At 40.6% G+C, this 56,527-nt stretch carries 58 protein-coding genes (1 of these 58 running past the window's edge); 17 read left to right on the forward strand and 41 right to left on the reverse strand.

The genetic code is table 11. The features are described from left to right. Positions 1-1,247 carry the 3' portion of a hypothetical protein gene (locus H6614_13700; protein MCB9244725.1) on the forward strand. 241 nt of this gene lie to the left of the window's left edge, so the window shows 1,247 of its 1,488 coding nt (coding positions 242-1,488); its start codon lies off the left edge, out of view; the stop codon is at positions 1,245-1,247. Positions 1,248-1,285: 38 nt separating this feature from the next. Here the strand turns inward: H6614_13700 and H6614_13705 are convergent, their stop codons facing one another. The 29 genes from H6614_13705 to H6614_13845 all read right to left on the reverse strand — a co-directional run bounded on the left by H6614_13705 (position 1,286) and on the right by H6614_13845 (position 26,809). Then, entirely contained in the window at positions 1,286-1,582 is a 297-nt protein-coding gene (locus tag H6614_13705; protein MCB9244726.1) for a hypothetical protein, read from the reverse strand. 135 nt (positions 1,583-1,717) lie between these two features. After that, positions 1,718-2,503, reverse strand: a complete 786-nt coding sequence (locus H6614_13710; GenBank protein MCB9244727.1) for a PhzF family phenazine biosynthesis protein — start codon at positions 2,501-2,503, stop codon at positions 1,718-1,720. Positions 2,504-2,510: 7 nt separating this feature from the next. Then, positions 2,511-4,304 carry a S8 family serine peptidase gene (locus tag H6614_13715; GenBank protein MCB9244728.1) on the reverse strand — a complete coding sequence of 598 codons (1,794 nt, stop codon included), beginning with the start codon at positions 4,302-4,304 and terminating at the stop codon, positions 2,511-2,513. A gap of 88 nt (positions 4,305-4,392) precedes the next feature. After that, complete coding sequence (locus H6614_13720; GenBank protein MCB9244729.1) at positions 4,393-4,887, reverse strand: DinB family protein; 495 nt, start codon at positions 4,885-4,887, stop codon at positions 4,393-4,395. After that, positions 4,884-5,369: a hypothetical protein gene (locus H6614_13725; GenBank protein MCB9244730.1), complete on the reverse strand. Its 486-nt coding sequence runs from the start codon at positions 5,367-5,369 to the stop codon at positions 4,884-4,886. The genes H6614_13720 and H6614_13725 overlap by 4 nt, the downstream gene beginning before the upstream one ends. 1 nt (position 5,370) lies before the next feature. Beyond that, positions 5,371-5,868 (reverse strand): DinB family protein, encoded by a 498-nt coding sequence (locus tag H6614_13730; GenBank protein MCB9244731.1) that lies wholly within the window; start codon positions 5,866-5,868, stop codon positions 5,371-5,373. 15 nt (positions 5,869-5,883) lie between these two features. Beyond that, entirely contained in the window at positions 5,884-6,315 is a 432-nt protein-coding gene (locus tag H6614_13735; GenBank protein MCB9244732.1) for an SRPBCC domain-containing protein, read from the reverse strand. A 21-nt stretch (positions 6,316-6,336) separates the two neighbouring features. Beyond that, positions 6,337-6,921, reverse strand: a complete 585-nt coding sequence (locus H6614_13740) for a DUF899 family protein (protein MCB9244733.1) — start codon at positions 6,919-6,921, stop codon at positions 6,337-6,339. A 225-nt stretch (positions 6,922-7,146) separates the two neighbouring features. Then, a complete protein-coding gene (locus H6614_13745; GenBank protein ID MCB9244734.1) occupies positions 7,147-7,515 on the reverse strand; it encodes a VOC family protein in 369 nt (122 codons plus the stop codon). A gap of 39 nt (positions 7,516-7,554) precedes the next feature. Further along, positions 7,555-7,923 carry a VOC family protein gene (locus H6614_13750; protein ID MCB9244735.1) on the reverse strand — a complete coding sequence of 123 codons (369 nt, stop codon included), beginning with the start codon at positions 7,921-7,923 and terminating at the stop codon, positions 7,555-7,557. 59 nt (positions 7,924-7,982) lie between these two features. After that, complete coding sequence (locus H6614_13755; protein MCB9244736.1) at positions 7,983-8,930, reverse strand: helix-turn-helix transcriptional regulator; 948 nt, start codon at positions 8,928-8,930, stop codon at positions 7,983-7,985. Between the two features lie 13 nt (positions 8,931-8,943). Next, positions 8,944-9,945: a hypothetical protein gene (locus tag H6614_13760; protein ID MCB9244737.1), complete on the reverse strand. Its 1,002-nt coding sequence runs from the start codon at positions 9,943-9,945 to the stop codon at positions 8,944-8,946. Between the two features lie 14 nt (positions 9,946-9,959). Continuing rightward, positions 9,960-10,613 (reverse strand): TrkA family potassium uptake protein, encoded by a 654-nt coding sequence (locus H6614_13765; protein ID MCB9244738.1) that lies wholly within the window; start codon positions 10,611-10,613, stop codon positions 9,960-9,962. Between the two features lie 13 nt (positions 10,614-10,626). Further along, on the reverse strand, positions 10,627-11,979 hold the full coding sequence (locus H6614_13770) for a Trk family potassium uptake protein (GenBank protein ID MCB9244739.1): 1,353 nt from the start codon (positions 11,977-11,979) through the stop codon (positions 10,627-10,629). Between the two features lie 100 nt (positions 11,980-12,079). Beyond that, a complete protein-coding gene (locus H6614_13775; protein ID MCB9244740.1) occupies positions 12,080-12,997 on the reverse strand; it encodes a tetratricopeptide repeat protein in 918 nt (305 codons plus the stop codon). A gap of 55 nt (positions 12,998-13,052) precedes the next feature. Next, complete coding sequence (gene creD / locus H6614_13780; protein ID MCB9244741.1) at positions 13,053-14,927, reverse strand: cell envelope integrity protein CreD; 1,875 nt, start codon at positions 14,925-14,927, stop codon at positions 13,053-13,055. After that, the gene (locus H6614_13785; protein ID MCB9244742.1) at positions 14,924-15,142 is read right to left on the reverse strand and encodes a hypothetical protein; all 219 of its coding nucleotides are present in this window, start codon (positions 15,140-15,142) and stop codon (positions 14,924-14,926) included. The genes creD and H6614_13785 overlap by 4 nt, the downstream gene beginning before the upstream one ends. 46 nt (positions 15,143-15,188) lie before the next feature. Next, positions 15,189-15,482: a transcriptional regulator gene (locus H6614_13790; protein MCB9244743.1), complete on the reverse strand. Its 294-nt coding sequence runs from the start codon at positions 15,480-15,482 to the stop codon at positions 15,189-15,191. Further along, on the reverse strand, positions 15,479-16,114 hold the full coding sequence (locus H6614_13795; protein MCB9244744.1) for a hypothetical protein: 636 nt from the start codon (positions 16,112-16,114) through the stop codon (positions 15,479-15,481). Before H6614_13795 ends, H6614_13790 begins: the two co-directional genes overlap by 4 nt. A 155-nt stretch (positions 16,115-16,269) precedes the next feature. Continuing rightward, complete coding sequence (locus H6614_13800; GenBank protein MCB9244745.1) at positions 16,270-17,820, reverse strand: hypothetical protein; 1,551 nt, start codon at positions 17,818-17,820, stop codon at positions 16,270-16,272. A 183-nt stretch (positions 17,821-18,003) separates the two neighbouring features. Next, entirely contained in the window at positions 18,004-18,405 is a 402-nt protein-coding gene (locus tag H6614_13805; GenBank protein ID MCB9244746.1) for a hypothetical protein, read from the reverse strand. A 16-nt stretch (positions 18,406-18,421) separates the two neighbouring features. Continuing rightward, positions 18,422-19,180, reverse strand: a complete 759-nt coding sequence (locus tag H6614_13810) for a TIGR00730 family Rossman fold protein (protein ID MCB9244747.1) — start codon at positions 19,178-19,180, stop codon at positions 18,422-18,424. A gap of 3 nt (positions 19,181-19,183) precedes the next feature. Then, positions 19,184-20,830, reverse strand: a complete 1,647-nt coding sequence (gene ade / locus H6614_13815; GenBank protein ID MCB9244748.1) for an adenine deaminase — start codon at positions 20,828-20,830, stop codon at positions 19,184-19,186. Continuing rightward, the gene (locus tag H6614_13820; GenBank protein MCB9244749.1) at positions 20,831-22,219 is read right to left on the reverse strand and encodes a response regulator; all 1,389 of its coding nucleotides are present in this window, start codon (positions 22,217-22,219) and stop codon (positions 20,831-20,833) included. A 117-nt stretch (positions 22,220-22,336) separates the two neighbouring features. Next, positions 22,337-23,107, reverse strand: coding sequence for a class D beta-lactamase (locus H6614_13825; GenBank protein ID MCB9244750.1), 771 nt, complete (start codon positions 23,105-23,107; stop codon positions 22,337-22,339). A gap of 54 nt (positions 23,108-23,161) precedes the next feature. Continuing rightward, positions 23,162-23,563, reverse strand: a complete 402-nt coding sequence (locus tag H6614_13830; protein MCB9244751.1) for a response regulator — start codon at positions 23,561-23,563, stop codon at positions 23,162-23,164. 135 nt (positions 23,564-23,698) lie between these two features. Beyond that, positions 23,699-25,738 carry a dehydrogenase gene (locus H6614_13835; GenBank protein MCB9244752.1) on the reverse strand — a complete coding sequence of 680 codons (2,040 nt, stop codon included), beginning with the start codon at positions 25,736-25,738 and terminating at the stop codon, positions 23,699-23,701. Positions 25,739-25,864: 126 nt separating this feature from the next. Beyond that, positions 25,865-26,389: a ferritin gene (locus tag H6614_13840; GenBank protein ID MCB9244753.1), complete on the reverse strand. Its 525-nt coding sequence runs from the start codon at positions 26,387-26,389 to the stop codon at positions 25,865-25,867. A 72-nt stretch (positions 26,390-26,461) separates the two neighbouring features. Further along, positions 26,462-26,809, reverse strand: a complete 348-nt coding sequence (locus H6614_13845; protein ID MCB9244754.1) for a hypothetical protein — start codon at positions 26,807-26,809, stop codon at positions 26,462-26,464. Between the two features lie 78 nt (positions 26,810-26,887). Here H6614_13845 and H6614_13850 point away from each other — a divergent pair, with 78 nt between their 5' ends. Further along, positions 26,888-27,313 carry a YjbQ family protein gene (locus H6614_13850; protein MCB9244755.1) on the forward strand — a complete coding sequence of 142 codons (426 nt, stop codon included), beginning with the start codon at positions 26,888-26,890 and terminating at the stop codon, positions 27,311-27,313. Here H6614_13850 and H6614_13855 read toward each other — a convergent pair. Both H6614_13855 and H6614_13860 read right to left on the reverse strand, forming a co-directional pair. Next, positions 27,310-28,752, reverse strand: a complete 1,443-nt coding sequence (locus tag H6614_13855; GenBank protein ID MCB9244756.1) for a hypothetical protein — start codon at positions 28,750-28,752, stop codon at positions 27,310-27,312. The two genes, H6614_13850 and H6614_13855, sit on opposite strands and share 4 nt — an antisense overlap. Positions 28,753-28,830: 78 nt before the next feature. Next, on the reverse strand, positions 28,831-29,688 hold the full coding sequence (locus H6614_13860; protein MCB9244757.1) for a leucine-rich repeat domain-containing protein: 858 nt from the start codon (positions 29,686-29,688) through the stop codon (positions 28,831-28,833). A 289-nt stretch (positions 29,689-29,977) separates the two neighbouring features. On the opposite strand from H6614_13860, the gene H6614_13865 reads away from it, so the two are divergent. Then, positions 29,978-30,451 (forward strand): DinB family protein, encoded by a 474-nt coding sequence (locus H6614_13865; protein MCB9244758.1) that lies wholly within the window; start codon positions 29,978-29,980, stop codon positions 30,449-30,451. Positions 30,452-30,513: 62 nt separating this feature from the next. On the opposite strand, the gene H6614_13870 is transcribed toward H6614_13865, so the two are convergent. Beyond that, positions 30,514-30,906 (reverse strand): hypothetical protein, encoded by a 393-nt coding sequence (locus H6614_13870; protein MCB9244759.1) that lies wholly within the window; start codon positions 30,904-30,906, stop codon positions 30,514-30,516. A gap of 170 nt (positions 30,907-31,076) precedes the next feature. Here H6614_13870 and H6614_13875 point away from each other — a divergent pair, with 170 nt between their 5' ends. The 4 genes from H6614_13875 to H6614_13890 all read left to right on the forward strand — a co-directional run bounded on the left by H6614_13875 (position 31,077) and on the right by H6614_13890 (position 37,047). After that, on the forward strand, positions 31,077-32,507 hold the full coding sequence (locus H6614_13875) for an MBOAT family protein (protein MCB9244760.1): 1,431 nt from the start codon (positions 31,077-31,079) through the stop codon (positions 32,505-32,507). Beyond that, positions 32,507-33,532 (forward strand): SGNH/GDSL hydrolase family protein, encoded by a 1,026-nt coding sequence (locus H6614_13880; protein ID MCB9244761.1) that lies wholly within the window; start codon positions 32,507-32,509, stop codon positions 33,530-33,532. The genes H6614_13875 and H6614_13880 overlap by 1 nt, the downstream gene beginning before the upstream one ends. A gap of 4 nt (positions 33,533-33,536) precedes the next feature. After that, the gene (locus tag H6614_13885) at positions 33,537-34,565 is read left to right on the forward strand and encodes an SGNH/GDSL hydrolase family protein (protein ID MCB9244762.1); all 1,029 of its coding nucleotides are present in this window, start codon (positions 33,537-33,539) and stop codon (positions 34,563-34,565) included. Positions 34,566-34,635: 70 nt separating this feature from the next. Then, on the forward strand, positions 34,636-37,047 hold the full coding sequence (locus tag H6614_13890; protein ID MCB9244763.1) for a TonB-dependent receptor: 2,412 nt from the start codon (positions 34,636-34,638) through the stop codon (positions 37,045-37,047). Between the two features lie 5 nt (positions 37,048-37,052). Here the strand turns inward: H6614_13890 and H6614_13895 are convergent, their stop codons facing one another. Then, positions 37,053-38,285 (reverse strand): T9SS type A sorting domain-containing protein, encoded by a 1,233-nt coding sequence (locus H6614_13895; protein MCB9244764.1) that lies wholly within the window; start codon positions 38,283-38,285, stop codon positions 37,053-37,055. 165 nt (positions 38,286-38,450) lie between these two features. On the opposite strand from H6614_13895, the gene H6614_13900 reads away from it, so the two are divergent. The 10 genes from H6614_13900 (at position 38,451) to era (ending at position 47,139) form a co-directional block, all read left to right on the forward strand. Further along, entirely contained in the window at positions 38,451-39,962 is a 1,512-nt protein-coding gene (locus tag H6614_13900) for an aldehyde dehydrogenase family protein (protein ID MCB9244765.1), read from the forward strand. A 123-nt stretch (positions 39,963-40,085) separates the two neighbouring features. Then, entirely contained in the window at positions 40,086-40,970 is an 885-nt protein-coding gene (locus H6614_13905; protein ID MCB9244766.1) for a hypothetical protein, read from the forward strand. A 14-nt stretch (positions 40,971-40,984) separates the two neighbouring features. Further along, entirely contained in the window at positions 40,985-41,635 is a 651-nt protein-coding gene (locus H6614_13910; GenBank protein ID MCB9244767.1) for a PorT family protein, read from the forward strand. Positions 41,636-41,693: 58 nt separating this feature from the next. Then, on the forward strand, positions 41,694-42,026 hold the full coding sequence (locus tag H6614_13915) for a hypothetical protein (protein ID MCB9244768.1): 333 nt from the start codon (positions 41,694-41,696) through the stop codon (positions 42,024-42,026). Continuing rightward, complete coding sequence (locus H6614_13920) at positions 42,026-42,427, forward strand: hypothetical protein (GenBank protein MCB9244769.1); 402 nt, start codon at positions 42,026-42,028, stop codon at positions 42,425-42,427. The genes H6614_13915 and H6614_13920 overlap by 1 nt, the downstream gene beginning before the upstream one ends. A gap of 159 nt (positions 42,428-42,586) precedes the next feature. Then, positions 42,587-44,080, forward strand: coding sequence for a T9SS type A sorting domain-containing protein (locus H6614_13925; protein MCB9244770.1), 1,494 nt, complete (start codon positions 42,587-42,589; stop codon positions 44,078-44,080). Positions 44,081-44,237: 157 nt separating this feature from the next. Further along, positions 44,238-44,978, forward strand: a complete 741-nt coding sequence (locus tag H6614_13930; protein MCB9244771.1) for a tetratricopeptide repeat protein — start codon at positions 44,238-44,240, stop codon at positions 44,976-44,978. Positions 44,979-44,982: 4 nt separating this feature from the next. Beyond that, a complete protein-coding gene (locus tag H6614_13935; GenBank protein ID MCB9244772.1) occupies positions 44,983-45,762 on the forward strand; it encodes a hypothetical protein in 780 nt (259 codons plus the stop codon). A 4-nt stretch (positions 45,763-45,766) separates the two neighbouring features. Then, positions 45,767-46,246, forward strand: a complete 480-nt coding sequence (locus tag H6614_13940; GenBank protein ID MCB9244773.1) for a hypothetical protein — start codon at positions 45,767-45,769, stop codon at positions 46,244-46,246. 2 nt (positions 46,247-46,248) lie between these two features. Next, complete coding sequence (era, locus tag H6614_13945; protein ID MCB9244774.1) at positions 46,249-47,139, forward strand: GTPase Era; 891 nt, start codon at positions 46,249-46,251, stop codon at positions 47,137-47,139. 1 nt (position 47,140) lies between these two features. On the opposite strand, the gene H6614_13950 is transcribed toward era, so the two are convergent. The 8 genes from H6614_13950 to mazG all read right to left on the reverse strand — a co-directional run bounded on the left by H6614_13950 (position 47,141) and on the right by mazG (position 56,289). Then, the gene (locus tag H6614_13950) at positions 47,141-48,118 is read right to left on the reverse strand and encodes a carboxypeptidase regulatory-like domain-containing protein (protein ID MCB9244775.1); all 978 of its coding nucleotides are present in this window, start codon (positions 48,116-48,118) and stop codon (positions 47,141-47,143) included. Further along, complete coding sequence (locus H6614_13955) at positions 48,115-49,341, reverse strand: hypothetical protein (GenBank protein ID MCB9244776.1); 1,227 nt, start codon at positions 49,339-49,341, stop codon at positions 48,115-48,117. Before H6614_13955 ends, H6614_13950 begins: the two co-directional genes overlap by 4 nt. A 75-nt stretch (positions 49,342-49,416) precedes the next feature. Beyond that, positions 49,417-51,441 carry an excinuclease ABC subunit UvrB gene (uvrB, locus tag H6614_13960; protein ID MCB9244777.1) on the reverse strand — a complete coding sequence of 675 codons (2,025 nt, stop codon included), beginning with the start codon at positions 51,439-51,441 and terminating at the stop codon, positions 49,417-49,419. A gap of 97 nt (positions 51,442-51,538) precedes the next feature. Beyond that, positions 51,539-53,452, reverse strand: coding sequence for a tetratricopeptide repeat protein (locus H6614_13965; protein ID MCB9244778.1), 1,914 nt, complete (start codon positions 53,450-53,452; stop codon positions 51,539-51,541). A gap of 48 nt (positions 53,453-53,500) precedes the next feature. After that, positions 53,501-53,767: an ATP-dependent Clp protease adaptor ClpS gene (locus H6614_13970; protein MCB9244779.1), complete on the reverse strand. Its 267-nt coding sequence runs from the start codon at positions 53,765-53,767 to the stop codon at positions 53,501-53,503. A gap of 60 nt (positions 53,768-53,827) precedes the next feature. Next, a complete protein-coding gene (gene dacB, locus H6614_13975) occupies positions 53,828-55,051 on the reverse strand; it encodes a D-alanyl-D-alanine carboxypeptidase/D-alanyl-D-alanine-endopeptidase (protein ID MCB9244780.1) in 1,224 nt (407 codons plus the stop codon). 12 nt (positions 55,052-55,063) lie between these two features. Then, a complete protein-coding gene (locus H6614_13980; GenBank protein MCB9244781.1) occupies positions 55,064-55,507 on the reverse strand; it encodes an NUDIX domain-containing protein in 444 nt (147 codons plus the stop codon). Beyond that, positions 55,504-56,289: a nucleoside triphosphate pyrophosphohydrolase gene (gene mazG / locus H6614_13985; protein ID MCB9244782.1), complete on the reverse strand. Its 786-nt coding sequence runs from the start codon at positions 56,287-56,289 to the stop codon at positions 55,504-55,506. The genes H6614_13980 and mazG overlap by 4 nt, the downstream gene beginning before the upstream one ends. Positions 56,290-56,527 lie beyond the last annotated feature (238 nt).

A 56,527-nucleotide genomic window follows, 5' to 3' on the forward strand; every position in this document is an offset into this window, starting at 1 on the left:
CAGAAATGGTGATCAAACTGAGGATTCTATTTGATAAGGCATTATATCCTCAATATTTTAAAATGCTTGTGAAATACAAGCAAAAGGCTATTGAATATGAAAAATTTTATATTCACTTAGAGATTCTCCGACTTCAAAGACTGATCAGTGAAACCCGGAAATTTAGAATAATTGATCAGGAACAGTTATACATCGAGGAAAAGGTTATCCTAAAAAAGATTGCAAATCTCGGAGAGTATTCAAAATTGTTTTACAATTCAAAGAGACTAAGAAGAAAAGCTGGAATTAGCGGGAAGATCGAAAACATAAAACAAGCTGATAAAATATTAAAGCATAGGCTCCTCAGCAACGAAAAAAATGCTCTCTCCTCTCAAGCCAGAGAATACTTTCACCATATAAGATATGTACTTTACTCTATTAAAGGAGATGAACAAAAGCGGTATGAATCCTGCCGGGAAAGGCTCGAATGTATAGAATCCAACCCTAAACCCTTTTTGGATGATATAGTAAACGTTAGAAAAGAGACGCTGTTTGCACTTGCTGAACTTACCATTGAAATGAACAACACAAATGAGTTTAAAAATCATCTGCAAAAGTTTCTTATTTCAAACAACTCTAACGAAGTAATAGAAAGAAAAATAATCTCGGATTACATCGACTTGAGACATATCATGCAGAATAATTTTTTAAAGAACGGGGAAAACGTAATCGAAAGAGTGGAACAAAAGCTTGTTAAGCACAAAGGTAAGCTCGACAAAGATATGGAACTGGAAAGTATGTTTATGATCGCAAAATACTATTTTTATAAAAGTAATTTCGATATTGCACTTACAAAAAATAACGACGTCCTTTCACATCCTGTCATAAAATACCGACATGACATATATATCAACTCTAAATTATTAAACATAGCACTGCATTACGAACTAGGCAACATATCACTTGCCGAATATCTTATCGATTCTATGAAAAAAATGCTTCGCCATGATACAGAACAATACAATGATGAGTTAAAAACTTTAAGCCTTGTCAATAAGTTAGTGCTAACCCATGGACATAATGTATCGGATAAACAAAATGATATAAAAACTGAGCTGGAAGAACTTCAACAGAGTGCACTAAATAAAAATGTTGGATATTATTTCAACATTATAAAGTGGGTAGAGAGTAAACTTGAGATACTCCAAACAGCTAAGCCTGAAAGGCCTTATAAACAGGGTGTTTTAACAAAAAAAGCGACGGGATAATACCCATCGCTTTTTTTAAAACTAGACTTCAGACCATATTACTTTGCGCGCTGCAAAGCCCTGATGAGTTGAGCCTTTTTCATTTTGTGACGTCCGCTGATTTTTTTCCTCTTAGCAAGTCTAAGAAGTTGATCAACAGTCATCCCTGCCATACCGGTTGCTTTTTTCTTAGCAGCCTTCTTTCTTCTAGCAGGAGCTTTCTTTCTTCTTGCAGGTGCTTTTTTTCTGGCAGGCCTCTTAGCTGCTTTTCTCCTTGCAGGTTTCCTTGCCGCTTTTTTCCTGGCAGGCTTCCTTGCAGCTTTTTTCTTGGCAGCTTTCCTTTTGGTCTTAGCCATGTTTTGTCTCCTTTAATTGGTTTGTAAAGAACCTTCTACAAATTTAAAAAATTTAATTTATTAATACAAAGTATTTTTTCTGCAAGTGAAATTTTTTTCTCTTGTTAAAAAAAGAAATTGATGTACAAAAAAATTTTATAAGGAGATGTCGCCTCTAAGAAAAGTAACTGCTCTTCCTTTTAAGAGGACACGGCTGTCGTTCATTTTTATTTTTACAACACCGCCTCTTTGTGATGCTTGATATGCAGTGAAGTAATCACGACCGGTCTTTTGCATCCAATAAGGACCTAGTGAGCAGTGCGCGGAGCCAGTAACAGGATCTTCATTAACTCCCTTTGACGGTGCAAAGAATCGGGACACAAAATCATATCCGTTACCGCTTGACTTAGCTGTAATGATAATCCCGAATTTCTCAAGCCCCATAAGGGTTTCCAAGGATGGGGAAACATTTCTTAATTGTTCTTCAGATTCCAGTTCGCAAATGTAATGATATTCCGCCTCAGCAAAATTTACTGGCGTTACCTTAAGAGCTTCGATAAGTTTTTCATTCGGAGACACGTCTTTTACAGTGTAAGCAGGGAAGTTCATTTCGTATTCACCATTCTCATTTGTAACAGAGAGCAAACCGCTTAATGTATGGAACCGTGCTTCCTCATTTTGTGATAACATTCCCTGCTCCCAAAGTATATGAGCAGTTGCAAGCGTTGCATGCCCGCATAATTGCACTTCAACTTTCGGTGTAAACCATTTTAAACTAAATCCTTCATCAATCTTTTTTACAAAGGCAGTCTCAGAGAGGTTCATTTCTGCAGCAATAGAGAGCATAATATTTTCAGGCATATCATCATCTAAAATACAAACTCCGGCTGGATTGCCGGAGAAAAGTTTATCAGTGAAAGCATCTACCGTGAATATCTTCATTATCAAATTATTTATTTTGTTCGATCAATGTTCTTATTGCGCCTTCAATATTCAGCTTACCATATCCCCATTTATTATTTGGAAGGTCATCCCCGGTAAACCTGTCTTTTGAAGCTGAGCTGTAGATAAGTTGTTTGAATCTTGGGTTATCCAATGTATTATCATATTGAAGAAGTAATGCCGCTGTTCCTACCACGTGTGGAGCGGCTGAACTGGTTCCGCTAAATATCTGGTAGCTGTAATTAGTCGCAGTAGAGAATGTAGTATGCCCCGGAGCCACGATATCGACCCCCAGCCGTCCATTGATAAGGGGTCCTCTTCCGCTGTAACTGCAAAGTTTACCGATCTCATCGCCCGGGTAGAAGGGGAAATTAACCGTATAAGCACCAGTAGAAATAAGGCTGTCCGCCGTAGAAGGGAATGTAACCGTATATACCTCTGAAATTTTATTGGATTTCCAGTGCGAATTTCCATCCCAGCCCTGGGAGACATCAACAACATACCCCTGTAGCTCCAACTCCTTATCCGTACTCACATTTATCTTCCAGTCACCCTTTACGCTTCCGGAATCTTTCTCCGAAAAGCCAAATCTGAACATTGCTGTACCCTTCGATGATACATCCCTCGAATAGAATATATTGTAATCTCCAACCCTAATAAAGCCTGAGCCGTCCCTTAATTCATCACTTTCCTTACCATCCGGGGTTTCTATCGTGATTACCGGGTAAACATTCGGATCACGCCACAAAATAGACGGAAATACACCGTCATTTACCTTACCCTCGGCGCGAGAGGGGCATTCTACTACATATGTCCTCTTATCTCCAGACTGTAGTTTATCATAAATATGCATTTTCCCGTCTGCAAGATTACCTGCCCCCCCAACCACTATAGTGCCATTAAGAGCCATCTGGGTAGTCAACCGCTCCTCTTCTGTGGATCCGTCCATGAATTCCCAACACCACTCACCATCTTCAAAAAGCAGTATATCCGGATTTTCTTCAGCCATGAAGCCAACCAGTTCCGGGAAATTCCTAACAAATCTTGGTGTATAGTCATACTTTATATTAGCAAATATCATCTCAGCGTTCGGGGCGATTCCGTGAAGCTTCTGCACACCATATGTACCACCCATTATAATACCGGCAACCCCCGTACCATGCCCAATCGAATCAGGTTCTGTATAGATCAGGTCCACACCGCGTCTGCGGATAGTACCATCCTTTTCACGGACTGCTCTAACCTTAGAGGTATGTAAAGCAGTAATTTTCTCACCTACCGATAGGGTGTTGTTACCATCGTCATCTCTCACTATAAAGAGCAATTCCCCGTATGTGGGATCCTGCTCGGTAAACCCGGCTTTTGGACCGAAATCTCTCTTTTTATTATTATTTGCATCATTATAGAGGAAATCAAAATTTGCCTCAAATTTCCTGCTGTTAGAGCCTATCATACCATATGTCTGGTCATTCATCTCTATATATCTCAATATCTCATTATCACTGGCAATACCGTCATTATCCAGATCCACCGCATCCTCACCCGGAACAAACTTACCGTCTCCATTGACGTCTATCCAGTTATAGTCTCCACCGTCGGCAAAGAAGAACATTGGGTGAAATACATCCACACCGGAATCCACATCACCTATTATTACACCTTTCCCGGTCAATACGTCACCATTCTTATCGTAAAATGTTTCGCTCAGCCTGGTTGTTATTATCATGTCGTCAGGATTGAACTGCCCAAAGACATTATATGATGATAAAAAAAGGGAAATTCCAACTAATATTTTTTTCATTATGATATAATTAATTTGATTCAATATTACAGAGATGAATACAAGGAAAGAAAATAGGCTTACACAGCATTTCATTTGTACTCTTTAATCAGTTCAAATACCTATCGTTTATGACTTTCAAATGGTGCTTTTGGTGCCCGGCAATAATATAAAGTATCGCCTCTACAGAAATCTCACCACCGTTGGCTGTTCCCGTCCGTTTCATGATTTCATCCGTAAAGCTGTTAAATAAATACATGTTTGATTTCCTCAACAGTAATAACTCCTCGGCAAGATCCTTGAGAGTACGCGAAGAAAAGTTAGCATTTTCTACATAGTCATTCTCCTCAAACCCGGGGAGATCTGTCTTATCCTTCCTTGCGAATCTTGTTGCCCTGTACACAAAAACTCTCTCGGCATCTATTAAATGCCCTATTATTTCCTTGATCGTCCACTTCCCTTCAGCATATGAGTAATTAGCTTTATTCTCCGGTATTGTAGCAAGGAAAGCGTATGTAAAATTCATCTGTTCATCGAGAGTAAATAATATATCATTATCTCTCACCAGGTCTATATATAAATCGTAAAACGGAGGATTTATCATTTCTTCCTTCTTTTAAAATTAAATACCAGCTGTTTATCCGTAGTCTGGTCGAGATTATCTACTACAACAAATAGTTCATCATCACTAACCTTCCTGTAAGCTATTCTCTGCGGAAAATCATGCTCCGGATTTTGAAATTCTGCATCTTCATTTGTTCCTGCAACAAATTGAAAATATGTCGTGTCCTGTAATACTGGTTGCGCAATATAATAAACCCCGTTATGATAGCCGTCATAAATAACCTCCAGTGTAAGTATTTCCGAAAGCGATGAGTCACCTCCAAACACTTTATATGCTTCACCTGTGAACTTTGTGTCCGATTCCTTTGTCCATGATTCATAAAACGCGCCCTGGGGAAATTCCGCACCCCAGTCACCTAGCATAAATTCAAATTGAGAAAGATCTGTAATGTCCTGTGCCATAGATGGTCCTGCTAAAGTTAGAAAGAAGATTTTCAAGAATGCAATTTTATATAGCTTCATATTATAAGGATTTTTGTTTTCTTATTTTTGAAAGCAGTACGCCAAGCTGTCCTGCATGATAAACCTGGTGAAACTGCCATACTCCGGCAACTTCGGCTTTTGTTTTCACAAAATCCTCACCTTCTACATTAATACGAGCGTGTGGCTGTTCGAGTTCCTCGTCCGTAAGGGACAAATAAATTGTCCTGTTTTTCTCGCAAACATTAATCCACGCTTCACGAAGTTCCTTTACCGGGGGATAATCATTAACCGGTCTCTGTACGCTTCCGGACGCGAAATACTCCCTGTACCCGGGATAAATAAAATCTCCCTTGCCCATATATAAAGAAAAATCATCATCGCTTATCACCAGGTGTCCCAGTATCCATATACCCGAATTTCCGCTTTCGGTTATAGTATTGAGCAGGTCTTCGTCGGAAAGTGAACCTAACGGACCATTAACCCAGTTCAACATCCATTCCCACTGCATCATAAGATGTTTTGCTACCGGGTTTTCCATTAAAATATTTTTAAATTAATTACTGCGCTGTCTTTTCCATTTCTCGAAAGTGATCGGCACACCTATTTCGAGAAACTGCTTCAGGTTATCGAGGGTCCATGTCCATCCTTCCCTCATTTGCTCAATACCTTCTTCGGTTTCAATTTTTGAGTGAGTAATTCTGACTTTGGTTATGTCGTAGGTAAGTGAAATTATTTCGATCATTACTTCCGTGCCCGGGCAATGTTCCGGATTTTCCCATGTAAAGCGTATTTTTTCAAATGGCTTAAGCTCTATATATTCACCACAGTCACCATCATCATTCAGGTATTTTCCTCCAATACTTAGGTCGCCCTTTGCATTAGTAGTAAACCACTTGGATAATATAAGCGGATCTGTAAGAGAATTGTATATATTAGCAGGTGTTGATTTTATCTCTTTCTCAACTATTAATTCAAGCTCACCCATTTCCATAAAATATTATTTTCGTTATGAAGTGATAGTTATATTTTCCTCAGGTAGAAGATCGTAAAAGTGCCATACATTGCAGTAATAATCCGATGGTCCAAACCATTCCTTTGTAACCCTCTTTATCTTCCCGTCATTGGATTTCTCAAATACTGAAAGCCCGGGAAGATAATATGTTTCGCCGTCCTGTTCCATTGAATATCCCATGTCTCTTATGAACTCATTATTGTCCGGGGTAGCAGTCATAAATGTCCACCCTCTTGAATCTGCAAATTCCTTTTGTGTATCATGATCATCGGGGGAGATCAACACAAATGCCCCCTTCTTCTGAATGTACTTATAAGTATCGTTAAAACCATCCGCCCACATCGTACAATAGGAACAATGTTTGCCCATATTGTGGATAGTAAATAAATATTTCTGGTCACCAAATAGCTCTGCTAGCGACTTCTTCGATCCGTCACTGGTAATAAAATTATATTCGGTATCTATTTCTTTTTCTCCCAGTTTTGATAAAAGCTCTAATCTTCTCTTTCTGAGCTTTTCGGACTCATTGAATATTTCATTTAATTCCGATTCAAGAGCTTTTTTTTCTTCGTTGCTCATTTTTTTTAATGTTTGTTTTTACCACAATTTTTTAAGTGGTTTTACTTACAAACACTCCCAAACGCTAAAGATTATAAAATTAGACTACAATTAAAATGCAAAAACCATAGCAATAAAGGAGATTGCCGTTTATCTACAAGATTTTAACGAAAAATAGATGATTTAGTTATAACAAAAAAAGCTCCGGAGATGATCTCCGAAGCTTTTTAAATGATACACAGAAAATTATTTCGGTGAGTGCATAGCAACTTTGTTTCCTTCGCTGTCCATGAATATTGCGAAAAAACCTATCTCCGGGGTTATTTCGGTTTTGGGTACTACCACGGAACCTCCGGCTTCCTCTACTTTAGCCAGCATCCCGGATAGATCGTCACCGCCGTTCAGATATATCAGCGCACCGTTAGCGCTGGGCTCGTACCCTTCACCGGCTACGATCGCCCCGTGCACGCCGCTTTCGCCGCCGCCGAGGAATCCCATTGTAAACGGTCCCATCTGCTCCTGGTGGAGTTCGTTTCCCGTAATGTGTCCGTAAAATTTCTTTGCTCTCTCGAAATCCGTTACCGGTATCTCGAACCAGTTAATTGAATTTGGCATTTGTGTTTCCTTCCCTATTTTTAGAATTTTGGATTAATGTTAATTTGGTGAATGAAGTGCTACTTTGTTTCCCTCGGTATCGATGAATTCCGCCACATAACCTATTTCGGGAGTTACCTGCCTTTTTGGAGCGACTATCTTACCACCGGCTCCTTCTACTTTGTCTAACATTATCTGCAGATCATCGCCGCCGTTCAGGTAAAGCAAAGGACCTTTGTCCGAAGGTTCATACCCGTCAGCCTGAAAAAGATGCCCGCTCACAGAGCCACGTTCAGCCGGGAAAAATGCAAGGTCTCTGCCTTGCATTTGCATTTGCTGCATGCCTCCATCGAATAAAGCATTGTAAAAATCTACTGCCCTTTTGAAATCGGAGACTGGAATTGCAAACCAATTGATCGAATTTGACATACGAATGAATTTTTTTGAGTTTAAAAATGGAGACTTAAATTAAGCGATTGCGATGTATTCTACTTCTTTAATATTGCTAATTTTGTCAGGAAGTATTGGTAGGAGTTCTTTGTCTCTTCCGGATAGAGCCCATACTTCTGTTTAAACAACCAGCTAAATGAGCTTAAACTCTTAAACCCAACATCGAAACACACATCAGTGATGGACATGTCACCTCGCAATAACAGGTTCATGGCTTTATCCAGCCTCATCTTTGAGAGATACCTGTGAGGAGTTATCTCATATACCGCTTTGAATAAACGAATGAAATGATATGTAGAGAGACAGGCTTCCCGTGCCATGTCCTCGATCTTTATATCATTTCCAAGATTGCAGTCTATGTATTCTTTAGCAATATCAAGACGCCTGTATATCTCTATCTTCGTTGACTTCTTTACCGAGGGAAGTTTCTTTATGGTCTTGCCTAGATTCCTGTGAACCTTGAGCATGTTCTCGAGTAGAAGATAAAACTCTTCTTCTATCCATTGCTCGTCATCAAAATTATTTTCCGATGCGAGCCGGAACTTCATTATAAATGGCGTTATATACCTGTCCTGCTTGTAAAGTTTTTCCAAAAAGAAAACCGGCTGGTCGGATTCGATGTGATCTAACTCAAGAAGCTTGTCGCTGGAATTTATCAAACTGGTCAATACACCTTCCGCGAACTGCGGTCTGAAGAAAACCGAAATTACCTCGACATCTTCTTTTGAGTTGATAAAACATGAGTAAGTCTGTCCGTCATTCAATATTAAGTAACTGGTATTATCCACAATAAACTTTCTCTCCGGGGTAATGAAAGTCTCTTTTCCTTTTAGCGGACACTTGATCGTAAGCGGACCCTTATGCTCCGGAAAATCTGCCTTCTTAGCCTTGTTATGAATTATCATATTAGGCCAGACCTGCACCGGGCATGGCGCATTTTTATTAAATCCGGGCTTACTATAGTCAGGATATCCTTTTAGGATCATGACTTATGAAAAATTATTTTGAAAAAGAGGGTTTTGTAATGAAAAAGTCGGAAGAAACTATGTCCGTATAAATCTGTAACGTTTCTGAAGACGCATCAAGCCTCATGTCGGAAACGCTTCCGTTATCATTGCTCCATTTAGAATGCCAGTAGCTTATAGCTTTTATACGGGGATATTTGTCAGAGGTTATGTAGTTTAAAGCATTTCTTACCCATTCTGATTGGTTATTTGTACCCGGCTCATCCACCGCCCCAAACTCAAGTATTGCCAATGGTTTATTCGGAGATAGGTCCGATAGTTCAGCTATCACATCATCGAGAACATCGCTAAACTGTACATACTGCTCACCCGGCTCCTGCGCCCCGTAGATGCTCACTCCTATCCAGTCTATATAATCATCTCCCGGGTAGTATGCTTTCAAACTATTTCCTTCCCTGGAAGGAGCAGGGTAATCGTTAACATGAAAAAACCATGTTACATTATTCGCACCCTCCTGATTAAAAATATCTATAATGTGTCTGTACGCATCACGAAATACTATAGGACCTTCGTTATATGTTCCGCTCCATGGAAACCAGTCACCGTTCATTTCCGTACCAAACTCGATCAACAATGGCGTACTGAATTTTTTTGCATCCTGAGCGTACTGCCTTAGCTCAGTATCAAATTTACCGTCTATGATATTTTGCAAAGAGTATACTGGATCCTGCCTACCCTCAGTCCAGTCACTTCTCGGCATCATCCTGATAAATGGAATAGATCCGGCTTTTCTTATTGCATCTGCTTCCCCGTAAGGAAAATTAATTCCGTCGAACCAATTATCGGAAAAATATGCCCACATAATATCCTTCCCCGTAAGGATCTCAAACTCCTGCACGTTCTTAATTGAAACAACGTCCTCCGTCGGTCCCATATCCGGAAAAGCTGAATGATATACACCATTCACGGGAGGAAGGAGCTTCTGTCCATATATATTGGAAGCCATAAAAAATAATATTACAATATACCGTCCCATATCCTTATATACATTTACTCAAAAGTCAGATCTTCTATCTCGTCTGTTTTACATACAAGTATCATTGCTGAATCTGGAGGAAGCTTTTTGTCAGGCTTTGGAGAGATATCGATCGTATCCATAAGCACATCCTTGATACCGACCACTGTAATGCCGTATTTATTCCTAATGTCCAGCTCCTCAAGCGACTTGCCAAAGAATTTTTCAGGTGTAGCAATCTCTACAATACTATATTCTGGAGCAAGCGGTATATGAGCAATAAGGCTCGACATGTTCAATCGCTCCGCGAGTCTCTCGGCAATGTCCCTTTCCGGAAAAATAACCTCTTCAACTCCGAGAGATTTTAATATCTTACCGTGATCATCATTCTTCGCTTTCGCAATAATGTGCTTTACTCCGATCTGCTTTAGATAGAGTACCGACAGCACGCTCATTTCAATATCCGTACCTGTAGCAAGTATCACTGTATCTATGTCCTTATCTATAAACTCAGATAAAGTTTCGACATCCTTTGCATTTGCAATGATAGCTTCCGTGACACTATCCTTAATTTTTTCCACTCTTTGCTTGTCCTGATCCAATGCAAGTACTTGGTTGCCCAGCTTATAAAGAGTGGTTGCGAGATTTGAACCAAAACGGCCGAGACCGATTACGACGAACTGTTTCATACTATTGTATTTATTATACTATTAATATGTTCCCTTCGGGGTATGAATAATTTACGGCTTTTTGTCTTCCAAGCAGTGTGTATCCTACAATAAGAGGTCCTACCCTGCCAATTAACATAGTTAGAGACAAAATAATTTTACCGGGGGTAGACATAGAAGCGGTTATCCCTGTCGAGAGCCCGTTATTTCCCAGTGCCGAGGATGCCTCAAAAAGCAGTGAAAGAAACTGCTGTTCCTCCGTAATATTTAAAAACATTGTTGTAAATAACAGCCAGAAAAGCGCTAAGAGACTAATCGAAAATGCTCGAGCGATTGTAGCGGGATGGATGGATCTGCTCATTACGTTTACATTTTTCCTGTCTCTTATAAAAGTAAATAGCGAGAGACACATGATCAAAAAGACAGTTGTCTTAATGCCACCACCTGTTCCGCTTGGTGAAGCACCTATAAACATTTCAATGACTATACCCAATAATGATGATCTCTCAAGTTTTGAAATATCGACCGTATTAAATCCAACAGACGTACTGGCTGATGCTGACTGAAAAAATGATTCCAGCAATGTACTTGCTTCACCCGTATGGCTAATGATATTCTCTACAAAATAAATCAGCACTGTTCCTATTACTATTATGCTGAGTGAGACCCATAATACAAGCCGGGAGTGCGTTGATAGTCTGTACCGTATCTTTTTGAATGATGATTTTGTAAATGAGGAGAGATCATACACTACGAAAAATCCTATACACCCCGCATACGATGCCGCGATTATTACCGCGTTTACAAAATAATCATTCCTGTAGCCCATAAGATTATCACTATTTAACGAAAATCCTGCTGTACAGAATGCAGAGACAGAGTGAAATATACCCTGCCTGAGCGACTCCCCGAATGTCATATCTTCCATCCAGTAAATTACCAGCATTGCCGCCGCTACTGCTTCGATTACAAGTGTGTACTTAATAACTTTAAAAACGAATTGCTTTAGTTCGAGCTTTGAGTGGCTTATGGATTCTTTTAAAATCAGCTTGTTAAATAGAGATAACCTACCACTAAATATCACAACAGCCAGTGCAAAAAATATCATATAACCAACATTTCCTACCTGTATCAGGATCAGTATCACTGCCTGCCCAAATAGCGAGAAATATGTCCCCGTATCCTCTACTATCAGACCTGTTCCGGATATTGCTGATGTGGTGGTGAATATGGAATCTACAAAAGAGAGGGTTTCATCACTATCTATAGAGATAGGGAGCATCAGCAGGAAACTCCCGAAAAGTATAAAAAGAAAATACCCCAATATTAGGGTCTGCGCAGTGGTTATCCTGGATCCTATGTATGAATTAATCTTTTTTAATAACATTCATCCATATATAAAAATAATGAAGAGTGAAGAACTCTTCATTATTTGAATTTAGCAATATATGTGACAAATATCAGTCTATTATGACCCTGAAAAAGCATTAATCAGGCACTTTTCCTAGCTTTTTCATCCTATCCAGGCGATCTTTCTCATTTGCCTGAAGCCATTCATCCTGAGAAAGAAGTTCATATGCCTTTGCAAAATACTCCGAAGCCGTATCTTCACTTCCCAGTTCCAGGTTACATTCACCGATCTCCTCGAATACAAACCCATCATTTCTGTAATTATTTTGTTCTATATCCTTTAATAATTCCATCTGCATATCCAGTGCATCGGAAGCCCTGCCCAGAGACCGCAGACATCTCGCAACCGTCCAACGGGCTATCCTCTCACCTTCACCTGTATTCCTTTCCTTATGCCAGGAAAGAGATTTTTCGAAGTATGACATAGCCTTTTCGTAATCACCCATATCATGGTATGTCCATCCTGTATTATTGTACAGAGGACCGCCCCATTTTTTAGCTCTTTCATCAGAGGTTTTTTCTATCATGCCAATAGCTATATCACTCCATCTAAGGGATTCTTCCGGGTTCTCGGCAATAGCCATCATATGAGCCGCATCTATTGCATAAAAGTCCATTCCTGTGTTTTCGGCATAATCGTAAGCCTGCTTAAAAAGCACCAATGCTTTTTCTTTATCACCTGCAGAATTGAAAGCGCGTCCTCTTTCGAGATAGTATCTTACCCATGCGGTATCGACGTTCTCATTTTCAGCAAGTAGATCACCTACTTGATCCAGCAATTCATGTGCCTTATCAAACTGTCTTTGCAAACCATATGTTCTGGCAATCTGTGTGAGCAGCTGAATATAATAATCTTTGTCACCCGATGCTTCAGCCTCAGGTAGTAACTCTTTGAATTTTTTCTCTGTCCCCGCAGGGTCGTTATAATCCCAAAGGGAATCAATAAACGGCAATCCGTCTGACATAATCAGGAAGTTTAAAATTAATAGGATCATTAGAAAACAATTTACCCTATTTGAAATAATAGTTCAATCAATTATTGATTATCTCTTAATTCGTGACTACCTGTTCTTCTTTTGGAGAACCATTCTCATAATTTATCTTCCTTGAGAAATACATCAATATCGCCAGTATAATAAATAATCCTATGCTTCCTGCAAGAAGTGAATAATCCTGAAGCTGAATAATGAAATAAAGGAATCCATAAAGAAAGCTCAGAATGAGGAACATAAAGCCAGTTAGGATCCATTTCTTCAAGAAGTTCTTCGAATACAAAGTTATCAATATTACAACTGCCGAAGCCGCTGCCAAGTACGCCATTTCAAATCCTATAACCTCCGATATAGATAATAATAGAGTATAGAATATGATAAGCGCTAAACCGACCAGAAAATACCTGATTGGATGTATTCGCGTCTTGTTTATCACCTCGACGAAGAAGAACACAACATATGTCAAAAATATAAACAGGAATGCATACTTTGCCGACCGCGATATCTTCTGATACTGTTCGACCGGTTGTAAGAGATTCACTCCGAAACCGGACGATGCCGGAGAAAAAGAATCGCCGATCCACTGCTGTGGAAATCCCCTGTTGAGATTAAGAACTTTCCACTCAGCATTAAATCCGGCTTCGGTAATCTCCCTTTTATCCGGGAGGAACGTTCCATCAAAGCCGGGATTACTCCACTGAGAAGAAAGGTTCACATCGGTTTCCTTCCCGAGTGGTGCAAAATTTAGATTTGAACTCCCGTTAATGTCTATCGCGAAACTAAACTCCCCTCCGGTTTTCAATAATTCTGTCTGCTCTTCTGAAACCCCGGCACTCACACCGGAAAGTTTCAAATTCTCGTCAATAATTCCATTCTTAAAAACAAAATTCTTATCGCCATACTTCATATCCACTGTCCTCTTTATTCCTTTCAGATCTGAAATACCGATGCAGAAATACGCATCACTCCAGAGGACATTGCTTGAATCGATCTTTAGCGAAGCCAGGTCAGGCGCAGAATAATTCCCTGAAAAATTTAAGTTAGCGTTATAAACAGTAACATCATATATTCCGCGGTTGAGAGTCTCTGGATTGATCGTGCCGGTGATGTTCAGTTTCTCCGGCAAAAAATATGCTGTTTTTACAATTTCGGATTTATTTTCTCCACTGCCTGTTAATTCTTTATAGGGCAAGGCAAGTATAGGTCCGATTAGATACTGGCTCCCTCCCCACTTGCTTCCTATATCGCGTATGGCTTCCTGCTGTAGCTGTTCTCTCTCATCAATAAGTCCTGAGATCATGATCATCGGAACAATAAGGACGATAACCATCGCCCCAACCACGATCATCTTGAACGTGATGGAGGTTTTTATCCAGTTTGAAAATGTGCTTAATGAATTCTGCTGTTGCATAGCATTTGGTTTAATTATTTTAAAAATCTCTTTGAATATTTCCGGGTGTACTGCGTGATCAAATATTAGTCCTATACTGAGGCTCCCCCCTATAAAGAATAGATATTCATATTGGGTATTCACTAAAAACGAAAGCGCTAAAATGCAAATAACATATATGTAAGTAGCTCTGTAGGTAACTTCAACAAGAAGAAACTTTTGCGCAATAAAGTAGAATAAGATCGCTACAATAATGTAAAATAGATTAAATGCTGCTGTGTTAAAGATCGCACTAAAAATTATCATCACCGGCAATAATAGAAATTGACCGACGGATGAAAGGATAAAGAAAACAGAATAATGTCCTATTGCAAACTTTTTAGTGTATTGTATATTTGCTATAACCATACCTATTGTTAAAAAGGGTAAGTACATAACAACAAAAGCCATTTTCTCTAAATGACCACTTGACGACACCGGTATTGATACAACAATACCCGCAATAAGACTGAATATGGTGAAGTAAAATTTCAATTTCTTCACAATGACGTTCTTGAAGCTATCAGATCATAAAACAAAAAGTATATTCCTCCGATAGGAAGAAACCCATAATATGTATCACTCACTGAGTGGGACTTACTATCGATAAATAGGAAATCATGTACCATTAATACCAGAGTTATTATCGCAATTATACCTCCGCCCATCGATACCGGCAGATAGAATAATCCAAATCTTTTGAATAGTGGTTTTCTCATTTTATTATTTTACTTTGTACTGCAAAGTGAATATGAAAAAAAATTTTTATATGTTCAGAAGCTTTTCAAGGGCGTCGAGATGCTCTGCAAATGCCTTCTTCCCGGCGTCGGTGACGCCGTATGACGTATTTGGTTTTTTCCCGACAAACTTCTTTTTTATAATAATATATTTGGATTTTTCCAACGCGCTGAGATGACTCGCCAAATTTCCGTCTGTGAGGTTTAACATTTCCTTCAGAGTGTTAAAGTCTACCCACTCATTAACCATCAATATTGACATGACTCCAAGTCTCACTCTGCTTTCGAAAACCTTATTTAAACTATGTATAATATCTTTCATTTCTCATATTTGAGATACATGTATATCCCGTAAATGATATGAAGAACACCAAATCCTATCATCCAGAAAAGCAAACCCCATCCAGGATAGAACATCGATACCAATCCCAATACTATCTCAGCGATTCCAAGGTATTCAGCGTTTCCTATTGCATACTTGCTCGCATTCACGAGAGCCAACCCATAAAATATAAGCATGGACGGCGCGATCAATGCCGTGTACCAGTTCATAAGAAGTATCAGGCAAAATATACCGCCCGTTCCTAGCGGGATCATAAGACTAACAAGCATTCGCTTTGTTGTGCTGTCCCATGCTTTCAGATTGTTCTTTCTTGCTTTCCTTACAGTGAAAAATACCGACAATGACACTGCCAGCACGAGTATGACCAGGGCGTTACCTATATAAAATAACGTCGTACTTTCATTGAGCTTCACTCCTGATTCATATGTCCTCTCCCAGGCAGTCGATAATATACCTGTGCCATGGTAAACCGAGACAGCAACCGCTCCCAGTATAGCGATTATCCCCGCACTTATTCCTGACATTCCGCTGAGCGAAAGACATCTCGACGATCTCTCCATTAGCGTCCGAATTTCAGATAATGTATCTAGGTGTTCTTCCCTGTTATTCATTTTAGATATTGATTTATTGAAAGTACTTTGAAATACAAAGTTAATTTGTATAAAATTAATATGCAAATGAAAAAATCCTTTCAAAGCAGGCCTGCTATCCTGGATAAACGCTAATATATATATATATATATATTTTCAGCTACTTACTGCTCTTTTTACCCTTGGGTTACATCTTTTGTCTTTGCTTTTGGAGAGACTATCTTATTACTGGATCGCTTTCTGCTTACAGGAGGTTCATGTAGATCTCTCGGAGGTTTATAGTCAGTTGGTGGTTTCTTTATTGCTGTTGGCGCAGGACATATTACATCTACTGCGGCTATTGTCTCTGCAGGATTAAGAAGTTTTTTTATAGCATTTATTTTACTCGTTGAGATTTTTGACGGATAAAGCTTCTTCGCCCTGTTTAGAAAATCATCTAGATTCATATCTTCACGTTTCAATACCTTCTTTAAGCCTGCTTTCTCATTCTCGTTAAATATATCTAGGACTTCTTCAAAACTCAGAACAGGCGATGAACATATGTGACCCGAAGGTATTGATACATTGGAAAGCAAGGTTACCCTGTCGCCTGAAGCGTTAAAGTCATACAGGTGCAGATCAGACGTCATGAGAATATTAAATAATGACATCCATCCATACTCCGATCTATCTATCTCACTCTCCTTTGTTATACTTTTACCTCTTAGAAATTCCCTGCTCAAAGGAAGTCCCGTATCGGTTGTTTCACCGTAGATGCTGGAATTTGTTCCGAATATTATGTTTGTTAGACGGTTGCTTGCCCATTCTGCAAACCCTTCGTGAAATGCTACATAAGATTTTTTCTGAAGTTCATCGTGAGTTCCCCCGTGTACCATGAGTTGCCATGCAAGACCCCTTTCATTCTTTGAATGTTGATATGCCCAGATATGCATTAGCTCATGCATTATTGTATCCACATCGAGATGGTCAGTTCTCGAATTTCTTATAATGAATATTACCTGATTAAACGGATCGGAATATGATGATTCAACCTTATCAGGTATTATATTGTTGTCATGAGGATATTTCAATGCTACAGGCTTCTTATCCAGGAACCTCACATCTTTTTGAAATGTGTTCATCGTTTTAAATATCTGCTTGTAAACAAACCAGACCAGGGCATGCTTCCTTGCTATGCTGTTCCCAAGATCCTCACCCCCGGCTCCAAAGGTTAGGTTTCCCAGATTTATTGTGCCCGCGGAATGTGAATTATTGTTTTTATCCTCCTTGAGGATTGTGTACCATCTCACGTTATAGGCGATCCTTCCCGTCTGCTCAAGCAATTGCTCGATCGCATCCTCTGTTTTATCTACTATGTCATCCAGAGCCTGTATCTGGGTGATCATACCCAAAACATCACCGGCAAAATCTGTTACAGCCTCCGTGACTTTATCCATAAATCCATCGTTCTCAGGATATACTTTTAAAGTATCATCCTTAAACTGTACTTCTACCTTAAATTGGCGGTTGCTCTTGTCCTTCTCCTTCTTGATTTTAAAATGCCCATTTGAATCGGTAAACTTCTTGTCCCAGCTGTTCCAGGGACCCCATACACCCATGACTTTTTCTCTTGCAGAAACTTTTACTTCGACGTGCTCTAGAGGCACGGTACTTGAAAAACCTGCAGAAATTGTAGGATCGCTATGCCTCAGCATAACGTTCCCTTCGATTGTCCAATTCGTTTTCATAATAAAACTCCCCTTTTAAGGTTTTTAAATAAAAAAGGGGCAAAGCCACAAAATTGTGACTTTGCCCCTCGGCTTAACAAATCAATATAAACTATAAATTAGCCTTTTGCAATACCTAATTAATAAAAGGGTTACATTGCTAAGTTATTAAATATTCAATGTTTAAATTTAATACTAATACCTCTAGCTATTCAAAAGCCTCCACTTACCTACCATCTTCTGGAATACCAGCGGCCTCGGGAATGCCGGTCCATCGAAAGTGATAAGCAAGCTTTTACTGTCGATCGTGGGCTCCATGCCTTCCGCGCGCTTCATCACCTCGATGAGCACGTTTGCCTTTTGCTGTGTGAAATCCAGCATTACACGATCTACTCCGCCATTATCACTTACCCACTTCGGGCTTGCATACTCTTCTATAAACTCCTGCCTCTTCTCCTGCTGTAATAACCACACCATTTTTGGGAGTTCTTCCTTGATCTGCTGATCAAAAGTCTTGTAGTCGGGTGATACCCCTGCTCCCGTACATCCATACATTACTATAGCGGTGAATAACACTCCAAGGAATAACAGTGAACTTCTTTTCATTTTGAATTCCTCCTCTTTAAAATTTCTCGCCAAGGAATCTTGACGGTTTTATTATTTTCTTTTTAAGTCCGTGTTGTCTGATAGCATAATGGTGGATGTGAGCCATCGCCTCATCCACGTTATCTGTAAACAAAATCAAATTCAGATCCTCCTTCGAGATCGTGCCCTCCTCTAGCATTATATGCATCTCTTCCAGTACATCATTATAAAATCGCTTCCCCATCACTACCACAGGAAAGTTCTTTATCTTCTTTGTTTGTATCAATGTCAGCGTCTCAAAGAACTCGTCCAGTGTGCCAAATCCTCCCGGCAAAACAATGAACCCGTAAGAATATTTTAATAGCATCACTTTCCTTACAAAGAAGAAATCCAGCTCGACCCACTTATCCATGTATGCGTTGGGCTGTTGCTCGAAGGGAAGCTCTATATTACATCCCACAGAACGTCCGCCGGCTTCTTTAGCGCCTCTATTCACTGCCTCCATCACACCAGGTCCGCCTCCCGTCATCACTGTAAATCCCATATTGGCAAGCTCACCCCCAATCTTTCTTCCAAGCCTGTAATATTTGTGATCCTCTTTAAATCTTGCCGATCCAAAAACCGTTATCGCAGGACCAATAAAATGAAAAACCCTAAAACCTTTAATGAACTCTATAAATATCCTTATTGCATAAAGTAACTCACTGCCTCTAGATTTCGGTCCTTCAAGAAAGTATCTGATCTCCTTCGTCTTTTTAGAACCGTTATCTAACTCTTTTTCTCTGCTGTCTCCCATCGGTTATCCTTCTATACTTTTACATATATCCGTAAATCCGAATCTACTCACGTCGAATAATCCCTTATCGCTTAATTTTAAAGCCGGGATAACCGGTAATGCCATAAATGACAGCGTCATAAACGGAGCATATAACGTGCTTCCCAGTTCTTTTGCCAGCGAGTCGAGTTTGGAATATCTCTCGGCAGTTTTATAACCGTCATCGGTCGTCATTATACCCGCAACGGGTAAAGGCAGTACTTCCGTTATACCGTCTGCTGAAACAGATATTCCTCCCTTTTCATCTATAATACCATTCACAGCATGGGCAATATCATCATCCGTTACGCCAACAGCTATTATATTATGCGAGTCATGAGCGACACATGATGCAATTGCCCCATTTTTTAGACCGAAATTTTTAATGAACGCTACTACCGGTGCGTCGTTTGTATACCTGCAAACAACTGTAAGCTTTAATATGTCGTTATCCGTATCCGAAACAAGGTAACCGCCTTCTGACTTTGGCTTGCATGTTATCTCGTTTGTAATTATCTCCCCGTCTATTGCCTCTATAACCCTTATCTCACTGCAGTCGCATTTCAGTCTGAAATCTTCCGCTGACTTTCTTTGCGTATTAAAATTATTTACTTCCTCCGCATTGACACTTTGTATTAGACTCCTTCCTTTCTCGGCAACTTTCACTCCGTCGATATATGTCGCCTCCACCCTAAAACTCTCCAAACTGTCGATCACTATAAAGTCTGCCGGGTCTCCCTCCCTCATCATCCCCACGTCCAGTTTATAGTGAGGTACCGGGTTTATGCACGCGCATTTCAATACGTTAAATAGGTCATAACCCTTACTCAAAGCCTTTCTTACTATCCCGTCTATCTGGCTTACTATCAGATCGTTTGGATGCTTGTCATCACTGCAAAACATTACGTGACCGGAATGTTCGGAAATTATTGTGTGCAGTGCATCGAAATTCTTCGCCGCTGAACCTTCCCTTATTATAATATTCATTCCAAGGTCCAGCTTGCCAAGAGCTTCCTCCAGCATGTAGCATTCATGATCGGTTGATATACCTGCCTTTACATATATCTCCGCCTGTTCGCCCATTAATCCCGGCGAGTGCCCGTCGATCGGAAGTCCCATTACTTTCGCAACGGTTATTTTGTCCATCACGACCGGGTCATTATTGAGGACGCCGGGGTAATTCATCATCTCGCTGAGATAATGCAGACCGTCTTTTTCAAAGAGCTCGCGTATATCATCGGCTGTGACTTCAGCGCCCGCCGTTTCAAATGAAGTTGCAGGTACGCAGGATGAAGCGCCGAAATAAAACTTAAAAGGAACTTTCTTGCCGTTGGTGATCATGTACCTTATACCTTCTATACCCAGTACATTGGCTATTTCATGAGGATCGGAGACGGTAGCAACTGTGCCGTGAACTACGGAAAGACGCGCAAATTCTGACGGAACCAGCATTGAACTTTCTACATGAACATGGGCATCGATAAATCCCGGCAAAACATAATTCGCATATTCCTTGCCCGGATCCCTTTCTATTCTTTTTATTCTGCCGGATTCCACAAAAACCGTGGCAGGATATATTTCCCGGCTATGTATGTCAATTAAATTCCCGGAAACGGTAAAAGCCTCATGCATCTATTTAGTTGCGAACCTTTCTATCTTTTTGTAAAACTCTTCCTTGCTGAACGGTTTCGCAAGATAATCGTCCATTCCGGCTTCTATACACCTATCCCTGTCAGCTTTCATCGAGTATGCAGTAATACCGATTATTGGAATATGACCGCCTGTTTCCTTCTCTATTTCTCTTATTATCGATGTTGCTTCCAGACCGTCCATCACCGGCATCTGCACGTCCATTAGTATCACGTCGTATTTATTCTTTTCCATTATCTCAAAAAGCTTGAGCCCGTTTTCAACAATATCCACGTTATACCCCTCGCGCCTCAATAGCTCTTTTACAAGACGCTGGTTTACAAAGTTGTCTTCGGCTACTAAGATCTTGAGTTTGGCTTTTCTCGTTTTCTCCGGTTTTTGTATGTCAGCTACCGGTTCGGATTTCTCTTCCTCCAGGTCGAATGGAAGCACACAAACAAACTCTGTTCCCTGATCCACTTTGCTTTGCACCGATATCTTACCCCCCATATGATCTATTATGCTCTTCACTATCGCAAGCCCCAGACCTTTTCCTTTGTAGGTCATCTTTTCGGATTTGTTCTCGGTCGCAAAGCTTTCAAAAATGTCCTCTATCTTTTCTTTTGGAATTCCTACGCCCGTATCTTTTATCTTTATTACACAGATAGTGTTTTTAGCGTTTTTTGATTTTTGGGATATATCGATATCTATCGTTCCTTTCTCTGTATATTTTATTGCATTGTTAACCAGGTTAACCATTATTTGCTTCATCCTCAATGGGTCACCACATACTTCGTAATCGTCATTTGAGATGTTCACATTCATTCCGAGTTTTTTCTTCTTTGCACTCGCCTCCATAACCTTAAAGGTCTGGTTCATGAGATCCTTCAGGTTAAACCGTACCTTGTCCAGCTTGAAGTTGCCCGCTTCTATCCTGGCAAAATCCATTATGTCGTTTAGGATAGCTAGGAGCGTTGAAGATGAAAACTTAATTATGTCCAGGTATTCTTTCTGCTCTTCTGTGAGCTTTGTTAGCGAAAGGATGTCGGTCATACCTATTATGCCGTTCATCGGGGTTCTTATCTCCTGGCTCATATTTGCAAGGAAAATGCTTTTCGCGCGGTTGGATGATTCGGCTCTTTCTTTTTCGTCTAATAGCTTCTCCTTCTCCTTCACGGGCATTGGCTTGCTTTCTTTGCCTTCTCTCTCCCTCAAAAGCCCTTCGGCAATGAAAAAGAATATAAGCGTGCTCAATACCACAAATACCACTTTCATCCAGATATTTGAGCTGTAAAACTGGAATGAGAATATCACTCCGAGTAAACATAACCCGAAATATACAAGGCTTAACGTAAAGGAAGGTTTTCCAAAAAATGAGTTGGGGGTCTGCATTCTTTAATTTGGATTTCTGATTCAGCTAACGATGATCAAAATGCCGGGTAAAACATACAACATATAAAAAATAATGATTTTTTAGGGAATTATAAATGGTTTAGAGAAAATCTATAATTATAAAATTTTCATGCTTTTAATTATTTCAAGCGAAATTTTACGAGCCTTCATTCCGTCTGCTCCTTGACCAACGATATTCGTTGCAAAAACATAAAGATTAGACCCTAACTGCACCGACCCCACAAACCATCCTAGGTCTGAGCCGTTACTCCCTGTCTTTCCGCTAAAGATTGCACCGTTTTCCAGGGTATCCTGTATAATTATTTTTTTAACAATATCCATATTCCTTTTTGAGAAAGGAAGCGAGTCGGTATATAGCTTATCCAAGAAACCAACCTGTTCATTGGCGGATATCTTGAGCGTATTATCCAGCCAGAATTTGTCTATCCCGCCTGAAATATCCATGTTCCCGTAATGCAATATATCTATGTAATATTTCATTTTTTCTTCGCCGACTCTTCTGGCTAACTCCTGGTAGTACCATACGACTGAATATTTGATCGCTGACTTCAGGTCATGATCTCTGTTCAGTTCTTCCCTGGACCTTTTCACGCTATCCCATTTGATAATGTAGTTCTCATCCGGTATCACTCCCGTTTCCAGCCCTATAAGTGAATTCGGTACCTTAAAGGTCGAACAGGGTGAATACTGTATATTACACTGCTCCTCGTTATGCCTGATATAATATTTATTATTGTAATCGTATAAGACAAATGCCCCCGAAAACTCGCCAAAGTACTGGCTAAAGTCGGTTTGATAGCTTTTATTATCAACTTTACCGCAGGACATAAATAAGAGCCCTGTTAGTATTAATAAGATTTTTTTCATTTAAGCAAATTCTATGGTAATTACCGGAATTCCAAAATTATTTTGAAGAGAAAATTAATGGGAAGTCGTTTCGGATAAGTTTAAATGCTTTTCTATCACATCGTAAAAATCATCCCTGTTAAACGGCTTTGAAAGATAATCATCCATACCGATCCTAAAACATCTCTGCCTGTCACTCTCCATGGCAAAAGCAGTTATACCGATGATCGGTATATGATCTCCTGTTAGTTTTTCTTTCTCCCTGATATATGCCGTTGCCTGGTATCCATCCATGACCGGCATTTGTATGTCCATCAGGATCACATCGTAGTTATTCTGGTCATAGAGGTCCACTGCTTTCTTACCATCATCGACGATCAGGGTATCGTACCCTTTTTTATTAAGCAGTTTCCTTATCAGCTTCTGGTTAATGTAGTTATCTTCTGCGACCAGTATCCTGTAATTGTGATATGGAATTGTCAAAATAACATGAATTTTGATTTATAATACTCTTTGCCCAGATAAGTTAGAGTGAAATCAAAATCCTGAAACGAATAATACTAATTAATATCTAAAATCACAGCGGAAATTAACATTACCTTGAAAAAGTTCTTAATAATCATACAGTTCACGCAATAACTTCCTCGCCCTATCCAGTGGGAAAAAGTTCTGCTCCAGTTCTGCTGCAAATGGTACCGGTGTATCAAGTCCTCCGGCCCTGAATACAGGCGCATCCAGGTATTCAAAACACTTTTCGGATATCAATGCAGCAATTTCCGAGCCAATTCCCCCTGTGATACAATCTTCATGTAAAATCAATACCTTCCCGGTCTTTTTTACCGATGAAAATATAGTCTCCTTATCCAGCGGTAATAGTGTCCTGAGATCTATCACTTCTGCGTCTATATCCTGGTTTTCATTCAATATATCCATAGCCCAATAGACTCCCTGACCGTATGTAATAATAGTTATGTCGTTGCCTTCCCTCACTATCCTCGCCTTACCTATCTCCACCGTATAATAATCCTCCGGCACCTGGTCTTTGAGTTTTCTGTACAGAAATTTGTGTTCAAAGAACATTACTGGGTTTGGGTCTTCTATAGCTGCTAGAAGTAAACCCTTCGCGTCGTAAGGCGTTGAGGGATAAACCACTTTTAAGCCGGGCGTGTGAAAGAACCATGCCTCGTTCGATTGTGAGTGAAACGGTCCCGCTCCTACTCCCGCACCGGTTGGCATCCTTATTACCACATCGGCGTTTTGCTCCCACCGGTAGAATATCTTTGCTAAATTATTTACAACCTGGTTAAATCCCGACGTAACAAAATCCGCAAACTGCATCTCCACGACCGATTTCATCTTTTTTATCGAGAGTCCCAGCGACGTTCCAATGATCGCCGACTCGCATATTGGCGTGTTCCTTATCCGCTCCTTCCCAAACTCCTCATAAAATCCTTCCGTCACCTTAAATACTCCTCCATACTCCGCAATATCCTGTCCCAGCACCACTAAGTTATCATATCTCCTGAGCGCGATCCTGAGTCCGTCGGACACTGCATCCACAAACCTCATCTCCCGCGTTTTGTCACTTTCAGGACTTACGACTTCCTGATCGTATGACATATATACACTGCTTTCTTCTGTCTCCGTATCCGGCTTCGGGTTCTCAGCAGATAATGCTTTCTCGATCGCATCGTTTATCTCTTCGGCAAATTGGGTCCTGGTCTCCTCGACGAACTCGGTGGTGATAATGCCTTCTTTTAGGAGGTAGGTCTCGTAATTTCTGACGGGGTCTTTCTTTTCCCACATGGTGAAGAGCTCCTGCGGGACATATTTTGTACCGGAAGCCTCCTCGTGCCCGCGCATACGGAATGTCATGCACTCAAGGAGCACCGGGCGCGGGTTTGCGCGGATGGACTCGGCAAGTGTGCTGACTGTTTTGTAAACTCTTACTATATCATTGCCGTCTATCTGAAAACCTTCCATCCCATAGCCGGCGGCTCTATCTATGAGACTCTCACACCTATACTGTTCTTTTATAGTGGTGGAAAGTCCGTAGCCATTATTTTCTATTATGAAGATGACGGGAAGATCCCATACGGACGCGACGTTTAGTGCTTCGTGGAAATCGCCTTCGCTTGTTCCGCCCTCACCGGTAAAGACAGCCGTAACTTTACTTTCTTTTTTGAGTTTGCATGCGAGCGCAATACCATCGGCAATAGTCAGCTGGGGACCGAGGTGAGAGATCATTCCGACAATATGATGTTCGTTAGAACCGAAATGGAACGATCTTTCCCTGCCTTTGGAAAACCCGCCGTGCTTTCCCTGTAACTGCATGAAAAGTTTATCTAGAGGCATGTTACGTGTTGTGAATACACCGAGGTTGCGGTGCATGGGAAGAATATATTCATCATCTTCGAGTGCATTAGTAACACCGACCGCTATAGCCTCCTGTCCGATACCCGAAAACCATTTACTTATCCTGCCTTTTCTCAGCAAGAGGAGCATCTTCTCCTCTATCATCCGGGGCTTTAGGATAGTAAGATAAAGTGTTATCAGCTCTTCGTCTGTTATTACCTTTCTGTCATATTTAATGCTAACATCAAAGTCCTGCGCATCTGCAATATCCAATCCTGTTTGTTTTTCAGGCTTCATAGCTTGTGTTACCAAATTTTAATCAAAATACTAATCTTCTATAATACATTAAATGAAATATTTCAAAACAAAAAAGGGTAAGATTTCGATTATCTTACCCTTTTATAGCTTTTATCTATCTAAATCCTATTTCATTTGTCCGGAAGTAATTTCGGGACCGGCTTTTCTCTGCGCAAATTCATTGTCCATCATTAGTAATCCGTGTCCTTCACCATTGATAAGCTCAAGGTTAGCAATCCGCTTATTAAAGAGGTCGATCTCCTCTACCTGCTCATCTACATACCATTGAAGGAAGGTCTCTACAGCGTGATTGCTTTCTGATTTAGCAAGGTTTACTAAATTATCAATTGATTGTTTTATGAACTCTTCCTGCTTGAGCGCTTTTTGGAATGCGTCGAGTATTGAATCGAACTGGACGGGCGGACCATCGAGGGAGGTAAGAGTTACTACTCCTCCCATTCTATGGACGAAATTAAACATCTTCATCGCGTGGAAGTGTTCCTCCTGCGCCTGTACATAAAAGAAGTTAGCGAAGCCGTCGAGGTTGATAGACTCAAAATACGCAGTCATCGAAAGGTATGTGTATTCCGAATAGAACTCTCTGTTTATTTGTTTATTCAGTTCTTCCTGAATCTTATCGGAAAAAAGCATAATGCCTCCAAAAATTTTAGTTAATATTCTTTAATTAAGGCAATATACTTATATTCCGTCGCAAATTAAATGTCAATCGGGCTCCTTCGGTCCCTTGTAATTATCGGTAAAGCCCGCTTCGGACTTCCACTCGGTAAAGTATATCTTAAGGTCTGCCTCACTCTTCCAGCTTGTGTAGTATATTTTCCAATCGGCATCCGATTTCCATTCGGTAAAATACCACAGCCCGCTGTTTGGTTTCGCGTCGGATTTCCATTCGGTAACATAGACTATCATATCCGCTTCGCTTTTCCAGTTGGTAATAAATACTTTCTTATCGGCATCACTTTTCCAACTGGTTACATAGACAACCTGGGAAAACGCAGACCCCGCGGTAAAAAGGAAAAAAAGTAATAATGAAATTTTTAATGAAGCTTTCATTTTACAGTTATTTAATTAAATGTAATACTTATTATTTAATAATTGATACCTGAAAGAGAAATCTAAGTTCCCAAGAGTATGACCAAATTCATTCAGAAAGAGTTTAAATTAAAGCCATATTCGCGTGGATTTCATATAATTACGGGCGAGGTAGTAAGGGAGATCCCCGAGCTTAAAGACATACGAACGGGGATGTGTCATGTTTTTATCAAACATACAAGCGCCTCATTAACCATTAATGAAAACGCCGATCCGACGGTAAGAAAGGATTTCGAGTCATATTTTAACAGGTGCGTCCCGGAAGACGAGCCCTACTATCTCCATAATTATGAAGGTTCGGATGACATGCCTGCTCACATAAAAAGTTCGATGATGGGAAACTCTGTTACAGTCCCGGTCACAAAGGGCGAACTCAACCTGGGCACGTGGCAGGGAATATACCTTTGCGAGCACAGGGACAATGGCGGAGCAAGAAAAATCGTTGTTACTATCTGGGGAGATTAGAAATCAGCTGTAAAAATTAAACCTCCAAACCCTCTGAATCTATCCCTACTGTAAAAGAAAGAAAGTTCATATTCCATCCCCTTGATAAGGGGTTTGTCAAGTTTACATTTAACTACATGCTTACCCCTGGAGAAAGTTTCTTCTAAAACGTCCATACTGTCTTCTTTTTTTGCTCCTTTAAATGAAGCAATCTCTCTACTCAAGGATAGTTTTACTGTACATTCTTCCTGAAGGGAAAAGGTTACTTCAATATTCTCAGCATCTATAACCTCAACATCCGTAACTTCCGACGGTGTTAGGTCACTGGTCAAATCAACCCATTCACCGTATTCTTTTTCGCCTAATTTAAGGTATGTAATTTTAGCAGCCTCTCCTGCGGCATAATGAATTGCAACCGGAAAAACGGAATATATATCTGATCTCAATCCATAATTATATGGGAAGTGAAATGAAAATACATATGAATCAATGCCGAGAACGTTTCTCATGGATGAGGTTTTCATAAAGATAGGACCAGCCTGTTCCTCAAAATCAAAATACAGAATTGGTTTACCTTTAACATTAAAATATTCATTCCTTTTCGATCTGTCCTTATCCCATTTCTCCTCTTCTAAATCTAATGTCTCTCTTGAAGGATCTATATATTTTACGGAAATAACAGCTTTTTCTGAGTCATTAATTATCTCATCTCTAATATACTCATATTCATAGATCCGCATTGGCACCTCACTCTTCCCGGACAATAACGACAAAAAATTATTTGGGGTTACAGCCGAGAGATCCCCGGGATTATAGCTTTCCATATCAAATGATATCACTACCTGCATCTTATCACCTATGGATGTAAATCCAAAATCTACATTAGAAAGGTCGGGAACATCTTCCTTAAATTTTTCACTTATCTCCGCATAAATATTAGTATTCATATACATCAAAACCACCGTACTGTCACGGAATATAATGGGCACTCTATTTTCTTGATCAAATATAATTAACTTATCTTTTCCGATGATCGAATACGAAAAGCACGAATCGGGAAATCCGAATTCATCAAATTCTTCAATCTCTAGCATAGACTCCTCACCAAATATTGTGGATTTTTCCTGTCCCGGAGGAAATTTTATATGATGGATAACATTCAACACGCTATCCAAAAGAATATACTCTTTGCCTTCATCAAAGTATTCAAAATTTCGGGTAACGCTTAAAATTGTATCACTATTAGTAAATTTTTCCCATATAAATTTCTTAAAGACATGCTTATCTATTAATGTGTCACCTGAATATTTTCTATAAAGGAGAAATGTATTGGTATGCATGCTGTCACCCATAATATATGAATAATACAGGTTTGATCTTGTATCAGTAGGGGATTGAGAAAATAGCGACGCAGATATTGAAAGGAATACTACAAAAAAAAGAAGGGTTAATTTCCTCATACAATTTCTCATTTGTAAAAAAGTGTATAAGAAAATAACCCTCTAAAGTGTTACAATCAACTTTAAAAATCCAAAACCCTATTTATAAATATTTTCTATTACTGTTTTTGGCAACCATTGCTGGAGTTTTATCACTTCTTCTTCAGAAATAGGATTTCCAACCAGGCTTCCGCTTACTTCACTTGTCGAAGCGAGAGAAATCTTTTGTAATGTATATCTGAGCTCCTGTATCTCTATAGGAAACTTTGTGATCTGGTTTCCCCCAAGGTATATTTCAAGAAGTCTTTTCATATCCTCTATGTCAGAGGGAACCGTTACAATATTATTAAATGTAAGGTCCAGCACTTTTAGCTTGTAGAGCTGTCCCATCTCTTCAGGGAAGTAGTTCAACCCGGTATTTGAAAGATACAGCTTTTCGACATTGTTCAGTGAAAAGAAACTCTTTGGCAACGTATTGATCAGCACCTTGTTCATGCTGAGTTCCTTAAGCGAAGGAATAGCACCGGCAACCTGAAAAGCTCCATCTACGTCGAGCGCTGAATTTCCGTCGAGATTGAGCACCTCGAGATTTGTCAGTTCTGTAATTTCACCAGGCAGAGACGCGATGTTATTATCTTCGAGTATCAGCCACTGGAGGTTTCGCAGATGCTTTATTTCCGGAGGGAGCGAAGTGAGCTGGTTTTTGCTCAGATTGCAGTACTGCAGGTTATTCAGTGTACCGATCTCAGCCGGAAGAGCCGTCAGATTTTGGTTAGTAAGATTTAGCCTGTAAACCTGCGATGGATTTTGCAGAGCCTCATCCAGCGATTTATAGAGCGCAGTCCTTTGTAATTCCGCAAGCGGAAGAGGTCCGCTTTGAGCAAAGTTACTCCCCGGAAGTGTACCTAAAAAAACAATGGTTAGTAATACTAAAAAGATGGTTTTACCTTTCTTCATAAACCTGTTTTAATTTACCCTACGTAAATATAATAAAAATACTTATAAAATATGCAAGAAATAAGTGGAGGAGCTGTATTTCTGGTTAGCAAGTAAGTGTTGATTTTACAATAAAAATGTAAAATTAAAGTAAATACTCTATAGTTAACACACAGCGAAATGAAGGAATTGTAACCAAAACCGAAGCTGGTCGTTATAAATTGAGGATGTAATATTAATTCAATATTTTTTAAAACCCATATACTAAAACTTAAACAATAAAAAAATGACGAGAAGTGAAGCGCTCCTGATGGAGTTTGAGAGAGAGGCAGATAAGACGCGGAAAATGCTCGAGAGAGTGCCGCTCGACAAAGCCGACTGGAAACCGCACGAGAAATCATTTACACTTGGCAGACTCGCATCGCATGTTGCAGAGATACCGGGCTGGGCAAATGTAACCTTAAACCAGGATGAACTCGATTTTTCCAAAATGGACTACAAGCCTGTTGTTGCCGAAACGACCGAGGATCTATTAAAGCTATTCGATGAGAAAAGAGCGGGGGCGGCTGAAGCAATTAAAAATGCGACAGACGAAGTGCTGATGTCAGACTGGACAATGAGAGATGGCGATACCGTTTTCTTTACCGCTCCAAAGATCGGCGTACTGAGGGATTTTGTTCTTAACCATGTGATACACCACCGCGCACAGCTGGGGGTTTATCTCAGGATGAACGATGTGCCCGTACCACAAACGTTTGGTCCGACTGCAGACGAGCAAATGTAAGTTTATAAAAAAAGCCCGGCTCCAAGGAGCCAGGCATACTTTTTTGTCAGCCTTTACTTTACCTACCTGTAATTTATCCGCAAATATCCCGAGGTCAGGAGATTATCATATCCGTCATAGACATATATGTCATAATCACCGCTCTTATAGAAAGTGATCTTTTGCCAAAACCATGTCCAGTCTTTTTGAGTATCCTGGTAAATGGTATTGTCATAATCACCGTTTCTGTAAATAACGTACTTTGCTGTGTAAGAGCTGATCTCGTAAGGCATACGAACAAGAACATAAAGGTATCCGCCATCACTGCTGATATTAAAAGTAGAAGCAGAACTGATCGGATAACCGTCATCGTCTACACCTTCGCAAAAATAAAGTGACTGACTTTGTGCCTGTGAATTGAAGAACATAAATAAAGCAAAAACGAAAAATGATGCTGTTAGTAGCTTTTTTAACATTGGATTTCTCCTTGTTTGATTTAGGATAATATATTAATTACGAATTTATTTTAAAATGGCTATTATTTGAGCGATTCTATCATTTAACCCAGCAATTGTGATAAAGTTTCATTCCTTCGAAAACCAAATTACCCCCTGTTTCTATTTGATTTCCTTTGCTATTTTCACATATGCTATTCAATTCCTTCATATTCTTGTTTTTTCTTGCACTGGTAATCCCTTTGTATTTCATTCTTCCACGTAATTACAGAAAATATTTTCTTATTCTTGCCAGCTATTTTTTCTATGGATACTGGGATTGGCGATTTTGCTCATTACTTCTTATCTCTACTATTGTTGATTTTTACGCAAGTAAATATATCGATAAAACCGATAACCGGGCACGGAAGAAAGCGTGGCTCATGGTGAGTATCTTTACAAACCTGGGCATACTGGGTTTTTTTAAATATTTCCAGTTTTTTGTCGATAGTATCTCACCCGTAGCGGGTATATTCGGGGGCAACCTGGATTACCTTCACATGAATATAATTCTCCCGGTAGGTATTTCATTTTATACTTTCCAGACAATGTCATATACGATCGATGTTTACAGAGAAAATCTGAAACCGGCGGACAACTTCGCGGATTTTTCATTATATGTTTCATTTTTCCCGCAACTAGTTGCGGGACCTATCGAACGTGCTGGGCACTTACTGCCCCAGATCAAAATTATGAACAAGCCGACAAGGGAGCAGATAAACACAGGAATTATCCTTATCATTACGGGTATGTTTAAAAAAGTAATGATAGGAGATACAACAGGAAGGATAGTAGATAATATTTTTTCTAACCCCGGGTATTACAAGTCCGATGAACTCCTATTTGCACTACTGCTCTTTTCGATACAAATATACGCGGACTTCTCCGGTTACAGCAGTATAGCCCGCGGTACAGCAAGACTGTTTGGAGTCGAGCTAATGAGAAACTTCGAACAGCCGTACCTATCGGCAAATATAACCGAGTTTTGGAGGAGATGGCATATATCCCTTTCTACGTGGCTGAGAGATTATCTTTACATTCCACTGGGCGGTAATAGAAAAGGAAAATTTCGAACAGACGTAAATCTAATGCTTACGATGCTTTTAGGAGGACTCTGGCATGGAGCAAACTGGACATTTGTAATGTGGGGAGGGCTCCACGGGATATATCTAATAATACATAAGCTGATACTAAGAGGAAAAGAAATTAAAAGCCGTTTCGAGTATACATCCTTAAAAAGTCTGGTTCTATTTTCACTAAAAGTTTTAGTAACTTTCACATTGGTTTTGATCACGTGGTTATTTTTCAGAGCTGAGAGTTTCCCTCAGGCATTTATGATAATAGGGAAATTCGTTCAGTGGCAAAGCGGTGAATTCACAATGAGGTTTGCACGAATTACGGGTATTTTCATGTTCGTGATCTTATTGTCAGATTTCTTTGAATACTACACAAAGAAACATTCATTTATGACCCTTATCAGGTCTATTCCCGTCAGATATGCAGTACTCTCTGCCCTTATAATTACAACGCTCTTATATATGTTTCAGTCGGAGCCACTTCCGTTCATTTATTTCCAATTCTAATGCTGCGGACTCTAAAAAATATTCTTATTTTTACTTTTGTATTTGTAGTCTGCTTGCTTTTACTCGACAGGTTCATTTTTCTATCTGAAGCCATCACTCCAAGTATTTACTCTTATGACAATACTATCGGAAGAATATTGATCCCTAACACTCCTTACCTATTCTCAGGAGAAGGACTAGGAATGGGATCGGTTAATGCGTATAGTTATCTTGGCAAAGAATACAGTCCGGAAAAACGCAATGGAACCGTACGGATAGCACTTTTGGGAGATTCATACGTCGAGTCTTACCAGACTTTCGACAGGCAGTATTTTGGCAGGATCCTCGAAGATGAGTTAAAAAATAAATATAATATAAATGCAGAGGTGCTGAACTTTGGACGAAGCGGATTTACAATGTCGGATATGTATGCATACTATGAAAACTTTGTAAAGGATTTCAAACCTGACCTGGTACTTTTCTTTGTCGAGAATAATGATTTCGAAAACGTTAATAAAGAAAGCGGTATGCCGTATCCATACACCGAAAACGATTCTCTAAAGATATTCCATTATCCCGAATTTAAGAGCAACGCACCGTGGTTTTTAAGCTTGAACCAGCTCTCTAAATACTTTCCCATTTTTCAAATAATAAGGAACATCATTAACCTAAGCGAAAGCGGACAAACCCCGGGAATATTATTCGGAAAACTATACCCGCAAAAAGATGTAGAAACTAAAACCGTTAGTAATACCGGTACCGATATTGTTTTAATTAAAATCATTGAAACTCTCTCAAAGGACAGTTCATTCGTAATGGTTTTCCATGATAAAGCCGGGATCAATCCTTCACTGAATTCCCAGATAGTATCAAGCGGTATAGACTTTATAGATGTTAATGATACACTCAAAGTTCTTGAAGAGAACAAGATCGATCCTTATTACTGGAAATCGATCGGCAGAGACGGTCACTGGAATATCCCTACCCACATTGTAATCGGTGAATTCCTTGCGCGCCGGCTGTCCGAAAAAATGCGTAGAAATTAAATTTATGACAAAGCCGATCAAAAATATTTTAATCTTCGGTATAGTTTTTATCTTCACCCTGTCTCTCCTCGATCTTTTCATTAAATACACCGGCACCACACAGATGCTAATATATAATTATGATAAATATCTTGGCAGGCTTTTCATTAATAATTCCGAGTATATGATGACCACCGAGGGATTCGCTATGGGAACAATAAATGAATACGGTTACATTGGTCCGGGTTATGACATGGAAAAAACTCCCGGCAAGATACGAATAGCTCTTCTCGGAGATTCATATATAGAAGGCTTTCAACACTTTGATAGGAATCATCTAAGGGCTGTGCTCGAACGGGATCTAAAACAAAAGTACAACATAGATGTCGAAGTAATGAATTTCGGCAGGTTCGGCTACAACCTTTCTGATATGTATTCATTCGACAAGAACCTCGTCTCCAAATTCGATCCCGATATTACTTTGTTTTTCATCAGCGGGGAAGACCTATCAGATACTACTTTGCGACCTTTAATGCCTCACACTACTCTTATCAATGATAGTATAATTCTAAACTACACAGATCCTCCCGCCGGCAGGAACCCCTGGTATTTAGACAGGATCGAGCTTTCAAAAGTGTCTCCTACAGTCATGATGATACGAAATTGTATGACACTCGCGGGAAAGGGAGAAACGCCATTTATTCTATTCGGTAAGTTCGGAGAACTCTTTAAAAAGACTCCACCAAAGCAAGAAACTGTTGCAAATACTATTTCTCCAATTACAATGAGGATATTCAAAGAGCTTTCGAGGAATAGTGGAAATGTAATAGTTTATCGGGATATGATCCCATTGTCACTGAATTTAAGGGATAGCATAATAAAAACCGGAGTTAATTTTATTTCGGTAACAGAACCTATATTAACAGAAGAGCAAAATGGAAAACAGCTTTATTTTTTAGATAAAAACGGTAATAAAGGACACTGGAATATACAAGCGCATGAACTTATCGGGTCTTATCTTGCAAACCTAATATCAAAACATACTTTCTTTTAGATATAACTTTTAAAAGTAATTTTCGTAACTTATTTATATCCATAACATTAAAAGCAAAAAACCCTCATTATTGGCAAGATTTTACAGGACAATATTACTCCCGGCAATACTATGCCTGGCATTTTCGCTTAATGCTTTCTCTCAAAGCGATTCTCTCAAAACTTCCGGCGGTGTAGGTAAGGTAACAGGCACAGCAATAGACAGCACCACGGGACTCCCGCTGATCTCAGCCCTTGTAAAACTACAGGAGATCAACGACCAGCTTCTCAAATATACCGAGACGGATGAAAACGGTTCGTTTGCTTTTGATAGTATCCCGCATGGTATATATGAAGTGCAGATAGTAAAAGACACTTACGAACCTCTCTCCAAGACGATAGATGTTAATTCACCGCTAAAGGATATCGGCACACTTTATCTAAGTAAATCTATTACCACGGAAGAGATTACCGTAGAGGCACAGAAGCCCTTTATGGAGATAAAGGATGATAAGAAGATATTTAACATAGAAAATAACATACTCACACAGGGAAAGACAGCGATCGACGTTTTAAAAACTCTCCCGCTGGTAAACGTAGACGCACAGGACAATATAATGCTGAGAGGCGACTCCCGTATAAAGATACTGATCAATGGAAAGGAGAACCGGGTCTATGCAAACCTCCGACAGATACCTGCCGACATAATTGAGAAAATAGAGCTGATCACTACTCCCTCCGCAAAGTATGAAGCTGAGGGCGTGACGGGCATAATAAACGTCATACTTAAAAAGGATAAGGACAGCGGGTACACGGGAACACTGTCGCTGGGCGGTTCAACCATCGACACATATAATTCTTATGGCAATTTTAATTTTAAAGCGTCGAAGTTCACGTTCTTCTCAAACCTGGGTGTAGGAACATATAAGAATGTGATAACCAATGATAGCAAGAGAGAAGATTTTCTTTATAACCCATCCGTTTTAACAACTAATTCAACGGGTAATAATAAAGGAAATTATCTTTTCGGGTCGCAGGGAGCGGAATACGATCTAAGCGAAAAGTCGGTTATCGGAACGGATTTTTCGATAAACCGTTACGACGGGAATAATATAACGGATGTCACACAACAGTTTATGTCTGACAGTCTAAATTATACGGACTTATTCAAAAACCACTCCAATTACAATGGATTGAGCCTGAATGCATCACTTTACTTTAATAATAAATTCGATTCTACGGGCAGAGAGTTGAATTTCGATCTGTCATACGGCAAGAACGACTGGAAGACAAAATATAAGCAGGAAAAACTTACCTCTCCGCTATCGCTAACGAATGATAACCGCGACCAGATATCGAACACAGTAACAGGACAGATAGATTATATTCATCCGTTTAGTGAGACAGTAAAAATGGAAACCGGCTATAAGGGAAGTTTTGAATTTAACGATAATTCCCTGTATTCGGATTCGCTCGATCATAATACGAATACTTTTATAGAACTGAACAAGTCGCAAGATTTCGACTACGATAACTTTATTAACGGATTCTACATGACCATGTCAAAGAATTTCGGTGCCGTAAGTACAAAGGTAGGCGGAAGGGTCGAATATACTCGTACTTCATTTGGTCCCGGTTCAGATAACCGTACTGTCCGTCAATATACGGATTTCTTTCCTTCCGCGTCGCTCACATATAAGTTAGGAGGCGGCTTTACATCGTTCCAGCTCAGCTACAGCAGAAGGATCACACGCCCAAGCATGTGGTATCTAAACCCGTTTGTTTACGTTTATAATAGTCAGAGTATCTCTACGGGCAACCCTGACCTGACACCCGAGTATACAAATTCTATCGAACTTGCATTCAATACATTTTTAGGGGGGTTATCTATTTCTCCCGACATTTACTACAAAAAAACTACGGACGTCATAACACGTTACAGCTATCTAACCGATACGAATACAACCGTCTCAACATACAATAACTCTTCCGAGCTTTCATCATATGGAACGGATCTTGTCTTAGGAGGTCAGCTTTTCAACTTTATAACTTTTAATGCAAGCATTGGTATCTCACGAATGAATTTCAGCGGAACACCCGGTGCCTCCCTCGATAACGAAGGAACTTCATACAGCGGTAACGCATATCTCTCACTGCCGATCGGTTCGCTCGCGACGCTGGAGATGTACTACTATAGGTGGGGTGACAGGGTAACGGCGCAGGGAACAAACCGCGGAAAGAATTATCTCACGCTTGGCATCAGTAAGATGTTCATGGACAATAAACTTAGAGTAAATCTAAACGTTAATGACGTACTGGCAAATACAGGACATCCGGAATCATACACGAACGGAGTCGGATATACACAAAGCTATGTGAATGATTTTAAACAGCAGAGTGTGAGCATCTACGTAAGCTACTCATTCGGAAATACCGATAAACCCCAGCAAAAAAGAAGAAAGAAGAAAACCGAACAGCCTCAGCAACCCCCGGAAGGCAACTAGAATAATTATTTTAACACTATCATTTTTTTTGTTGCTGTAAACTCGCCTGCCCCTAAGGAATAATAGTACACACCACTTGGTAAGCCATATACATTAAAAGAATATTCGTAATTTCCCGGCTGCAGCTTTTCATTTATTAGAACTCTCACTTCCTGCCCCAGAGAATTGTATACTGTTAATTTTGTAATGCCATTAACATTCCCGGGTATCTCAAATCGTATTCTCGTTTCCGGGTTAAAGGGGTTTGGGTAATTCTGATGGAGTCTGAACGAGGAGGGTATTTCTCCACCGATTGGCTGTATTCCCACCGTACCGCCTGTCGTAGTATAAAAGAAGAAGGGTGAACTGAAACCACCAGCACAAAATCCTGTATTACCATCTATAAAATAAAGTCCAGTTATCTCACCTGTTGTTTGAACGTTTAAAAATTGATACTTCCAGGTTAATCCTGCATTAGTTGATTTAATAATGCTGGCTTTGTCTGTACCTGCGTAAATGGTATCCGCTCCGATAGTGAAAATACAATGAACATCCAATGTATCATCGCTAAATACTATATCCCAATTATTGCCGCTGTTTGTAGTTTTATAAATTTTGTCAGAAAAAAATCTGCCGGCATATCCTGTCACTTCATTAATAAATGTTAATCCCCAGGCGGCATTTATTGAGCTAACATTAAACCAATTCAAACCTCCATTAGTTGTTTTGAAAATTCCATCATACCCGGAGACAAATCCGGTATTATTGTTAACAAAATAGATTTTAAATAACCAGTTGCTCAAACCGTTTCTTAATGTATCCCAACTGTTTCCTTGATTAGTTGTTTTATATACTTCTTGGAGAGAGCATGCATACCCGGTGTTTTCGTCCGAGAAAAAAATATCATCTATGTATCTTTGATCATTCGACTGAAAATTAATATCCCAGTTATATCCGCCATTAGTCGTTTTAAAAATCATTCCATAATCACCACTTACAAATCCAGTTTCCGAATTGACAAAATAAATCGCCTGAACATCCCTTCCTTCGCTTGCAACAACATTCCACGATAATCCGCCATCGGTTGTCTTTATAACCTGGAAGCCTACGGATAATCCATATCCGGTTTGCGAGTTTGGAAATGAGAAGTCGAAATATATATCTACATATGGATCAACTGTCACCGGCACCCAGCCCTGTTGCGCAAAGGAGAAATTGTATGTTAATATTAAACCAAGAATTAAAAAGATCCTTTTCATGGTGGTAGAGATTAATTAATAATAAGTTAAAATTTTTGATTCTATTAATCAATATTTAAGATCAATAAAAACATTAGTGTTTTGCTGTTATTGATTTATTTCTGCTCTGACAATCTCAATCATTATAATTATCTTTGTATTTACGCATGAAATTAATCAAATCTTATGGTCGAGAAATATTTAAATTTTATCAACGGACACTGGAAAGAATCATCGAACGGCGAATTTTTTGAGGACAGAAATCCCGCGAATACAGAAGATATAGTGGGATTATTTCCGTCATCCACCGCTGAGGATGTAGATGAAGCGGTGCGCGCTGCAAAGAATGCTTATGAAAAATGGCGCCTTGTACCTGCACCAAAAAGAGGTGACGTTTTGAAAAAGGTCGGCGATCTGATGACAGAACAAAAGAACGACATAGCACATGAAATGACTCGTGAAATGGGAAAGGTTTTTGCCGAAACAATGGGCGACGTACAGGAAGGGATAGATACCGCATACTATGCAGCATCGGAAGGAAGGAGATTGTTCGGAATGAACGCGCCGAGTGAGCTTCCAAACAAAATGAATCTGAGTTTCCGTGTACCGGTCGGTGTAGCGGGGCTTATCACACCGTTTAACTTTCCGATGGCAATACCAACATGGAAGATGTTTCCCGCGCTCGTGTGCGGCAATACGGTTGTATTCAAACCCGCTGAACTCGTTCCGAGAACCGCTAACTGGCTGATCGGTCTCGTAAATGAGGCAATGAAGGACGTGCTGGGTGACGAATATATCCCGGGAGTCGTAAATCTTGTGCATGGTTCGGGTGAAGTAGTCGGTGATGCGATCGTCAATCACCCCGGAATAGATCTCATTTCATTCACGGGTTCATCGGAGGTCGGAAGTTACATTAATTCTACAGCAGGAAGAAACCTCAAAAAAGTATCTCTTGAAATGGGCGGCAAGAACGCGCAGATTATCATGCCTGACGCCAATATGGACCTGGCAATGGAAGCCGTTCTTTGGGGAGCATTCGGTACAACCGGACAAAGGTGTACCGCTACTTCACGCCTTATAATTCATAAGGACGTTCACGATGATTTTGTAAACAGGCTGATCGAAAAAGCAAGAGCGCTGCGGCTCGGCTACGGCAACCATGCTGAGGTTCAGGTTGGTCCGCTCATAGATCATGCCGCGCTCGAGAAAGTAAAAAAATATGTACAGATAGGGATATATGAAGATAAGGCAACATTGCTCACCGGCGGTGATATTGCGCGGGGGGAAGACCTGGACAACGGGTATTTCTTCCAACCAACTATCTTCTGCGACGTGACTCCGGACATGCGTATTGCTACGGAGGAAATATTCGGTCCCGTACTCTCTGTAATAAAATGTAACAGCCTCGATGAAGCGATCGGGATACTCAATAACACAAAGTACGGTCTCTCATCAAGCATATTCACAAATGATGTAAATGATGCATTCCGGGCGGTGCGCGATATAAAATCCGGCATCACATACATAAACGGAGCGACTATCGGAGCCGAAGCTCACATGCCTTTCGGAGGTGTAAAAGCAACCGGCAACGGGCACCGTGAAGGCGGATGGACTGTGTATGAATTCTATACCGAATGGAAAGCTGTCTATATAGATTACTCCGGCAAGCTTCAAAGAGCGCAGATAGATAACTACTAGTTTGTTTATCGGATATCTTTACAAAATCCTCCTTTACCGGAGGATTTTTTTTGTGTCAAAAAAAGAGATTGCAAAAAACATACAATATGTTATTTTGCATATAGTTAACCAAACTACCATAACTTGAGATTAACTATTCCCATAATATTATTATTTTTGTCTTTCGATCTGGCAAACGCCCAAAACGACAGTTTGTACAGCAGAGATACAACTGACAGTGGACGGGGTATTATTGATACGGGACCTAAGTCTAACGATTCCATGGACGCAAAGGGAGTCGAAATTAAAATTAAAGGATCGAGATCAAACGAAAACATTATAATAATTGACGGGGTTGTTACAGAAAATCCGATCAATGATTCATCAAGGTCAATTGTCCCTGATAGCCTCATGAAAGATATACAGATTTTGGTGGGTGATTTTGAGGCGGAATATGGATTTAATATTCACGAATATAGAATAACATATGACTGGTTCATCTCACATTCTATTGGCTTTGCGCCGGATGAATCCATGCCTGCTTTTTTTGTCAATGTTGCCACAAAGGTTTCCACCCGGCTTTACCTGGGTCTACGTGCTGGTATTTACACCTATGAGAATTCTCTGGACAGTGTCGTAAATGATACAATTCGGGCGCATGCTCCGTATCTGGCAGGCAATTATATATTTAAAACCGACTTTGTGACACAGGGTCCGTCATATATTACGGCAATTTTTGGATCATACAGTATTTCCAAAAATTTTTACTTGCAGGGTTCAGCTGGTTTACGATTTTACTCCGAAGATACATGGTCGGGAGAATTTGGATTTTCCTCGCCTGCAAATAATTACTATCCTCCTCCCGTGCTGGTAACGCCAAATTTGAACTTTAGCATTACCAGCTCGGAAACCAAATTAAAACCGTACTTTTCACTGGGTGTTGATTATAAATCGGACAGGTTCCTGGTCGGGGTTTACGGAGACAATCTTTTTTCATTTGGGATCAATCTTGGAATTGGCTTTAATTAAAACTACCATAAATAATGAAACACACATCAAAAATTATTATTACCCTAATAATCTTAATCAGCACTACTCTACCAGCGGAAGCGCAGTTTGGCATTAAGGGAGGTATAAACTTCCCGAATGTAACCGCAAAAAGCAGATACAATAATTTCAAAATAGAGCCGCAGGACAAAATAGGATTTAATATCGGTGCTTTTCTCGATGTTGGGAATGCCGGAAACCTGGAGGTTACTTCAAGTTTGTCATACGTACGAAAACAAATATCCGGCAGATTCGGATTTGTAAATCCGTCTACAAGTGATATGGCAGAAATGAGTGTCGATTATCTGGTGTATTCCCTTATCGGCAAATTTAATGTGTTTGAGATGCAAAAACTTACTCCTTACATCTATTTTGCTCCACGTTTTAATGTTTACCTTTCTAATAATTATGAGCAGGAAGTTCAGGAGGTACCTCAATCCACAAGAAATGTAATATCGAATAACCTTACAAAGTTTGGATTTGGTGTTTCACTCGGAGTTGGCACAAGTATTAATACAGGATCACGTGTAACCCCTTTCTTCGAAGCACAATTTTCTCCGGATTTCTTTAATGCGTATGATGACGGGTATATAACTTTCAAAAGTAACTCGTTTGAACTTCTTGCGGGGATCCGTATCGGGAAATAATCCGATTTTCATTAAGATTATCCGTTCGTTTTAATATATTTGTTAAAAGAGGTTTCTTATGAACGGTATTAGTCTTTCTGTAAGATTATGGGTCGGCATTCCGATTGCTCTGATATTTCTCGGACTATCGGCAATGTTTTACATGGGCGGGATGGTAATAGGTGTCATGGGAACGGACGCCTGCGGTAATAGGCTTCCCGAAAGCGCTTCACTGTATCTGCTCGTAGCATGGCCCGCGGTCATGGCAATATCTTCCATTACACCTCCTGCACTATTCATGATTAACGTCAAATATTACTGGACGCTGATATCTCTTTTCCTTGGTATTGTGACCAGTGCGTTCTGGTACATGGGATGGTTCTTTATAATTGCTCACTACTGCGGAAACTAATGCGAAACATACTTCTTATTACATTTCTATTAGCATTAATTCTCACCGGGTGCGGTGACTCCATTAAGCCCGGTCTCGATAAACAGATCTCATCCTCGGACAGCCTCAAGATATACTTCTTCAATGAAATAGATAACGCACCTCCAAAAGTCATAACCCTGAAAGAGAAAAGTGAAATTGATGAAATGATCGCATCGATCACAGATGAAGAAAGCGAGCAGTATAAATGCGGTTACTCCGGTCAAATGGAGTTTTACCAAATGGGAAAGATCATCCTGAGCCCGGAATTCAACTTTAGCCCCGATTGTGCTCACTATGTGTTCCGTTACAAAGACCAGATGTATCACAAAAAGATGAGCCCTGAGGGACAAAAAACGCTGGTTATCTTGGCAAATAACTAAATTTTCACAAAAAAATATATCTACTTTTTTTCTGAACTAACTTGGGAATACTGTTTTCTCTTGTTAATTATTTATTTTAGAGTAAATTAAATTTACCCCTTGATAGCCAAAAAAGTTCTTTTAAGATTAAAATAACCCCAAATTATTAGGAGGATTAAAATGAAACGAATTTTATTACCTTTATTCCTTTTATTGTTTACCTTTAGTATCCTTAATGCCCAAACCTTTAAACCGGCATTTGGCGGAAGTGGTTTCCAGACAGTTCAAAGCGACTGGGGAAATGATGTGCTCATTTCGGGACGCGCGCCTCTAGGGCAAGTGTCCGGCGTGGGCAGACCAAACGGCGAGGTTTATATTTCCGTGCCGGATACAACTCCGGGATTTAGTCTGAGGATCTACAAGTCGACTGACTTCGGAGCAACCTTCACACTTTTCCCGACAGGTATACAGCCGGGAGGAGCCATTTTCCCTTTCACAAAGATGGTACGCACTGGTTTGGATTCGATCTATTGTACATTCCTTTACCAGGATACTGTTTACATCTGGAATATTGAAAGTAACAATTTTGGAGTTTTCACAACAGTTGCCGTGTATAATTATGATATAACCGCGTCATCAACAGGTGGATTGTATATGTTTACCGACCAGGCTGGCGTTAATAGCGTTAGGAGATACGGTTCCTCTGATGGAGGTGTAACATGGCCGAATACTGGATTGGTATCAAGTTCTGGAGCATATCCTAAAGTTAGCATGTCCGAATCCGGAGATACATTACTGTTGTTGTACTATAGTACAATTAACGCTGATACGTTGACATCATCATTTAGAGGCTTTAGGTACAGAGAGTCTGCGGCGGGTACACTAGCTGTCACCGGGGCTTCTGTAGAGATTGTTCCTGCAGGCGTGAGAAAAGAACAGTATAAGTCGGTAAACTATGGCGGTAGAAGCTGGATCTTCTGGACTGAAGGCTCCAGCCCAAATAGAGTTATTAAAGGCAGGGTATGCACTGACTGGGGTACTAGCTTTACTTTCGGAACGGAATACACAGTCGCAGGCGGTGCCGGTCTTGATAACTATTGGTTCGATGCTACCATCTACAAGTTCGGTTCAGGTGGTGTCGATTTCGTTAATTATAGTGACAGTACCGGTCCGTTCTATCCGTTAAATTATACTTCGAATACGTTCGGCACCCCGGAAACATTCGGTCCGCCGCTGGCAGTTAATGATTTCTCGACTGGCTTAGCAGGTGTTATTCCTCAGCTCGTCGAATTTTATGACGCGGGCGGAGATGCAGGCGTAGTTTATGTAGGTATGGACGGAGCAAATAACAGGCTTTATTATGACAGGCTCAGCGCTGTTAGCGGTATCCAAAACGGAAACGGAATTGCTAATACATATGAATTAAAGCAAAACTATCCGAATCCGTTCAATCCGAGCACAAAGATCAACTTCTCTATTCCAAAAGACGCTTTCACTACTTTGAAGGTATATGACATTGTCGGTAGAGAGGTTGCGACACTTGTTTCACAGAGACTGACCGGTGGTAACTACGATGTAGAATTCAACGGCAGTAATTTTGCCAGCGGAGTTTACTTCTACCAGCTTGTCAGCAATGACTTCGTATCTGTCAAGAAAATGATACTTACCAAATAAGGATTTCTTTATAATACCTTCAAAAAGGGGAGGCTGAAAAGTCTCCCCTTTTTTGTTTGCCCCTTAGGAACATATCCCTCGATCGCAGGTTACAATTTATAACGAATTTTTAGTTAATTGTGAGTATCTTTAGAAAATTTTACTACAAACGAAGAGTATGATCAAAAAAGCAGCTTTTTTAGCATTCTTTCTGCTTTCAGCAATAAATGTCACACTTGCTCAGGATGAGAGCCCGGAGGAATTGTTAAATAAAGGCGTTAATCTCTTGAATACAGGACAATATTCTCAGGCAATCGCGGTGCTTAGTTCCTATCTGGAACTCGACCCGGATAATTCAAAAGTTTACTATAACCGAGCCACAGCTCAATTTAATATTTTGCAGTTCGATTCGGCACTGGCGGATGTAAATAATGCAATCCGGCTACAACCAGATGATGCCGACGCATATTTCTTGAGAGGACTGATTTACAAACAAGAAAAGAACAGCAGAGAAGCATTGAAGGATTTTACAAAGTCCCTGGAACTAAGCCCTGAATTTGCTGAAGCATACAATAATAGGGGTATGCTTTACACTGAAGAAAAACAATATCCCAATGCGATACTTGACTTTACAAAAGCGATCAAGTACAACCCGCTCTACTCGGAAGCATACTACAATAGAGGATATACATACATCCAAACGGAAGAATACGGAGAAGCCATCAAGAGCCTTGATAATGCTATCCGCCTCGATTCCACTTTCACACTTTCATATGTTAATAGAGGTCTTGCCTACTATGCAATTCAAGAATATAAAAAATGCATGAAGGACCTCCAGCATGCAATAAAGATGGAGTCAAGTTATAAACCCGAGCTTGATAAATATATTAAATCATGCAAGAAAAATCTTGAAGACTAATTTCATGAAGACTTTAATATTTATACTTACATTTTTTCTATCCGGCACCTTTCTTTTTTCACAGGACATACCATCACCCGATGTACTGGAAAGTCTTGGCGGGTACGTAGATCTTGGCCACGAAGTTGTGGACCTTAACGGAGACGGCATCTCAGACGTGATCAATCTTGTTGTTCACAATGAGGATGGTGACTTTAGCAATTTTGTCTTAATGATAAATGAACAGGACATTAAAGGCAAGCACTCCTACAATGTGGATAAGTTCATTGTTATCGACCTGGATAAAAGCGACAGGCAAAAGGAAGTTGCCGTACATACCCCTAACCCCAACGGTCCTGATGAGTACATTATCTACAAATACGACGGCAAAGTAATATCGGAGATCGGACGCACTCACAGCACTACGACATTTAACGGTGATGGCACACTCGACGTTGTAACATACATGCCATTCTGGGACAAGTTGGATGTCTATGTTTACGACAGACAAACAGATGAACTTACATGGCAGCCCAAAGAATATTATACACTTGATATCAATTGCAAGGTATTGGAAGAAATGCCGGTTTTCCTCACCATCAACTCGCGAGGGTTCAGCGAAAAGCTTAAAAAGGGGCAGACAATAAAAATTATTAAGGCAGTTCACAAACCGGACTGCAACGAAACGGGAGCTTATGCATGGGGGATGTGCGATGAGTTTCAGTATGTCACCGAAAGCGGTAGTGAGGGCTGGGCAACAATGAAGCAGATGATGGGAAATATAGATCTTCCGTTAATTCCTTAACGCTATGAGATCACTCCTGCCTCTATTCATATTTCTTTCGATATTATTCTCTTCATGCGGAGAAAAAGAATCCGAAGATATAAGAATAAAACACACCTCCCCGCAAATTGAAAAGACAACGCCGCCCGAAACAAAGACCGAAACCCAAACAAAAGAACCTAAGAATACTTCATCCGAGACTAATGAAAAACCGTCCGGAATACTAAAACCATCATCCGCAGGAGATCACGTCGGTGAAAGCGCTACCGTAAAGGGTTATGTGGCTGACGTTCACATTACAAAAAAAGTGGCTTTTCTAAATTTTGATAAAAAATATCCAAAGAATACATTCACGGGAGTTATCTTTGCAAGAAGTTTCTCCGTTTTCGATAACATAGAACAGTACGAGGGTAAGACGATCTCTATCACAGGAGAGATCTCAACTTACAAAGGGAAACCACAAATAATACTGGAAAACGAAGACCAAATAAAGGTCTCGGAGTAATAATGGAAAAAACAAAATGCGGTTACGTAACGATATTTGGACTTCCCAACGCGGGCAAATCGACGCTTATGAATGTCATCCTGGGTACCGACCTAAGCATAGTAAACAAAAAAGCGCAAACAACCCGTAATAAGATACTCGGCATCCTGACTGAAGATAATTACCAGATGATATTCTTTGATACACCGGGAGTCCTCGACCCTAAGTATGAGTTGCAGAAATTTATGCAGTCCGAAATTAAGAGCTCCCTGGATGAAGCCGACGTTGTACTCCACACGATGGACGTTACTAAATTCAAAGAAAGCGACTACGAGAAATTTATGCAGGAGTTTGGCCGCATGCTCGAGGGAAAACCCGTTGTAACCGTCCTTAACAAAACCGACCTTGCAAAGCAGGAGGACGTTCTCACCGCGATCTCCGTTCTGAGCAATAAATTTGGCGCAAAAGAGATCGTCCCAGTTTCTGCGATAAACGGATATAATCTTAATGAGTTGAAAAAGACCGCAGCCGAACTGCTTCCCGACTCGCCTTTCCTGTATGACGAGGAAACGCTCACCGATAGACCGGAAAGATTTTTCGTAGCTGAGATCATTCGGCAAAAGATACTCCAGCTTCTGCACGAAGAGATCCCTTACAGCACTTTCATTAATATCGTTGAATTCAAAGAGAGGGAAAAAGGTAAAGACTTCATCAGCGCCGAGATCATCGTCGAAAAAGAATCTCAGAAATCGATCGTGATAGGCAGAAAAGGCTCGATGCTCAAAGATATCGGGCAGGCATCTCGAAAGTCCATAGAAAAATTCCTCGGTAAGCAGGTCTTTCTCGAACTATTCGTAAAAGTAAGAAAGGACTGGCGAAAAAGCGAAAACTTTTTAAAAGACAAATTTAATTAGATCAAAGAAGCCAGAACTCTCTGGTTTCCGACCGGCTGACATCTCCCGTTTTTCGGGCATCCTTTTTTACGAAGGCATCGACGTTTGGGTATGCTCCCTGCTTTTCTACATACCATTGACACCTGTTCCCTCTTAACATTCCATAACTATTCTCTACCGGCTTAGTCACATTAATACTGTTAGTTACTATGTGAAAATTCCCAAACGTGGATATGAATGAAACAATATAAATGCCCGATCCGAAATCCATTCCATAAGAAAAGAGCAAAGTTGAATCATAATGAACGTCCTCTTTATCCGGGGAAAGAAGTTTAACACCTCCCCCGCCGGATTCCGATGAATTTTTCGGATCAGAGTTGATCGTCAGGTTATTTATGATCTCACCGGGATTTGACTTTGACAGATCAATTTTCTCTGTTGAGTTCAAACCCTTGAATAAAGTGACTATATATTGAGAATACAACTCATAACCCGTTTTTGTGTTTTCCATAAAGGCAACGATGCCGGTTATACTTTCTTTGGCAATGGGCCATTCTACGGTAATTGAAACAGAGGTACTTCCCTTTCTGAGTAATTTCTCTTTTGAGACGTGAAAATCATTACATAAAAATTTTACAACGATGGTCTTACCTTCCGGGATTTTGGGAAATTGGAATGTTACTGTCTGAATATTACTGAGCTTTCTTTTTTTCTGTACACCAAACAAATGTAGTTCGGGTTCTTTAGTAACGAGGTCTTCGTACCTGACAGCTACCGCGGCAAGAGTATCCACTACAGTAAGGGTATAGGGTGTTTTTTTGACTCTGACCGAGAAAGAACCGTCTTTATCTGTGGAAGTTGAACCGCCCCCTTCAACATTGATCTGTGCTCCCGGCACTGGAAAATTCCTCCCGTCGACTACAACTCCTTTAACGGTAACCTGTGCAAGTGTTACCGTGGCGGTAAAAACAAAAAACGCTGTTAAGATGGTAGTTTTCATAATGTCTTCTTAAATGTTCTTTTTTCCGAATGACTTACAGCTTTATAGCCGATGTCGTTCTGGAATATGGTCGGTTTGACAAAATCATTTACGTCGAAGTATGTCATATACTTTGAAACTCCCCACTGGTATTCATTCCCCGCAATAATTCCCCCGCTAAGCTCTACAGGTGCCTGCACCTTCCAATCCCTCGTCACAATATAAAAATCGCCCTCCGGGAAAAACGAATGGAAATGCACAACGTAAACCCCCGTTCCTGATCCGGTCTCGTAGGAAAATCTCGTCGATGTGTTATACCCTACCAGCTTATCCTGCGGCGCAAGTAGCTCCGGTGGTGTTTCGTTTTCCAGGTTTACAACTGCCCCCGGGGCATAGTATGAGTAGCTGGTGAAGTTAGCTCCGTTCTTTAAAGCGCCGTTTCCCGATACCTTCAGCCGGAATGCAAACGGAAGTTTCTCCGGCACCAAAACTTTCGTATACGATATGTCCGCGTCACCCGATGACAGCAGTATGCTCGCGTTCCTGTCCAATCCAAGAAAATCCGCGTACACCGAGTAGCCCTTTGAATTATATGAATAGTTCGGCAGGTAAACCGTAAGCGTAGAATTACCGGGGTTTGTTGACGTACCCGGAAATTGCAGATCGGCTGTTTGTATTATATTCGATCCTTTAAATATCGTAACAGGATATTCGGCATAATGAGTAAAACTATTCGAAGTCTTAGAAAGGTAAATAACAAAACCCGCGATCACATCCCTGTTTTTCGGCCATTCTACCGTTAATATCTTCGACGTTTCCCCGCTCGTTGCGGTTACCTCTTGCGATGAAAACAGGTTCGAGCTCAAAAATTTGATTATTGCGGACGTACCGCCGGGGATTGCCGGGAAAGTTACTTTTAATGCTTCACTGTTTGCATACTTACCATGAGGTACCCCAAACATTCTCAGCTGTGGTTCGAGGGTATTTAGATCAACATACCGCACGGCTACCGCGCTGGCAGGATCGGTTATGGTTAGATTATACGGGCGTTTTTCTACGGGAAGTTGGAACTGTCCCAGCGTATCGGTTGCGGTGGATCCGCCCCCCTCTATTTGCACTGTGACTCCGGGTACAGGAAAGTACCTCTCATCTAATACAGTTCCCTTTACGGTCTGCTGTCCGTACATCCTCCCGGACACACATAAAAGCACAAAAATCGCTGTGATTGCAAGGATTTTCTTCAAGTGGCAGAAATTTTAGTTTGTAGAACAAGATTAAGTTATAATACACACATAATTATGTCAATTCAATTGCCTGATTTACTTTCCGGCAAGCCTCTCTATCTCATCCCTCAATTCAGCCGCCCTTTCAAATTCGAGATCTTTCGCGGCGTTTATCATTTCCTTTCTCAACTGGTCGAGCAGCTCCTTCCTCTGGTGTGAACCTATCTTATTTTCTACCGGCGCAGTAAGTATGCTCAGTGATGACTTCCTGTCCGGGTCGCTCTTCATTGTCTTATCGTACCTTCCCTTCGAATCGGCTACAACAGTCGAGGACATTATCTCCTCATAAGTTTTGTAAACCGTCTTGGGTTCGATACCGTGTTCGATGTTGTATTCTTCCTGTATAGTTCTCCTTCTTGCGGTTTCCCTTATCACCTTATCCATAGATTCTGTGACTTTATCCGCATACATAACTACCAGTCCGTTCACATTCCTTGCCGTTCTGCCCGCTGTCTGTAAAAGTGACTTCTCCGAACGGAGGAATCCTTCCTTATCCGCGTCGAGTATTGCTACCAGTGAAACTTCCGGCAGATCGAGTCCTTCTCTAAGCAAGTTAACGCCTACCAATACGTCGAAATCTCCCAGCCTTAGCCCTCTCAATATATCTACCCTGTCGAGCGTATCTACTTCCGAGTGCATGTACTTAACCTTTATTCCAATACCTAATAAATAATCGGTAAGGTCTTCGCTCATTCTTTTTGTAAGCGTGGTAACAAGAACCCTTTCTCCTCTCTCACTTCTCTGTCTTATCTCGTTGATCAGGTCGTCTATCTGGTTTTTGACGGGGCGAACCTGTATTTCCGGATCCAGTAGTCCCGTCGGGCGTATTATCTGTTCGACGATAACACCTTCCGTTTTATCCAGCTCATAGTTCCCCGGTGTCGCGCTCACGAATATCGCCTGCTTCACCATTCCTTCCCACTCCTCGAATGTCATCGGCCTGTTATCCAGTGCGGACGGCAGACGGAAACCGTGCTCGACGAGAGTCTTCTTTCTCATCCTGTCGCCGTTATACATTCCCCTTATCTGGGGAATGGTCACGTGCGATTCATCGACTACAAGCAGAAAATCCTCCGGGAAATAATCGAATAAACAAGCTGGTCTTGACCCCGGCGGACGTCCGTCCATGTGCCGTGAGTAGTTTTCTATTCCCGTGCAGTAACCAACTTCCTTTATCATTTCTATGTCGAAATTAGTCCTCTGCTCTATTCTTTGCGCTTCTATGAACTTCTCCTGCGATTGGAAATAGTTTATCCTCTCGGCTAATTCCATCTTTATGTCGCCTATCGCCCGGTCTACCTTTTCTTCATTTGTCACGAAATATTTTGCGGGGTACAGCACCACACTTTCGTCTCTTCCTATTACCTTACCATCGTCACGGTTTATATATGATATTTTTTCTATCTCGTCATCGAAAAGTTCTATTCGAATGCCCGTATCATTTTCGTAAGCCGGTATCACTTCTATCACATCCCCTCTCACCCTAAACGTACCGCGCGTGAATTCGTAATCATTTCTCACGTAATGAATATCTATGAGCTTGTTGAGGATTTTTTTGCGTGATATTCTCTGACCTTTTTTCAGGACCATCACCTGCTCGGCATACTCTTCGGGCGCTCCAATACCGTATATACAGCTCACGGAAGAGATTACTATTACATCTTTTCTGCCTTCCAGTATCGCGGCAGTCGCTTTGAGCCTGAGCCTGTCTATTTCTTCGTTTATAGAGAGATCTTTCGCAATGTATGTATCGCTGGAAGGTATGTACGCTTCCGGCTGGTAATAATCGTAATACGAAATGAAAAACTCGACCCTGTTATCGGGAAAGAACCTTTTAAATTCGCCATAGAGCTGAGCCGCGAGCGTTTTATTGTGAGACATCACAAGAACAGGCTTGCCGACGTTCTCTATTACATTAGAAATGGAAAAGGTCTTACCCGATCCCGTAACACCGAGAAAGGTCTGATACCTGTCCCCTCTTTCTACACCTTCTGTAAGTTCTTTTATAGCTCGTGGCTGGTCACCGGTAGGTTTGTATTTTGATACTAATTTATATTTCATCGATAATCTAAACCCTGAAAATGTATATAAAATTCAAGTTAAGTTCTGAAATTTACAAATTCATTCCAGAAATAAAGGACAACCGCAATAATCAAATTTAGGGGATTTTTTCCAGATACAGGCGGGAAACGTTCAATTCCGGCTCGATTTCTAAAGCTTTTTCAAAATCTTTCCTGGCATTTTCCATATCATTGAATTTATAATAGCACTCCCCTCTTATCTCATAAGCATACGGATCGTTAGGGAAATTTTCTATGAATAATGTGAAAAACTCCAGCGCTTGCGGGTACGCTTTCTTGATCATGAACCTTTTGCCTATCTCTTCTGAGGAGGTCGCGATGTTGGTTTTACCAAGACCTTTGAAAAAGTAGTCGCGCGCTTTTTCATATTCACCTGCTTCCAGGTAAAGCTGAGCAATGATAAGGTTTACCAGAGAAGCGTTCACGTTCGTAAATTTTTTCTCGTATTTATTAATGCCATCCTCCATTGCAGATGGTGTGGCCGTCAGATTCTTAAGCAGAAGCGCTTCGCTCATTATATCACTGTTGAAGATCTTTGAGAACTTATCGATCTTCTCTTCTATCTTGTTTGAAAATCTGAATACTTTTCTTATTTCATCGGGATATTCCTCGTATGCTTTGATATAGTTCTTAAAAAAATAAACCGGTCCCATCTTAATTGATTCGATCAAAGCCTTCCTGCCGTCTGTGTTTTCTATTATGTATGCCATCTGCGTTCCCATAGTATAAAAAGGTCCGACTCCTTCAAAACCAAGTCTTATCAGGCTGTCGGTCTGCTCCAGGTTACCCTGGTTATATAAACTGTTAAACGTTGTATTAAATATTTTAAAGTCCTTTTCCAGCAGATCGGAAGGACGGTTTTGAGTTCCGATCGGTCCGACATAGTTTGAAGTTCCTACCCGCGTAACGTCACGGATCAGTTTCATGAATTTCAGATCCTGCCCGCTTAGCAGAAATTCGTAAACCGGGATCTGTATGTTGTCTTCAGCAAGTGAATAAAACTCGTGGATCAGGTAACTTACTATGTAATTATATTCATCACCGAAATATTCCAGGCTGATACCCAGTGCGCCGTTTTCGTTAAACCATGCAGGCTCCCCGCTTCCCACAAGAAAAAATGCTTCCGCATATAGCGGGAAGTTTTCGGGAAGATACATGCCGACCCTTTCGAGCACATACTTGTTTATGTTGTCCTGGTTTTGGATCAGGGTGTTAATCACTTTCTTATAATAAGTCGGGTAGAGTGAAATACTTCCGAATCCGGAAAATGATTCCGGATTTAACCATTTATATAAGTTATATAACGGGTTTGGCGAAGCGGACAATTTAAGGTTATTGCTCAGCTTGGTGGAGTTTATGTCCTGTGTTCTCCGAGTTTCAAACAACATTCTGTAAGGTTGCGACCTGATTATCTGGTCGGCATTATCACTCTGCGTACCTCCGGATTCATAAAACGCGATCAGATCATCGATAGCGGAATAATTCATGTCCAGGCGAAGATTGCTGAATTCGGCATTTATCGGCTGCGGCAAATACTCCCTCTCTTTAAAAGAAGGGATCAATTCCGACATACTATTACGCAATCTCATTAGCTTAACCGCGGCTTCCAGTAAGCCGGCAAAATCTTCGGAAAAATTATAACTTCCAAAGTCTTGATCAATTTTTTCTACCCATAGTGTTTTGTATGGCGAATCGTCTTCGACAGCCGCGGAAGAGAGGTTTCTTAGGTCACTTAGATTATTTAGATATGAGAGTTCTCGGAAAAGCACCCTGGCTTCGATCAGTGTCAGACTATTTCTGACGTCCTCAAGTACCGGAGCCATTTCGCGGGCATTATTGATTGTTACATTCGTCAGGTCATCCCACCCCCACTGAGTGGAAAAATCCATCCCGTACCTGTCGCTTTGGCTTATGCCATCTTTAGCAAATAGAAATGTTATAAGTATTACAACAAACGCTAAACTCTTATGGAAATTTTTCGCCGAATACATAGAGTTTTATCCCCTTCATGCTATTGTCCCCCTGGTATTATAAAAGATCTACTGTATTTCCGTATGTAAATTTATTTCCTTCAGCACCTTTTGTACTTCATAAAGCTTCTCGGTATCACCCGACATGACGACTGCTTTACCTTTTGTATGAGCTATCATTGCGATCTGCTCACAATGTCTTATGTCATATCCGGTAGCTTTTTGTAACTGCAGTACAACTTCATCCCAAAAATGTGAGGAATTGAAGAGAATGAGTTTCCGGGATTCCCCCTCAATATTATCGACAGAAATTTCTTCAAGTTCCTTTACACCCATAACCAATTACCTAAATATATATAAATTTTAATAATTAAAACTATATATTTCGCTGTTTTATTACCTGCTGAACTGGCAGAGTGCCTCGCAAAAATCGTCTTGTAAACCCCTGTAATATGAGGAACTTCCGCTATATCCGTTCATGGAAATGTAAAAAATAAGTAATTCCATATCCCGAGTAACCGCATATCCGGCAAGCGCAGATACCGAATTGATTGTGCCTGTCTTTGCGTGGACGTTTTTTTCTGCTTCTGTGCCGACCATCCTGTGCTGGATCGTACCATCCACTCCGGCTATCGCGAGCGTATTATAAAAAATATTGAACAGATCTTCGTCGTCATATAAATATTTCAATAATCTTATCATCATATCAGCCGTCATGTAGTTGTATCTTGTAAGGCCGGATCCTTCGAGAATCTCAAACTCTTCCCTGTTGCATCCAATGGAGGTAAGAAGTTCTATCGCCGCTCTGGATCCTTTGTCAAAGGTTCCGGGGGGTCCGTATTTCTTCGCGCCAACGCCTTTGAATAATGTAATTGCAGAATGATTGTTACTGGTTTTATTCATGTAAGACAGCACGTCCTCTATAGAGTGAGAAACTTCCGTTAATTGCTTTACGGATTGAGTCGGCGTAGTACCGGCTGTTACTGTCCCGTTAAACGAAACACCGAGACTTGTTAGATCGGTGGCGAGAAGTTCACCCGCCGTATATGCCGGGTCATAACCACCGTAGTTCTTGTCGAGATTCAATGCCGATACGTAAGGCCAATATCTCTGATCGGTATCGTTATTATATCCGAGAGTGTAGTGCTGATTATCAAAGAATGATTCGTCGTAAATAATGTTTCCTGTAATTTCTTTTATTCCTTTTTCATGAATCTGTTTAGCGAGATAAATTATGTCGGAAGAGTTGAGATCCGGGTCACCGTATCCTTTCAAATAAATATTTCCGTTAATCACGCCATCTTTAAAATTAGAATCGTCGGTATAGACAACTGTTTTGAATTTGTAATCGAGCCCCAGCTGTGTGAGAGCAAGTGCCGCGGTAACAATTTTTGTCACGGAAGCAGGGATCTGTTTGTTTTGCGGGTTATAAGAATACAGGAGGTCGTATTTACCTGCGCTAACAACCTCAGCCGACACCTGGCAATTGGCTTGCGATAGAATCTCGTCGAGCCTTTGCTGAAGTTCCGTAACATTATCCGCTCTTACCTCGACCGTAAATAAGATCACAAGCAGTGAAACTGCAAAGAATCTAAACAGGAAACTCTTTTTCACATTCATTTTCATCCCCTTTTAAATATAATTCATTTGTAAGTATTTTTGTACAATGCTGTCCGCGGCTTCCAGCAGGCGTTTTGAGCTGTCATAGGTCAAAATATCGTCGCCTTCGGAGGAGGTGATCCATTTATAATCAAATATCTCGCCGTCCTGCACCACCACATCCTTCCCGGGTACCCACCCTATGAAGAACTCTACAAATTTATGGACAGGTTTGGGGCTATCGGGTTTAATTACATATTCATCTTTGACCTGTATATCACCGGATATCAAGTTCACTTCGTCGATGCCGGTTTCTTCAGTTAATTCTCTTAGCGCAGTTTCGATAGGAATTTCATCTTTCTCAGCGTGCCCTTTTGGGAATGACCAGTGACCCTGTACCTGCTTTAGTATTAAATAATGCGGCGTTTCATTTTCCATGTAAAATACGATCACACCGTAAGCATAATCCTTTTTCATGTGTTCTCCTTAGCCTTATTCCATATTGCATCCATTTCTTCGAGGGACATGTCTTCGAGTTCCCTATTTTCAGATTTTGCATGCTCTTCAATTTTGCGAAAACGTTTCGAGAATTTATTGACGGTCTGTCTCAGTGCATCTTCGGGATTCACATTAATAAACCGAGCGTAATTAACGAGTGAGAATAATACATCGCCCAACTCTTCTTCTATCTCTTTTGGGTTAGCGCCGGACTCGACATTCTGCTTCAGCTCTTCTATCTCTTCTCTAATTTTGTCAAATACCGGTTCTTTATCTTTCCAATCGAAGCCGACTTTAGCGGCTTTTTCCTGGATGCGGTAAGCTTTGAAGAGAGCGGGGAGTTCCGAGGGAACTCCATCGAGTATGGAAGCACGTCCGTCTTTTTGTTTCCGTTTCTCCCAGTTGACGAGCACCTCATCGGTGCCGGTTACTTTTGTATCGCCGAATACGTGTGGGTGACGCTCGATGAGCTTTTCTCTTTCCTGTCTCATTACTTCTGTCAGCGTGAAGTCCCCTGTTTCTTCACCTATTATCGAGTGGAATACCACCTGCAGAAAAACGTCGCCAAGTTCTTTTTTTAGTTCATTTTTATTTCCGGAATCTATTGCTTCGAGCACTTCATATGATTCTTCGAGGAGGCATCGGCGCAGAGATTCATGAGTTTGTTCTTTATCCCAGGGACATTTTTCGCGAAGGATGCGCACGATATCGACAAACTGCGTAAATTCGTTCAGGAGTTCGGAGATCTTGTCTTGTTCCATAAGTATAGTAATTACGGAAAAATAAGGATTTTGAGTGACGATGTCAGGTGAGAAAATGCGGTAATCACCAAAATTTTGCTCATTTTTGGTATAGAGCAATCGGGATGGAGCCGGATAAACGGTTCTTCCGGCTGAGCCTCTGACTTTCGCTTCATCCCTTTCCCCGGGGGAGGATCGGGAGGTGAGGGAAGCTACACGCCCAAGCCCGCCTACATTTAACTTATTCACTTTTCCATAA

The organism is Ignavibacteriales bacterium (assembly GCA_020635255.1).
GTDB lineage: Bacteria > Bacteroidota > Ignavibacteria > Tepidaquicellales > Tepidaquicellaceae > JAEYVS01.

What these genes read in the sequence shown, in the direction of transcription:
- H6614_13935 (MCB9244772.1), top strand. Translation starts at nt 44,983, where the DNA reads ATGAAGACTTTAATATTTATACTTACATTTTTTCTATCCGGCACCTTT.
- H6614_13825 (MCB9244750.1), bottom strand. Translation starts at nt 23,107, where the DNA reads ATGAAAAAAATCTTATTAATACTAACAGGGCTCTTATTTATGTCCTGC.
- H6614_13720 (MCB9244729.1), bottom strand. Translation starts at nt 4,887, where the DNA reads ATGATAAATCCTCCGTTTTACGATTTATATATAGACCTGGTGAGAGAT.
- H6614_13845 (MCB9244754.1), bottom strand. Translation starts at nt 26,809, where the DNA reads ATGAAAGCTTCATTAAAAATTTCATTATTACTTTTTTTCCTTTTTACC.
- H6614_13785 (MCB9244742.1), bottom strand. Translation starts at nt 15,142, where the DNA reads ATGAGAAAACCACTATTCAAAAGATTTGGATTATTCTATCTGCCGGTA.
- H6614_13770 (MCB9244739.1), bottom strand. Translation starts at nt 11,979, where the DNA reads ATGTTATTAAAAAAGATTAATTCATACATAGGATCCAGGATAACCACT.
- H6614_13925 (MCB9244770.1), top strand. Translation starts at nt 42,587, where the DNA reads ATGAAACGAATTTTATTACCTTTATTCCTTTTATTGTTTACCTTTAGT.
- mazG (MCB9244782.1), bottom strand. Translation starts at nt 56,289, where the DNA reads ATGGAACAAGACAAGATCTCCGAACTCCTGAACGAATTTACGCAGTTT.
- H6614_13725 (MCB9244730.1), bottom strand. Translation starts at nt 5,369, where the DNA reads ATGAAGCTATATAAAATTGCATTCTTGAAAATCTTCTTTCTAACTTTA.
- H6614_13735 (MCB9244732.1), bottom strand. Translation starts at nt 6,315, where the DNA reads ATGGGTGAGCTTGAATTAATAGTTGAGAAAGAGATAAAATCAACACCT.
- H6614_13915 (MCB9244768.1), top strand. Translation starts at nt 41,694, where the DNA reads ATGAACGGTATTAGTCTTTCTGTAAGATTATGGGTCGGCATTCCGATT.
- H6614_13810 (MCB9244747.1), bottom strand. Translation starts at nt 19,180, where the DNA reads ATGGGAGACAGCAGAGAAAAAGAGTTAGATAACGGTTCTAAAAAGACG.
- H6614_13760 (MCB9244737.1), bottom strand. Translation starts at nt 9,945, where the DNA reads ATGGGACGGTATATTGTAATATTATTTTTTATGGCTTCCAATATATAT.
- H6614_13765 (MCB9244738.1), bottom strand. Translation starts at nt 10,613, where the DNA reads ATGAAACAGTTCGTCGTAATCGGTCTCGGCCGTTTTGGTTCAAATCTC.
- H6614_13880 (MCB9244761.1), top strand. Translation starts at nt 32,507, where the DNA reads ATGCTGCGGACTCTAAAAAATATTCTTATTTTTACTTTTGTATTTGTA.
- H6614_13920 (MCB9244769.1), top strand. Translation starts at nt 42,026, where the DNA reads ATGCGAAACATACTTCTTATTACATTTCTATTAGCATTAATTCTCACC.
- ade (MCB9244748.1), bottom strand. Translation starts at nt 20,830, where the DNA reads ATGCATGAGGCTTTTACCGTTTCCGGGAATTTAATTGACATACATAGC.
- H6614_13895 (MCB9244764.1), bottom strand. Translation starts at nt 38,285, where the DNA reads ATGAAAAGGATCTTTTTAATTCTTGGTTTAATATTAACATACAATTTC.
- H6614_13900 (MCB9244765.1), top strand. Translation starts at nt 38,451, where the DNA reads ATGGTCGAGAAATATTTAAATTTTATCAACGGACACTGGAAAGAATCA.
- H6614_13730 (MCB9244731.1), bottom strand. Translation starts at nt 5,868, where the DNA reads ATGGAAAACCCGGTAGCAAAACATCTTATGATGCAGTGGGAATGGATG.
- H6614_13835 (MCB9244752.1), bottom strand. Translation starts at nt 25,738, where the DNA reads ATGAAGCCTGAAAAACAAACAGGATTGGATATTGCAGATGCGCAGGAC.
- H6614_13750 (MCB9244735.1), bottom strand. Translation starts at nt 7,923, where the DNA reads ATGTCAAATTCGATCAATTGGTTTGCAATTCCAGTCTCCGATTTCAAA.
- H6614_13930 (MCB9244771.1), top strand. Translation starts at nt 44,238, where the DNA reads ATGATCAAAAAAGCAGCTTTTTTAGCATTCTTTCTGCTTTCAGCAATA.
- H6614_13740 (MCB9244733.1), bottom strand. Translation starts at nt 6,921, where the DNA reads ATGAGCAACGAAGAAAAAAAAGCTCTTGAATCGGAATTAAATGAAATA.
- H6614_13865 (MCB9244758.1), top strand. Translation starts at nt 29,978, where the DNA reads ATGGAGTTTGAGAGAGAGGCAGATAAGACGCGGAAAATGCTCGAGAGA.
- H6614_13710 (MCB9244727.1), bottom strand. Translation starts at nt 2,503, where the DNA reads ATGAAGATATTCACGGTAGATGCTTTCACTGATAAACTTTTCTCCGGC.
- H6614_13940 (MCB9244773.1), top strand. Translation starts at nt 45,767, where the DNA reads ATGAGATCACTCCTGCCTCTATTCATATTTCTTTCGATATTATTCTCT.
- dacB (MCB9244780.1), bottom strand. Translation starts at nt 55,051, where the DNA reads ATGAATGTGAAAAAGAGTTTCCTGTTTAGATTCTTTGCAGTTTCACTG.
- H6614_13790 (MCB9244743.1), bottom strand. Translation starts at nt 15,482, where the DNA reads ATGAAAGATATTATACATAGTTTAAATAAGGTTTTCGAAAGCAGAGTG.
- H6614_13965 (MCB9244778.1), bottom strand. Translation starts at nt 53,452, where the DNA reads ATGTATTCGGCGAAAAATTTCCATAAGAGTTTAGCGTTTGTTGTAATA.
- H6614_13745 (MCB9244734.1), bottom strand. Translation starts at nt 7,515, where the DNA reads ATGCCAAATTCAATTAACTGGTTCGAGATACCGGTAACGGATTTCGAG.
- H6614_13705 (MCB9244726.1), bottom strand. Translation starts at nt 1,582, where the DNA reads ATGGCTAAGACCAAAAGGAAAGCTGCCAAGAAAAAAGCTGCAAGGAAG.
- era (MCB9244774.1), top strand. Translation starts at nt 46,249, where the DNA reads ATGGAAAAAACAAAATGCGGTTACGTAACGATATTTGGACTTCCCAAC.
- H6614_13805 (MCB9244746.1), bottom strand. Translation starts at nt 18,405, where the DNA reads ATGAAAAGAAGTTCACTGTTATTCCTTGGAGTGTTATTCACCGCTATA.
- H6614_13980 (MCB9244781.1), bottom strand. Translation starts at nt 55,507, where the DNA reads ATGAAAAAGGATTATGCTTACGGTGTGATCGTATTTTACATGGAAAAT.
- H6614_13715 (MCB9244728.1), bottom strand. Translation starts at nt 4,304, where the DNA reads ATGAAAAAAATATTAGTTGGAATTTCCCTTTTTTTATCATCATATAAT.
- H6614_13850 (MCB9244755.1), top strand. Translation starts at nt 26,888, where the DNA reads ATGACCAAATTCATTCAGAAAGAGTTTAAATTAAAGCCATATTCGCGT.
- H6614_13860 (MCB9244757.1), bottom strand. Translation starts at nt 29,688, where the DNA reads ATGAAGAAAGGTAAAACCATCTTTTTAGTATTACTAACCATTGTTTTT.
- H6614_13855 (MCB9244756.1), bottom strand. Translation starts at nt 28,752, where the DNA reads ATGAGGAAATTAACCCTTCTTTTTTTTGTAGTATTCCTTTCAATATCT.
- H6614_13970 (MCB9244779.1), bottom strand. Translation starts at nt 53,767, where the DNA reads ATGGGTGTAAAGGAACTTGAAGAAATTTCTGTCGATAATATTGAGGGG.
- H6614_13885 (MCB9244762.1), top strand. Translation starts at nt 33,537, where the DNA reads ATGACAAAGCCGATCAAAAATATTTTAATCTTCGGTATAGTTTTTATC.
- H6614_13795 (MCB9244744.1), bottom strand. Translation starts at nt 16,114, where the DNA reads ATGAATAACAGGGAAGAACACCTAGATACATTATCTGAAATTCGGACG.
- H6614_13775 (MCB9244740.1), bottom strand. Translation starts at nt 12,997, where the DNA reads ATGATCCTATTAATTTTAAACTTCCTGATTATGTCAGACGGATTGCCG.
- H6614_13875 (MCB9244760.1), top strand. Translation starts at nt 31,077, where the DNA reads ATGCTATTCAATTCCTTCATATTCTTGTTTTTTCTTGCACTGGTAATC.
- H6614_13800 (MCB9244745.1), bottom strand. Translation starts at nt 17,820, where the DNA reads ATGAAAACGAATTGGACAATCGAAGGGAACGTTATGCTGAGGCATAGC.
- H6614_13910 (MCB9244767.1), top strand. Translation starts at nt 40,985, where the DNA reads ATGAAACACACATCAAAAATTATTATTACCCTAATAATCTTAATCAGC.
- H6614_13820 (MCB9244749.1), bottom strand. Translation starts at nt 22,219, where the DNA reads ATGCAGACCCCCAACTCATTTTTTGGAAAACCTTCCTTTACGTTAAGC.
- H6614_13950 (MCB9244775.1), bottom strand. Translation starts at nt 48,118, where the DNA reads ATGAAAACTACCATCTTAACAGCGTTTTTTGTTTTTACCGCCACGGTA.
- H6614_13870 (MCB9244759.1), bottom strand. Translation starts at nt 30,906, where the DNA reads ATGTTAAAAAAGCTACTAACAGCATCATTTTTCGTTTTTGCTTTATTT.
- H6614_13755 (MCB9244736.1), bottom strand. Translation starts at nt 8,930, where the DNA reads ATGATCCTAAAAGGATATCCTGACTATAGTAAGCCCGGATTTAATAAA.
- uvrB (MCB9244777.1), bottom strand. Translation starts at nt 51,441, where the DNA reads ATGAAATATAAATTAGTATCAAAATACAAACCTACCGGTGACCAGCCA.
- H6614_13840 (MCB9244753.1), bottom strand. Translation starts at nt 26,389, where the DNA reads ATGCTTTTTTCCGATAAGATTCAGGAAGAACTGAATAAACAAATAAAC.